At 57.4% G+C, this 56,762-nt stretch carries 56 protein-coding genes and 2 pseudogenes (2 of these 58 cut by a window edge); 28 read left to right on the top strand and 30 right to left on the bottom strand.

The features are described from left to right. The 3 genes in view from modA to modC are tightly spaced (at most 2 nt apart) and all read left to right on the top strand, a layout consistent with a single transcriptional unit that may run on beyond the window. Positions 1-199: the 3' portion of a molybdate ABC transporter substrate-binding protein gene (modA, locus tag AOC04_RS09145; protein WP_060692621.1), read on the top strand. Its footprint begins 569 nt before the window's first position; only the last 199 of its 768 coding nucleotides appear in the window; its start codon lies off the left edge, out of view; its stop codon occupies positions 197-199. Further along, entirely contained in the window at positions 200-880 is a 681-nt protein-coding gene (gene modB, locus AOC04_RS09150; RefSeq protein WP_060692622.1) for a molybdate ABC transporter permease subunit, read from the top strand. A 2-nt stretch (positions 881-882) separates the two neighbouring features. Next, a complete protein-coding gene (gene modC, locus AOC04_RS09155; RefSeq protein WP_060692624.1) occupies positions 883-1,971 on the top strand; it encodes a molybdenum ABC transporter ATP-binding protein in 1,089 nt (362 codons plus the stop codon). Positions 1,972-1,973: 2 nt separating this feature from the next. Here modC and AOC04_RS09160 read toward each other — a convergent pair whose 3' ends face one another. Next, positions 1,974-3,254, bottom strand: coding sequence for a Wzz/FepE/Etk N-terminal domain-containing protein (locus AOC04_RS09160; RefSeq protein ID WP_060692626.1), 1,281 nt, complete (start codon positions 3,252-3,254; stop codon positions 1,974-1,976). A gap of 402 nt (positions 3,255-3,656) precedes the next feature. Here AOC04_RS09160 and AOC04_RS09165 point away from each other — a divergent pair, with 402 nt between their 5' ends. Next, the gene (locus tag AOC04_RS09165; RefSeq protein ID WP_060692628.1) at positions 3,657-4,592 is read left to right on the top strand and encodes a LysR family transcriptional regulator; all 936 of its coding nucleotides are present in this window, start codon (positions 3,657-3,659) and stop codon (positions 4,590-4,592) included. 11 nt (positions 4,593-4,603) lie between these two features. On the opposite strand, the gene surE is transcribed toward AOC04_RS09165, so the two are convergent. Together surE and hemB are read right to left on the bottom strand one after the other, a co-directional pair. Next, complete coding sequence (gene surE, locus AOC04_RS09170) at positions 4,604-5,377, bottom strand: 5'/3'-nucleotidase SurE (protein WP_060692629.1); 774 nt, start codon at positions 5,375-5,377, stop codon at positions 4,604-4,606. Positions 5,378-5,412: 35 nt separating this feature from the next. Then, positions 5,413-6,387 carry a porphobilinogen synthase gene (hemB, locus tag AOC04_RS09175; RefSeq protein ID WP_060692632.1) on the bottom strand — a complete coding sequence of 325 codons (975 nt, stop codon included), beginning with the start codon at positions 6,385-6,387 and terminating at the stop codon, positions 5,413-5,415. Positions 6,388-6,580: 193 nt separating this feature from the next. Between hemB and AOC04_RS09180 the strand changes: the two genes are divergently transcribed. From AOC04_RS09180 to AOC04_RS09195, 4 genes are all read left to right on the top strand, one after another. Further along, positions 6,581-6,877, top strand: a complete 297-nt coding sequence (locus tag AOC04_RS09180; RefSeq protein WP_060692633.1) for an ArsR/SmtB family transcription factor — start codon at positions 6,581-6,583, stop codon at positions 6,875-6,877. 51 nt (positions 6,878-6,928) lie between these two features. Continuing rightward, positions 6,929-7,939, top strand: a complete 1,011-nt coding sequence (locus AOC04_RS09185; RefSeq protein WP_060692635.1) for a zinc-dependent alcohol dehydrogenase family protein — start codon at positions 6,929-6,931, stop codon at positions 7,937-7,939. Between the two features lie 79 nt (positions 7,940-8,018). After that, the gene (locus AOC04_RS09190; protein ID WP_060692636.1) at positions 8,019-8,501 is read left to right on the top strand and encodes a YbaK/EbsC family protein; all 483 of its coding nucleotides are present in this window, start codon (positions 8,019-8,021) and stop codon (positions 8,499-8,501) included. 163 nt (positions 8,502-8,664) lie between these two features. Continuing rightward, complete coding sequence (locus AOC04_RS09195) at positions 8,665-10,536, top strand: DUF3857 domain-containing transglutaminase family protein (RefSeq protein ID WP_060692638.1); 1,872 nt, start codon at positions 8,665-8,667, stop codon at positions 10,534-10,536. Positions 10,537-10,602: 66 nt separating this feature from the next. Here AOC04_RS09195 and pgm read toward each other — a convergent pair whose 3' ends face one another. After that, positions 10,603-12,243 carry a phosphoglucomutase (alpha-D-glucose-1,6-bisphosphate-dependent) gene (pgm, locus tag AOC04_RS09200; RefSeq protein WP_060692640.1) on the bottom strand — a complete coding sequence of 547 codons (1,641 nt, stop codon included), beginning with the start codon at positions 12,241-12,243 and terminating at the stop codon, positions 10,603-10,605. 184 nt (positions 12,244-12,427) lie between these two features. On the opposite strand from pgm, the gene eco reads away from it, so the two are divergent. Beyond that, entirely contained in the window at positions 12,428-12,910 is a 483-nt protein-coding gene (gene eco, locus AOC04_RS09205) for a serine protease inhibitor ecotin (RefSeq protein ID WP_060692642.1), read from the top strand. 126 nt (positions 12,911-13,036) lie between these two features. Here the strand turns inward: eco and AOC04_RS09210 are convergent, their stop codons facing one another. The 10 genes from AOC04_RS09210 to AOC04_RS09255 all read right to left on the bottom strand — a co-directional run bounded on the left by AOC04_RS09210 (position 13,037) and on the right by AOC04_RS09255 (position 22,408). Then, complete coding sequence (locus AOC04_RS09210; protein WP_060692644.1) at positions 13,037-14,185, bottom strand: PQQ-dependent sugar dehydrogenase; 1,149 nt, start codon at positions 14,183-14,185, stop codon at positions 13,037-13,039. A gap of 416 nt (positions 14,186-14,601) precedes the next feature. Next, positions 14,602-15,108 (bottom strand): hypothetical protein, encoded by a 507-nt coding sequence (locus AOC04_RS09215; protein ID WP_003445772.1) that lies wholly within the window; start codon positions 15,106-15,108, stop codon positions 14,602-14,604. Positions 15,109-15,307: 199 nt separating this feature from the next. Further along, a complete protein-coding gene (hdeA, locus tag AOC04_RS09220) occupies positions 15,308-15,622 on the bottom strand; it encodes an acid-activated periplasmic chaperone HdeA (RefSeq protein WP_060692646.1) in 315 nt (104 codons plus the stop codon). Positions 15,623-15,889: 267 nt separating this feature from the next. Continuing rightward, a complete protein-coding gene (locus AOC04_RS09225; protein ID WP_060692647.1) occupies positions 15,890-16,927 on the bottom strand; it encodes a zinc-dependent alcohol dehydrogenase family protein in 1,038 nt (345 codons plus the stop codon). Between the two features lie 158 nt (positions 16,928-17,085). Next, entirely contained in the window at positions 17,086-17,439 is a 354-nt protein-coding gene (locus AOC04_RS09230; protein ID WP_060692650.1) for a hypothetical protein, read from the bottom strand. Between the two features lie 252 nt (positions 17,440-17,691). Continuing rightward, entirely contained in the window at positions 17,692-18,999 is a 1,308-nt protein-coding gene (locus tag AOC04_RS09235; protein ID WP_060692652.1) for an MFS transporter, read from the bottom strand. Between the two features lie 178 nt (positions 19,000-19,177). Continuing rightward, the gene (locus AOC04_RS09240; RefSeq protein ID WP_060692654.1) at positions 19,178-20,518 is read right to left on the bottom strand and encodes an amidase; all 1,341 of its coding nucleotides are present in this window, start codon (positions 20,516-20,518) and stop codon (positions 19,178-19,180) included. A gap of 7 nt (positions 20,519-20,525) precedes the next feature. Continuing rightward, entirely contained in the window at positions 20,526-21,203 is a 678-nt protein-coding gene (locus AOC04_RS09245; RefSeq protein WP_060692656.1) for a DUF2848 domain-containing protein, read from the bottom strand. Between the two features lie 23 nt (positions 21,204-21,226). Next, positions 21,227-21,916, bottom strand: coding sequence for a GntR family transcriptional regulator (locus AOC04_RS09250; RefSeq protein ID WP_060692658.1), 690 nt, complete (start codon positions 21,914-21,916; stop codon positions 21,227-21,229). A gap of 216 nt (positions 21,917-22,132) precedes the next feature. After that, the gene (locus AOC04_RS09255) at positions 22,133-22,408 is read right to left on the bottom strand and encodes a DUF2798 domain-containing protein (RefSeq protein ID WP_060692660.1); all 276 of its coding nucleotides are present in this window, start codon (positions 22,406-22,408) and stop codon (positions 22,133-22,135) included. A gap of 130 nt (positions 22,409-22,538) precedes the next feature. On the opposite strand from AOC04_RS09255, the gene AOC04_RS09260 reads away from it, so the two are divergent. Next, positions 22,539-23,480, top strand: a complete 942-nt coding sequence (locus AOC04_RS09260; protein WP_060692662.1) for a LysR family transcriptional regulator — start codon at positions 22,539-22,541, stop codon at positions 23,478-23,480. A gap of 25 nt (positions 23,481-23,505) precedes the next feature. Here the strand turns inward: AOC04_RS09260 and AOC04_RS09265 are convergent, their stop codons facing one another. From AOC04_RS09265 to AOC04_RS09280, 4 genes are all read right to left on the bottom strand, one after another. Then, on the bottom strand, positions 23,506-23,859 hold the full coding sequence (locus tag AOC04_RS09265) for a hypothetical protein (RefSeq protein WP_060692664.1): 354 nt from the start codon (positions 23,857-23,859) through the stop codon (positions 23,506-23,508). Between the two features lie 145 nt (positions 23,860-24,004). Beyond that, the gene (locus AOC04_RS09270; RefSeq protein WP_060692667.1) at positions 24,005-24,826 is read right to left on the bottom strand and encodes a MinD/ParA family protein; all 822 of its coding nucleotides are present in this window, start codon (positions 24,824-24,826) and stop codon (positions 24,005-24,007) included. A 66-nt stretch (positions 24,827-24,892) separates the two neighbouring features. Then, on the bottom strand, positions 24,893-26,572 hold the full coding sequence (locus AOC04_RS09275; RefSeq protein ID WP_060692669.1) for a SulP family inorganic anion transporter: 1,680 nt from the start codon (positions 26,570-26,572) through the stop codon (positions 24,893-24,895). Between the two features lie 717 nt (positions 26,573-27,289). Beyond that, complete coding sequence (locus tag AOC04_RS09280) at positions 27,290-28,057, bottom strand: transporter substrate-binding domain-containing protein (protein WP_060692671.1); 768 nt, start codon at positions 28,055-28,057, stop codon at positions 27,290-27,292. Here AOC04_RS09280 and AOC04_RS09285 point away from each other — a divergent pair. Further along, positions 28,056-28,775 carry a GNAT family N-acetyltransferase gene (locus AOC04_RS09285; protein WP_237178901.1) on the top strand — a complete coding sequence of 240 codons (720 nt, stop codon included), beginning with the start codon at positions 28,056-28,058 and terminating at the stop codon, positions 28,773-28,775. The two genes, AOC04_RS09280 and AOC04_RS09285, sit on opposite strands and share 2 nt — an antisense overlap. Positions 28,776-29,018: 243 nt before the next feature. Here AOC04_RS09285 and AOC04_RS09290 read toward each other — a convergent pair whose 3' ends face one another. Both AOC04_RS09290 and AOC04_RS09295 read right to left on the bottom strand, forming a co-directional pair. Further along, the gene (locus AOC04_RS09290; RefSeq protein WP_060692675.1) at positions 29,019-29,597 is read right to left on the bottom strand and encodes a chorismate mutase; all 579 of its coding nucleotides are present in this window, start codon (positions 29,595-29,597) and stop codon (positions 29,019-29,021) included. Positions 29,598-29,759: 162 nt separating this feature from the next. Next, positions 29,760-30,461, bottom strand: coding sequence for a hypothetical protein (locus tag AOC04_RS09295; RefSeq protein WP_060692678.1), 702 nt, complete (start codon positions 30,459-30,461; stop codon positions 29,760-29,762). Positions 30,462-30,785: 324 nt separating this feature from the next. Here AOC04_RS09295 and AOC04_RS09300 point away from each other — a divergent pair, with 324 nt between their 5' ends. The 10 genes and pseudogenes from AOC04_RS09300 to AOC04_RS09340 all read left to right on the top strand — a co-directional run bounded on the left by AOC04_RS09300 (position 30,786) and on the right by AOC04_RS09340 (position 39,718). Beyond that, positions 30,786-31,673 (top strand): serine hydrolase domain-containing protein, encoded by an 888-nt coding sequence (locus AOC04_RS09300; protein WP_060692680.1) that lies wholly within the window; start codon positions 30,786-30,788, stop codon positions 31,671-31,673. Between the two features lie 159 nt (positions 31,674-31,832). Further along, positions 31,833-32,390: a GTP cyclohydrolase I FolE gene (gene folE, locus AOC04_RS09305; RefSeq protein WP_060692683.1), complete on the top strand. Its 558-nt coding sequence runs from the start codon at positions 31,833-31,835 to the stop codon at positions 32,388-32,390. Positions 32,391-32,473: 83 nt separating this feature from the next. Further along, the gene (locus AOC04_RS09310) at positions 32,474-33,016 is read left to right on the top strand and encodes a DUF3833 domain-containing protein (protein WP_060692685.1); all 543 of its coding nucleotides are present in this window, start codon (positions 32,474-32,476) and stop codon (positions 33,014-33,016) included. Continuing rightward, entirely contained in the window at positions 33,013-33,723 is a 711-nt protein-coding gene (locus AOC04_RS09315) for an SDR family oxidoreductase (RefSeq protein WP_060692687.1), read from the top strand. Before AOC04_RS09310 ends, AOC04_RS09315 begins: the two co-directional genes overlap by 4 nt. 14 nt (positions 33,724-33,737) lie before the next feature. Beyond that, positions 33,738-34,043 carry a DUF6482 family protein gene (locus AOC04_RS09320; protein ID WP_060692689.1) on the top strand — a complete coding sequence of 102 codons (306 nt, stop codon included), beginning with the start codon at positions 33,738-33,740 and terminating at the stop codon, positions 34,041-34,043. A 235-nt stretch (positions 34,044-34,278) separates the two neighbouring features. Then, positions 34,279-35,109, top strand: a complete 831-nt coding sequence (locus AOC04_RS09325) for an alpha/beta fold hydrolase (protein ID WP_060692691.1) — start codon at positions 34,279-34,281, stop codon at positions 35,107-35,109. After that, positions 35,096-36,133 (top strand): GGDEF domain-containing protein, encoded by a 1,038-nt coding sequence (locus tag AOC04_RS09330; RefSeq protein ID WP_082363678.1) that lies wholly within the window; start codon positions 35,096-35,098, stop codon positions 36,131-36,133. Before AOC04_RS09325 ends, AOC04_RS09330 begins: the two co-directional genes overlap by 14 nt. A 353-nt stretch (positions 36,134-36,486) precedes the next feature. Continuing rightward, positions 36,487-36,770, top strand: a pseudogene (locus tag AOC04_RS24135) (site-specific integrase); the annotation flags it as partial. Between the two features lie 12 nt (positions 36,771-36,782). Then, on the top strand, positions 36,783-38,369 hold the full coding sequence (locus tag AOC04_RS09335; protein ID WP_073510215.1) for an ABC-F family ATPase: 1,587 nt from the start codon (positions 36,783-36,785) through the stop codon (positions 38,367-38,369). Between the two features lie 164 nt (positions 38,370-38,533). Further along, positions 38,534-39,718 carry an MFS transporter gene (locus AOC04_RS09340; protein ID WP_060692695.1) on the top strand — a complete coding sequence of 395 codons (1,185 nt, stop codon included), beginning with the start codon at positions 38,534-38,536 and terminating at the stop codon, positions 39,716-39,718. Positions 39,719-39,723: 5 nt separating this feature from the next. On the opposite strand, the gene AOC04_RS09345 is transcribed toward AOC04_RS09340, so the two are convergent. Together AOC04_RS09345 and AOC04_RS09350 are read right to left on the bottom strand one after the other, a co-directional pair. After that, complete coding sequence (locus AOC04_RS09345) at positions 39,724-40,755, bottom strand: alpha/beta hydrolase family protein (RefSeq protein ID WP_060692697.1); 1,032 nt, start codon at positions 40,753-40,755, stop codon at positions 39,724-39,726. A 166-nt stretch (positions 40,756-40,921) separates the two neighbouring features. Beyond that, positions 40,922-41,533, bottom strand: coding sequence for an FMN-dependent NADH-azoreductase (locus tag AOC04_RS09350; RefSeq protein ID WP_060692699.1), 612 nt, complete (start codon positions 41,531-41,533; stop codon positions 40,922-40,924). Positions 41,534-41,659: 126 nt separating this feature from the next. Between AOC04_RS09350 and AOC04_RS09355 the strand changes: the two genes are divergently transcribed. Beyond that, positions 41,660-42,568 (top strand): LysR substrate-binding domain-containing protein, encoded by a 909-nt coding sequence (locus tag AOC04_RS09355; RefSeq protein WP_060692701.1) that lies wholly within the window; start codon positions 41,660-41,662, stop codon positions 42,566-42,568. A gap of 8 nt (positions 42,569-42,576) precedes the next feature. Beyond that, complete coding sequence (locus AOC04_RS09360; protein ID WP_060696916.1) at positions 42,577-42,921, top strand: MmcQ/YjbR family DNA-binding protein; 345 nt, start codon at positions 42,577-42,579, stop codon at positions 42,919-42,921. A 4-nt stretch (positions 42,922-42,925) separates the two neighbouring features. On the opposite strand, the gene AOC04_RS09365 is transcribed toward AOC04_RS09360, so the two are convergent. Together AOC04_RS09365 and AOC04_RS09370 are read right to left on the bottom strand one after the other, a co-directional pair. Next, entirely contained in the window at positions 42,926-43,351 is a 426-nt protein-coding gene (locus AOC04_RS09365) for a DUF1294 domain-containing protein (RefSeq protein ID WP_060692703.1), read from the bottom strand. Further along, entirely contained in the window at positions 43,348-44,178 is an 831-nt protein-coding gene (locus AOC04_RS09370) for an undecaprenyl-diphosphate phosphatase (protein ID WP_060692705.1), read from the bottom strand. Before AOC04_RS09370 ends, AOC04_RS09365 begins: the two co-directional genes overlap by 4 nt. 295 nt (positions 44,179-44,473) lie before the next feature. Here AOC04_RS09370 and AOC04_RS09375 point away from each other — a divergent pair, with 295 nt between their 5' ends. Next, complete coding sequence (locus tag AOC04_RS09375) at positions 44,474-46,108, top strand: methyl-accepting chemotaxis protein (protein ID WP_060692707.1); 1,635 nt, start codon at positions 44,474-44,476, stop codon at positions 46,106-46,108. A gap of 57 nt (positions 46,109-46,165) precedes the next feature. Next, positions 46,166-46,490 (top strand): annotated as a pseudogene (locus AOC04_RS09380) (LysE family translocator); the annotation flags it as partial. Positions 46,491-46,498: 8 nt separating this feature from the next. Here the strand turns inward: AOC04_RS09380 and AOC04_RS09385 are convergent. The 5 genes from AOC04_RS09385 to AOC04_RS09405 form a co-directional block, all read right to left on the bottom strand. Continuing rightward, positions 46,499-48,346: a polyurethane esterase gene (locus AOC04_RS09385; RefSeq protein WP_060692709.1), complete on the bottom strand. Its 1,848-nt coding sequence runs from the start codon at positions 48,344-48,346 to the stop codon at positions 46,499-46,501. A 16-nt stretch (positions 48,347-48,362) separates the two neighbouring features. Continuing rightward, positions 48,363-49,712 carry a TolC family outer membrane protein gene (locus tag AOC04_RS09390; RefSeq protein ID WP_125878521.1) on the bottom strand — a complete coding sequence of 450 codons (1,350 nt, stop codon included), beginning with the start codon at positions 49,710-49,712 and terminating at the stop codon, positions 48,363-48,365. Positions 49,713-49,725: 13 nt separating this feature from the next. Beyond that, positions 49,726-51,048, bottom strand: a complete 1,323-nt coding sequence (locus AOC04_RS09395; RefSeq protein WP_060692713.1) for an HlyD family type I secretion periplasmic adaptor subunit — start codon at positions 51,046-51,048, stop codon at positions 49,726-49,728. Next, on the bottom strand, positions 51,045-52,769 hold the full coding sequence (locus AOC04_RS09400) for a type I secretion system permease/ATPase (RefSeq protein WP_060692715.1): 1,725 nt from the start codon (positions 52,767-52,769) through the stop codon (positions 51,045-51,047). The genes AOC04_RS09395 and AOC04_RS09400 overlap by 4 nt, the downstream gene beginning before the upstream one ends. 120 nt (positions 52,770-52,889) lie before the next feature. Next, complete coding sequence (locus tag AOC04_RS09405) at positions 52,890-53,198, bottom strand: AprI/Inh family metalloprotease inhibitor (RefSeq protein ID WP_171970573.1); 309 nt, start codon at positions 53,196-53,198, stop codon at positions 52,890-52,892. On the opposite strand from AOC04_RS09405, the gene AOC04_RS24035 reads away from it, so the two are divergent. Then, positions 53,197-53,343, top strand: a complete 147-nt coding sequence (locus AOC04_RS24035; RefSeq protein WP_171970574.1) for a hypothetical protein — start codon at positions 53,197-53,199, stop codon at positions 53,341-53,343. The two genes, AOC04_RS09405 and AOC04_RS24035, sit on opposite strands and share 2 nt — an antisense overlap. On the opposite strand, the gene AOC04_RS09410 is transcribed toward AOC04_RS24035, so the two are convergent. Beyond that, complete coding sequence (locus AOC04_RS09410) at positions 53,340-54,782, bottom strand: serralysin family metalloprotease (protein ID WP_060692719.1); 1,443 nt, start codon at positions 54,780-54,782, stop codon at positions 53,340-53,342. The genes AOC04_RS24035 and AOC04_RS09410 overlap by 4 nt on opposite strands. Positions 54,783-55,437: 655 nt before the next feature. On the opposite strand from AOC04_RS09410, the gene AOC04_RS09415 reads away from it, so the two are divergent. Both AOC04_RS09415 and AOC04_RS09420 read left to right on the top strand, forming a co-directional pair. Further along, positions 55,438-56,463 (top strand): LacI family DNA-binding transcriptional regulator, encoded by a 1,026-nt coding sequence (locus AOC04_RS09415; protein WP_060692721.1) that lies wholly within the window; start codon positions 55,438-55,440, stop codon positions 56,461-56,463. Between the two features lie 84 nt (positions 56,464-56,547). Continuing rightward, positions 56,548-56,762: the start of a sugar phosphate isomerase/epimerase family protein gene (locus tag AOC04_RS09420; protein WP_060692722.1), read on the top strand. The gene runs 568 nt beyond the window's last position; only the first 215 of its 783 coding nucleotides appear in the window; its start codon is at positions 56,548-56,550; its stop codon lies off the right edge, out of view.

The raw sequence follows: 56,762 nt of genomic DNA on the forward strand, positions 1-56,762 counted from the left end.
CCTGTCGCAAATCTACAAAGACGGCAAAGTCAGCAGCGGCTCCGCATGGATCATCCCCGAGGCCATGCATGATTCGATCAAGCAGGACGCAGTGATTCTCAAGAAGGGGGCGAACAACCCCGCCGCCAAGGCCCTGGCTGACTACCTCAAGGGACCAAAAGCGGCTGCCATTATCAAATCCTATGGTTATCAATTGTAAATGACACTCTCGAGTGCTGACTTCGCCGCCATCTGGCTGACCCTGAAACTGGCTTCACTGACCACGCTCATATTGCTGCTGGTCGGCACTCCCATCGCGCTATGGCTGGCCCATACCCGATCGAGGTTACGCGGGCCGATCGGGGCAATCGTAGCCCTGCCCCTGGTATTGCCACCCACCGTGATCGGTTTCTATTTACTGCTGGCAATGGGGCCCCATGGTTACGTGGGCCAGTTCACTCAAGCGATCGGCCTTGGCACATTGACCTTCAGCTTCGCCGGCCTGGTGATCGGCTCGGTCATCTATTCCATGCCGTTTGTGGTGCAACCCCTGCAAAACGCATTTACTGCCATCGGCCCCAGGCCACTGGAGGTAGCGGCCACTTTGCGTGCCAGTCCATGGGATACCTTTTTTACCGTGGTCTTGCCGCTCGCACGACCGGGTTTTATCACCGCCGCGATCTTGGGCTTTGCCCACACGGTCGGGGAATTTGGGGTGGTGTTGATGATTGGCGGCAACATTCCCGAAAAAACACGCGTGGTTTCCGTGCAGATCTATGATCACGTTGAAGCGCTGGAGTATGCACAGGCGCACTGGCTGGCCGGCGCAATGCTGGTGTTTTCGTTCCTGGTGTTACTGGCGTTGTACTCGAGCCGTAAAACCCGATACAGCTGGAGTTGAACATGGCTTCGCAGATAAGCGTTCGACTGCAACTCGATTACGCCGGTTTTTCCCTGGACCTGGATGTGCAATTGCCCGGTAAAGGCGTGACCGCGCTGTATGGACATTCCGGCTCGGGGAAAACCACTTGCTTGCGCTGCATCGCCGGGCTGGAGCGTGCCAGCCAGGCATTTGTGCAGATCAATGATGAGGTCTGGCAGGACAGCCAGAACAAGCTGTTTGTCCCGGTCCATAAACGCGCACTGGGTTACATATTTCAGGAAGCGAGCCTGTTCCCGCACCTGACTGTACGGGCCAACCTGGAATTCGGCCTGCGACGCATTGCGCGACAGGAGCGCCGGGTCGATCTGGCCCATGCCACCGAGTTGCTGGGCATCACTCACCTGCTTGAGCGTGCGCCCGGTCATTTGTCCGGCGGCGAACGCCAGCGGGTCGGGATTGCCCGAGCACTACTGACCAGCCCCAGGCTATTGCTGATGGACGAACCACTGGCGGCGCTGGACAGCCAGCGCAAGCGTGAAATCCTGCCGTATCTGGAGCGCCTGCACGCAGAGCTGGATTTCCCGGTGCTGTATGTAAGCCACTCCCAGGACGAAGTCGCGCGCCTGGCTGACCATATTGTGTTGCTCAGTGAGGGCAAGGCGCTTGCCAGCGGCCCGATCGGCGAAACCCTGGCCAGGCTTGATCTGCCCCTGGCCCGGGATGACGATGCCGGAGTGGTGATCGAAGGCAAGGTTGCCGATTACGACGCGCACTACCAGTTACTCACCCTGCAACTGCCGCGCAGCACTCAGCATCTGAGAGTTGCCCATGCGCCACTGGCCATCGGCCATACATTACGGATCAAGGTGCAGGCTCGAGACATCAGCCTGACCCTGGAGCGCAGCGGGCACAGCAGTATTCTCAACAGCCTGCAGGCCACGGTGATCAGCGAAACCGGGGCTGAAAATCAGGCCCATGTGCTGGTCCGGCTGGATGTCGATGGAAGCGCAATGCTGGCTCGCATCACCCGCTACTCCCGTGACCAGTTAAACCTGCATCCAGGGCGAACGCTGTGGATACAGGTTAAATCGGTGGCAGTACTGGCCTGAGCTCAGAGGGCTTTTTGACGTCGTTTGCTGAAATAGCGCGCGGTTGCAAGACCAAGCCCTAACAACAGCCCCAACACCAGGGCGAACCCGACTATCAGCACTTTCTTGGGTTTGATCGGGTACATCGGGGTTTGCGCCTTGCGATCAATACTGACCAGCCCCAGATGACTCATGTCGGTTTTCAAATTACCCAGACGTGCCACTTCTGCGCGCAAGGGTTCAATGTTTTTCAGGAACAGGTCTTCATTCATGCGCTTGCCGAGCATTTCAACCTGGCGGTTGACCTCAAGCAAATTCAGCTCCCGGCCAATGTCCGAAACTCGCTTGTCGGTAAAATCGTCGGAGGTGCGCTTAAGCAATGCTGCGCGTTCGGCTTGCAGCGCCTTGGTCCCCATAAAGTAGAGCGGAAGGGTTTGCGAAGTGATTTCGGTACGCATGAGCCGGGAGGAGGAGGAACCCGCAGCCGCATCCGCCATGGCAGAAGGCGTGGTGGGGTTGGTAATACCCAGCGAGGCCGCAATGGATATGGCTTCATTAAGCTGAGCAATACGTGACTCGCGCTCGGTTTTGAGCTGCAGGCGCAATGCCTGCAACTCATCCTTCAACTTGGCGACCTGTACCGTATCCGTTTCCGTTAAACCGGCAATTTTTGCCTGCTTGTCAGAACGATAGGCCGAACGCGCAGCGGTGATCTTTTCATCCAGTTCTCGCAACCGGTTATTGATGATGACCTTAAGGTCGGCACCGATTTGCTCACGCTGGCTATCAATCGCGTATTCAACAAAACCGTTGAGAATTTCGACCCCGTTGATGGTGTCGGGGTATGTCAGCTCAAGCTTGATAAACGGGCTTAATGAATCCGTTCTCTTGGGATCAGGCAGAACCAGGTTGATCGCATCCCGATTAAAAAGCTCGAAACTTTGCTCCAGAGAAATACCTTTCTTCTCCAGAGGCTTGAACAAATCCTGGTGGTCACGGAAGAAACTGAGACGCGTCTCGTATGAATCAAGCGCCGAGCCGACTTTAAGCAAGGCCTCCTGGGGAGGGAGTTTGTAGACCTCGGAGCGGTTAAGTGCGTCCAGCTCATTAATCGCTGCCGGGCGCAGTACAGTGCTGGCTTGATAGACGGGTTGTGCAAGCAGAACGTAACCAACAGCAATAGCACCGGCTACCACCACAGTTCCTGCGATCAGGGCTTTCTGCTGCCAGAAGGAGTGAAACAGATCAAGCAGGTCGATCTCTGTGCTTGAACTAGCGGTCTGCTGATGCTCAGTTTTTTTCAAAATATACGCCTTGTAAATTGAACTCCCTGGCGAGTTCACCTCTTGACTATTAACGTCTAACTACGCTAGGTAATATTTGCGTAACGTAAGACCGTTACTTACGAGAAAAGATCCGTCCGGTTAAGAATCAATCACATACCTGAATGAAATCAAGTTTAATCGAAAATACGCCTTTGCTTTTTTTTCGATTGAATTACTGCCTCACACTTCTGGTAGAAAAATCTCGCTTACTTTCAGAATTTTCCTACGCCTTAATATCATGCTCTAAGTGGACCCAGGCGCTGACCCATTCCTCCCTGCGTGCGTGTCTTGCCTGACTGACTTGATGGCGGAATATTTCTGCGGTCTGTGTAATTATTGCCGCCACAAAAAAGCACGATTACGTGTGAGGTAATAATCAACATGGATATTTATCAGGCGATGCGGGTGTTTGTGCGCGTGGTCGAGACCGGTAGCTTCACCGCCGCGGCGCAGGCGTTGGGCTATTCCACCGCGCAAACCTCGCGACTGCTGTCTGAGCTTGAATCTTCATTGCAGGCCAGGCTGCTGCAGCGCAGCACTCGGCGGCTGGCACTGACTGAAGTAGGCGCCCGTTATCTGGAGCGCTGCCGATTGATTCTGGGTGAGATCGAAGATGCCAATGCCGAGGCCGGAGGCGCTCACCTGATCCCGCGCGGACATTTACGCGTGCAATCCACCACCGGGATTGGCATCCAGCTGCTGGCACCCCTGGCGGCCCGTTATGCCGAGCTATACCCGCAGGTCGACGTCGACTTGACACTGTCCCAGCGTCAGCCTGACCTGCTGGAAGAAGGCCATGACGTGGTGATCACGCTATCGGCCAACCTGCCCGACTCGGAAATGATTGGCCAGCAACTGGGGAGCATCTTCAGCGTGATCAGCGCAGCGCCCTCCTACCTTGAAAGTCACGGCACGCCAAAAACCCCCGAAGACCTGAACCAGCACCGCTGCCTGCATCTGGTTGACCCCCTGTTCACCGATAGCTGGACCTTTCGCGATGGCCAGGGTGAACAGTCGATTCGCCCCGGCAGCGTGTTTCAGGTCAACGTGGCCGAGGCCATGGCGCAAGCCGCCGAGGCAGGACTGGGCGTCTGCCTGCTACCGGATTACGTGGCGGTCGGCTCTTATCAGCGCGGCGCTTTGGTACGCCTGCTGCCTCAGTATCGGCTGCATGAAAAAAGCATCTACGCGCTTTACCCCTCACGCCGCTTTCTGGATGCCAAGGTCAAAACCTGGGTGGAATTTCTCAAGCAGGAAATCCCCAAGGTGCTAGATAAACACCAGGCCATCGTTGATGACCCGGAGCATTGGGCATAGCCACAGGTTCACTACGACCCAATGGCTTGCTGCAGTTGCTCGCGTAAAGCCAGTGCGCTGCGATCGAACTGCAACGGCGTCACCGATATACCGCCCTGTGTAACAACCTCGGTTTCGGTGTCAGCCGCTTCAGGCCGCTGGTGACGGGTGATATTGAGCCAGTAATAGCTGGCCTCGCGAAAGTCGGTGCGCTGGTTGACGTTAACTCCGTCCATGCGCCCCTGGCCCTGGCGAGTGATCTGTACCGGCCCGGCCTGCCCGGCCGGAACGTCCGGAAAATTGATGTTCAGACACGCCGATTGCTCCCAGCCCTTGCCAAGCAACTGGCGAATCACCCCGGGTGCCAGAGTGCGGGCAGTGTCCCAGCGCACAGCATCGCGCCGGGTGAAATACTGGCTCAGAGCGATGGAAGGAATGCCCATCAACAGGCCGGTCATCGCGGCCCCCACCGTGCCCGAATACAGCGTTTCGACCCCCAGGTTGGCGCCCTTGTTGATGCCGGACAGCAGCAACTGAGGGGGGCTGCCCATCAACTGCTGCAAGGCCATCGCAACACAATCGGCGGGTGTGCCGGACACAGAAAAACGCCGCTCGCCGCGGGCAGTCACGCGCAACGGGTGATGGATGCTGATGGCCGTTGAAATACCGCTCTGATCGTGGTCCGGCGCTACCACCCAGACTTCATCGGCCAGTTCCCTGGCCACCGCTTCAAGTGCCTCAAGACCCGGGGCGTCAATCCCGTCGTCATTGGTAATCAGAATACGTTCCAGTCGAGCGCCCGCCATGCCTGAATTCCTTTTTTCGGGGAGTCGCGTAAGGCCTAGATGCCCTGTAATGCCAAGTCCATCGCAAAGTAGGTCAAAATCATGTCCGCACCGGCACGTTTGATCGAGCCCAGGCTTTCACGGACTACGCGCGCTTCGTCGATGGCTCCGGCCAGGGCGCCGAACTTGATCATCGCGTACTCGCCGCTGACCTGATACGCAGCCAGAGGCAGGCGCGAGGCTTCGCGAACGTCACGAATGATGTCCAGATACGCACCGGCCGGCTTGACCATCAACACGTCTGCGCCCTCTTGCTCGTCCAGCAGCGACTCGCGAATCGCTTCACGGCGGTTCATCGGGTTCATCTGGTATGACTTGCGATCGCCCTTCAACGCGCTGCCTCCCGCCTCGCGGAAAGGACCGTAGAGTGCCGAAGCAAACTTGGTGGAGTACGCCATGATCGAAGTATCAATGAACCCGGCCGCATCCAGAGCACTGCGGATGGCCTGGACCTGACCGTCCATGGCGGCGGAAGGCGAGATGAAGTCTGCACCTGCAGCAGCCGCCGCAACCGCCTGCTTGCCCAGATTGATCAGGGTCGCATCATTGTCCACGCCATGGTCGTGCATCACACCGCAGTGCCCGTGGGAGGTGTACTCGCAGAAGCAGGTGTCACTCATCAGGATCATTTCTGGAGCCGTATCCTTGCAGATACGGGCCATACGCGACACCAGACCATCTTCGCGCCATGAGTCGCTGCCCGTGGCATCCAGGTGGTGCGACACGCCAAACGCCATCACTGACGTGATCCCTGCGCGGGCATAGCGTTCGATTTCACCGGCCAGCTTAGACTCGGGAATACGCATCACACCCGGCATGCTGGTGATCGGCACAAAGTCGTCGATTTCTTCTTCAACGAAAATGGGCAGCACCAGGTCCTTCAGGCTGAATTCGGTTTCCTGAAACATGTCTCGCAGGGTTTGGGAGCGGCGCAGACGGCGGGGACGGACAGTGGGGAACTGGTTAGGCATCATGGTTCCTGAGGGGCAAGTTCGTAAAACAGACGAGCCTTGGCCAAGGCTCAATGGCGCAACAAATACAGGATTGGCCCTGCAATTGCAAAACATCCGGCCGACCTGCGGCCTGTTGTCGCAGGAAGTGGCGGTAACCTTGGCACATAGGGTCCGGTTGAACATTTCGTAAAAAAGCGTAACATCGCCGACCATGATTCTTGAACAGCTCAAAGCCCTGGGCAATGACACTCGCATGCAAATGATGGAGTGGCTCAAAGACCCGCTCAGTAATTTCCCGCCCCAGGATCATGGCGATCCTGCAATCGGTGTGTGCGTGACCCATTTGCAGTACAAAGCTGGACTTTCTGCCTCTACTGCTTCGGCGCACCTGGCGATCCTGCAGCGTGCAGGCTTCGTCCTGACCACACGCATCGGCAAGTGGACGTATTACCGGCGCAATGAGCAGGCGATTGACGACTTTGCGTCTAGGCTGAAAATCGAGCTGTAATTTTACCCAATCATTTCGTTATTTTACGTAATGTTAACTTGAGGATATCCCGTGAGTATTAAAACTATCTTCGTTCAACCCGGCGGCGGTTATCAAAATGTGGTCGTCGGAAGCAGCGAAGCACGCGCCCCTGCCAGTGGAGAAATCACTGTACGTTTGCACGCCAACTCTTTGAATTATCATGATTTTGCTGTGGTCAGCGGTATGTGGGGGCCGAGTGAAAAGCGTATCCCCATGGCCGATGGCGCGGGTGAAGTCATTGCCGTCGGCAAAGATGTCAGCGAGTTCAAGGTTGGTGATTCGGTAGTCAGCACCTTCTTCCCTGAGTGGATCGACGGCACCCCACAGGTTGAAGGCTTTGTCACCGTGCCCGGTGATGGCATCGACGGTTATGCCCGTGAGCAAGTGACTGCCAGCGTTAACGCATTCACCCTCGCACCTGCCGGCTACAGCCATGCACAAGCCTCGACCCTGACCACGGCGGGCCTGACCGCATGGCGCGCCCTGATGGCCGATGACTCGCTCAAACCCGGGGACACTGTGTTGGTACAAGGCACTGGCGGGGTTTCGATCTTTGCCCTGCAATTTGCCAAAATGGCTGGCGCTACCGTGATCGCAACCTCCTCCAGCGATGAAAAACTCGAGCGCCTCAAAGCGCTGGGCGCAGATCATGTCATCAACTACCGCAAAGACCCTGACTGGGGCCAGACAGCCCGTGCGCTGACCAGTGGCCGCGGGGTTGATCACATCATCGAAGTCGGCGGCCCGGCGACCCTCGAACAGTCGATGATCGCCATTCGCGTGGCCGGGCATATCTCGATTATCGGTATTTTGAGCGGCGTCAGCGGTGAGATGAATTTTGTCCCTGCGCTGATCAAGCAAGTGCGCCTGCAAGGCGTGCTGGTGGGCAGCCGCAGCCAGCAGCAAGACATGGTTCGGGCGATCAATGCCAGCGGCATGCAACCGGTCATCGATCGTCATTTCCCGCTGAGCGATATTGTTGAAGCATTCAAGTATCAGGAAACCAACCAGCATTTCGGCAAGATCGTGCTGGACATCTGACACCGCATCTCCGGTGGCGCATTGACAGTGCGTCACCGGCTTCTCTAGATTCAGGCATTTACCCAGAGAGCTAAGCCTGATGAGTCTTGAATCTGTCCGCGCATTTTTCCTCGCCAAAGCACCCGACCTGCACATCATTGAACTGGCCACCAGCACCGCCACCGTGGCCCTGGCTGCCGAGGCCCATGGCGTTGAGCCCGGCCAAATCGCCAAGACCCTGGCCTTTCGTGTCGGTGAACGCAATGTGCTGCTGGTTGCACGTGGCGATGCGCGTATCGATAACAAAAAAATCAAGAATGCCCTGGGCAGCAAAGCCAAGATGCTTGATGCCGATACTGTCGTGGCCCTGACCAGTCACCCGGTGGGTGGCGTTTGCCCGTTCGGGCTTGCGACCGATCTGGCGGTGTATTGCGACATTTCCCTTAAAGCGTTCACTGAAGTGATGCCTGCAGCCGGCGCTACCCACACCGCCGTGCGTATCAGCCCAGATCGAATGGCCGAACTGGTCAATGCCCAGTGGGTCGATGTCTGCCAGGCCAGCCAAACTGCAGAGGCCGTATAAACCGCTCTATTACGAGCAGTACAGAGGTGCAGGACTGCTGTGCATATGGAAAGCATGGATGCTATCGATTATCATTATCCACTTCACATGCACCCTGCCTCGACTTCAATAAACCAACAAATGCGTGGCCGGGTGCTTTTTAAAGGACTAATTTGAGGCGCCCATGCATCGCTTTTCTTTCAGCAAATCCTTGATTTGCGCCACCCTGGGGATTTTCACCCTGCCTGCTTTAGCGGCCTTTCAACCCGTATCCGAAGCCGCCCTGGCCGGTGAATCGGACAGATCCTGCCACTTCAACGCGGACACCAGTTACGACTGCACCTCGACCTATCGCTACACCATCCTCACCAACAACGGTCGCGAAATGATTTCGCGCATCGACTTCAGCTTCCCGGAGTCTGACCGCCTGGAAGTCATCAAGGCCGAATCGACCCAACCGGGCGCCAAACCGGTGCCACTGGCTGACACACAAATCGACACCCGGATGGCACCGAACCCGGACCAGGGGTTTTTACGCCTGAAGCAAACCTCGATCGCCTTCCCCAACCTGCGAATCGGCACGATGGTGAGCTATACCCTGCGCGAACACACAGCGGCCAAGCCGCTGAATCATGAGTTCCACTATGTGTGGGTGCTCCCACCCAATGCGGTGCGTATGGACCGTTCTAAAAGCAGTTTCAGCGCCGAAAAACCAATCGTGTGGCGCAGCGACCTGATGGATGACTTCACCTTTACGCCGTCGACCGACAACAAAAGCCTGGTCATTGAACAAAAGGCACCGCGCTTCGTGAATTACGTCAACGAAGCCGGCAACGCTTACAGTCGCAACCTGCCAAGGGTTGAACTGGGCAGTTCGACCCGCCTGCAGGATTACTTCGGCGATTTTGCCCGGCGCTACACCGAAATTACCGGAGCCAGACTGCCTGCCATCAGTGCCAGGGCAGTGGCCGGCCTCAAAGGCTTGCCACCGGAGCAGCGGGTTTCGGGCCTGATGCAGCATATCCACGACAACTATCGTTATCTGGGCGACTGGCGAGCCAGTGATCGGGGCTACGTTCCTTTTACCCTCGCTGAAATCGAAGACCGTGGCTATGGCGACTGCAAAGACCTGGCGGTACTGCTCACCGCCATGCTCAATGCAAGCGGCATCGACGCGCAGACCACTTGGGTCAGCCGTGGCAACATGAGCCTCGGGCTGCTGTTGCCTGGCACCTCATCACCCAACCACGCCATCGTGCGTGCCCGGGTCAACGGTAAAGTCTGGTGGCTTGACCCGACCAACCCGGTGTTCTCGCCGGGGCGCTCCATGCCGGATATTCAAGATCGCTGGGCGCTGGTGATTGATCCACAAGGCACGGTGCGCCAGGAGCATATCCCGCAAGAACAACCTGTTGTCAGCACCCTGGTGCGAAAACAGGAACACTTCAACCCTGATGGCACCGCACGCACCAGCGCCGACATCGAAATGAGCCAGATGCGCCTGATGAGATTGAGTGTGGCCGATACCCAGTCGGGTGTTTCAGGTACCGACCAGGACCTTTGCGACGGCTTCAGCAAGGAACAGACCGACTGCACAATCACACGCCCGGCAACCGGTTTTGTGGTACCGCACAAATATCAGGTCAAGGCCGAACTCACAGATCTGCGCCCATTGAAGACGCTTTCGGGCCAGAGCGTGTACCAGCCCGCCTTCATGACTGAACGCTGGGATGATCTGGCCAATTACCGCCGCACCGGACAAAAGGCCGACTTGTATCTTGAAGATCCTGAAACCATGGACTACGAGATCACCCTGTCAGGGCTAAAGGTTGCACAGAACATTAAGAGCTGCACCGTGCGCTCGCCCTGGTTCGACATGGACCTGAACGGCAAACAGGTCGAGGGCCAATACCGTTACCAGTACCGCCTGACACAAAAACAACGCTGGTTGAGCCATGACGACATCATGAGCGGCCCTTTCGACGCGATGCTCAAGGCCGCCAGAAACTGCAACGATCAGATGCAGCAAGTGGTGAAACTGCAAACCGCGGCATAGTTAATCAAACGGCTACAAAAAAGCCTGGCCCTCTTGCGGGGGCCAGGCTTTTTATTGAGTCCGCTATCAGGCGATCGCGGTATCCACCAACACCTGGGCTTCCTCTACCAGACGGTTCAGATGTTCGTCACCGATAAAGCTCTCGGCGTAGATTTTGTAGATGTCTTCGGTGCCCGAAGGACGTGCCGCAAACCAGCCGTTTTCGGTCATCACCTTAAGCCCGCCAATCGGCTGGTCGTTACCCGGCGCATGACTGAGAATTTGGGTAATGGCTTCGCCTGCCAGACTTGTGGATTTGACTTGCTCCGGCGACAACTTGCCAAGCAGGGCCTTCTGCTGCGGCGTGGCCTTGGCATCGACCCGGGTCGAGAACGGCAGGCCCAGATCTTCGGTCATTTTCTGGTACAGCTGCGAAGGATCACGGCCGGTACGGGCCGTCATTTCTGCGGCCAGCAGCGAAGGAATCAGGCCATCCTTGTCGGTCGACCAGACACTGCCGTCCAGACGCAGGAACGAGGCCCCGGCGCTTTCCTCACCACCAAAGCCCAGCGAGCCATCAAACAGGCCATCAGCAAACCACTTGAACCCCACCGGCACTTCGTACAGGCGGCGCCCCAGACGGGCCGCAACCCGATCAATCAGGCCGCTGCTGACGACAGTCTTGCCGACGGCTGCATCTGCACGCCATTGCGGGCGATTCTGGAACAGATAGTCGATGGACACCGCCAGGTAGTTGTTGGGGGCCAAAAGACCGCCTGAAGGGGTAACAATCCCGTGACGGTCGTGGTCCGGGTCGCAGGCAAAGGCCACGTCGAAACGCTCCTTAAGGCCAATCAGACCCTGCATCGCGTAGCTGGAGGACGGGTCCATGCGGATGCGCCCGTCCCAGTCCACACACATGAAGCGGAAGGTCGGATCTACCGAAGTATTCACCACTTCCAGATTCAGGCCGTAATGCTCGCCGATTGCCGACCAGTAGTTCACACCCGCGCCACCCAATGGGTCCACGCCCAAGCGCAGATTGGCGCCGCGCAGGGTATCCATATCGATCACGTTCTTGAGATCGGCGACATAGGTGTTCAGGTAGTCGTGACGATGGGTGGTACCGGCTTTCAGGGCTTGCTCGTAACTGATACGTTTGACACATGCCAGCCTGGCTGCAAGCAACTCGTTGGCCTTGGCCTCGATCCACTTGGTGACATCGGTATCGGCCGGGCCGCCGTTAGGCGGGTTGTACTTGAAACCGCCACTTTCAGGCGGGTTGTGCGAGGGAGTAATGACTACGCCATCGGCCAGGCCCGAAGTGCGGCCACGGTTGTAGCAAATGATTGCGTGGGAGATGGCCGGGGTCGGGGTGTATTCGTCACCTGCGGCGATCATGGTTTCGACGCCATTGGCGGCAAACACTTCGAGCGCACTGGCACCTGCAGGCGTCGATAATGCATGGGTGTCGATGCCAACAAACAGCGGACCGTTGATGCCTTTCATCTGCCGGTAAAGGCAAATGGCCTGGCTGATGGCCAATACATGCCACTCATTGAAACTCAGCTCAAACGAACTGCCGCGGTGACCGGAAGTACCAAAGGCGACACGCTGGGTGGCGATCGCTGCATCAGGTTGACCGGTGTAATAAGCGGTCACCAGTCGCGGAATATCGACCAGCAATTGAGCTGGAGCCGGTTTGCCCGCAAGAGGACTGAGAGTCATGCAAAACCTCGGGAAATAAATGATTCGGAGGAAAAAAGCAGTTTACTGGCAGTTCGACATTGGCGCGAAGCAATCTATCCCTGCAAGCGCAGCAGTTTTGCACTTAAATAGCCTTTTAGTTGTCTGATACAGCCCATAGATTCACTTGATCCACATTTTTAATGTTCTGAAATAAGGAAGCAGCATGAAACCACTCGTGATCAGCGCGGCCCTGGTACTTTCGCTGAGTACGCTGTGCGGCGTCGCCAACGCAGCCAAACCGGAGGGCCTGGCACCCTGGCCAAAAGCCGAAGCGGGCTACAGCCGACAAGTCATTCACCTGCCCAAGCAAAAAAACGAAGACGATTACAAAGTCCAGATCATTGCGGGCAAGACCCTGCAGGTTGACTGCAACCAGCAGCGTCTGGGCGGCAAGCTGGAAGAAAAAACCCTCAAGGGCTGGGGCTATCCGATGTACCGCCTGAGCAAGGTCAGCGGCCCCATGAGCACAATGATGGCCTGCCCCGAGGGCAAGGCACATCCTGAGTTCGTACCGGTGGTCGGTGATGGCTTCATGCTGCGCTACAACAGCAAGTTACCCATTGTGGTCTATGTGCCCAAGGACATCGAAGTGCGCTACCGGATCTGGTCGGCATCCAAGCAGATCAAACAGGCTGTCAGCGAATAAACACCCATGAATAACCCGTAGTCGCTGACGCGGAACGAAGGCTGCGATAAGGCATCTTTAACAGTGCGACCCCTGCGGGCTCGATCGCAGCCTTCGTTCCTTGTCAGCGACTACGGGCTCTGGTGGCTATTGCAAGCCGATGCGATACAACGCGCCGTTGCTTTCATCGGTCAATACATACAAATAACCATCCGGGCCCTGGCGCACGTCACGGATTCGCGCGTTCAGACCGCCCAGCAGGCGCTCTTCATGCACCACCTTGTCGCCATCAAGCTGTAGCCGAATCAGGTCTTTATCGGCCAGCGCACCGATAAACAGGTTGTGCTGCCAGGGTTTGAAGCGCTGCGCATCGTAGAACGCCATCCCGCTGATGCCGGGAGACTTCTCCCACACATGGTGAGGCCCTGTTGTCCCTTCTGCCGTTTTGCCCCGGGCTTCAGAGATGGGTTGCGATGAGTAGTCGATGCCATGGGTCGCCAGCGGCCAGCCGTAGTTCTTGCCACGCTCGATCAGGTTGATTTCGTCGCCTCCTTTGGGACCGTGCTCATGGCTCCAAAGCGTCCCGGTCCAGGGGTTCAAGGTGGCCCCCTGCTGATTGCGGTGCCCATATGACCAGATTTCCGGGCGTACCCCATCCTGGCCCACAAACGGATTGTCGGCGGGGACTCGTCCGTCAGGGTAGATCCGCACAACTTTGCCTTGCAGCTTGTCGAGATCCTGGGAAGCAGGCCGCTGATTATTTTCGCCAAGGGCAATAAACAGGTAGCCGTCACGATCGAAAACCAGGCGTGAACCGAAGTGGTTGCCAGTGGAGAGTTTGGGTTCCTGGCGAAAGATCACCTCAAAGTTGCTCAGCCGGGTCAAATCATCGGATAACCGGCCCCGGCCAACAGTGGTTCCCGCTTTACCGTCTTCACCACCGCCTTCGGCATAGGACACGTACACCAGACGATCCTCGGCAAAGCTGGGGGACAGCACTATATCCAGCAGGCCGCCCTGCCCTTTGGCCCATACCTGGGGAACACCGGAAAGAGGCGCAGAGAGTTTTCCGGCCGGGCTTACGACACGCAGGTTACCGGGGCGCTCGGTGACCAGAATACCTTGCTGGTCCGGCAGAAAAGCCAGCGCCCAGGGGTGTTGAAGGCCTTCCACAACAGGCGTAGCAGTAATTGTTCCCGTCTCGGAGGCAAAGGTGCGCGGCGCATCGGCATGGGCCGTGAAAGCCACACTGAGTAGCGAGGTGGCGCATAACGTGGCCAGGGTTTTTCTCAACATCGGCTCTTCCTTGGTCGATTAACGATTGTCTCGCGGCTGTAGCGATGGAGCAGTTGGCTTGATGGTGCGCGGCGGTGTCTGGCTGCGCGGGTAACCATTACCGATTTGCCCGTTTTCGATAGACGGCTGGCGTACCGCCGGAGCTGTCGACGGGCCTCTTGTCGCCGGCGTGGCGGGGATCGTGCCCTGTCGGCTGTTGGGGTTGATGCGCCGGATTGTATTGTCGGCGGGAGCAGAATTGGGGCTCAGGGTATTTTGAGCCACCCACCCGGCTTGGGAAGAGGTATCGGCCAGCGCCTGGGTGGCAAGTACAGATCCCAGGAGCAGGCATAAATAGCTGGACCGGATCATATTCATCATCGCCCCCGTGGTTTGTTCATCCCATTGATCATTTGAGGGGCCGCTCACTGACAGGTTCAATCTTCAGGGCCGATCTCTATGACGACTGACTCGCGCGCCTCCTCTAAAAGCGCCTGACGACAGACCTGATAACAGTCTTCGATATGACCGTTGCCGACCATTTTCATCACGCCAAAGCTGATTGTTGCTGCGACCGCCTGCCCCACAAAAGGGACAAAGCGAATCACCGACTTGGTCGCCACCTTGGTGCCCATCTTGCGTACCAGCGACATGACCAGCGTTCGACTGATGAATTTACCGATGACCTCACTGCCAATGCCGGAAACCGCAACCACAATCAGGCGCCTGGACCGCGAGTCCAGCCTCTCGATTTGCTGCGGGGTCAATCCGAACTTGCTGTTGATGGCCGGCAACATTTCCACCAGCAGCGCCACATCGGTGCCGATATCCAGGCCCGGGATCGGAATGGCAGCAGCACCCGCCGACACGGCTGAGCGCTTGGTGACCATGGACTTGCATTCGTCACGAATGCGATCAAGCTCAGCCAATGACCTGATTAACATAGGGTTCCCCCTGACAAATAGAGATAAAGCGGACGTAGTCTACTACGGCCTTCAGACCGCCAAGGCAGGTCTATTCTTGATGTAGAGGGTAGACGGGGCGAGAAATTCACAAGGACAGATGAGGTTTTTTTGCAGCGCACGGGTCAGGACCCGGAGGGGGGGGATTAGCCTGTACTCTCGTGAAGTACAGGCTAGCGCATTACACGTCTTTTTTGACTTTGGCCCACTCGGACTTGATTTTTTGCACGAAGGATTCTGTCGGCGTTTCCTTGCAGGCAGTGATTACCAGCGGGGTGATTTTGGCAATGCCGTCCACGTCCAGTACTGCATCCTCAACCTGGCCTTTCTTGTTCACTGCTTCACCCAGACCGATAGCAGTGGGTTGATAGCTTTCATCAACTGCCAGAAAATCCGCGCACGTCCATTTCGCAACAGGCTGCTTGGCATCAGCTTGTGCCAAGCCCGACAGTGCTACAAGACTGACAGCGCTCAACAGCAGAATGTGCTTCTTCATATGAATATTTCCCTATTATCAAAAAGAGTCGATGTATTTCTTCCTGCCGCCAAGAACATAGTAGTGAATGCATTAGCTGTCAAAAAATCACTACAACTTATTTATTCTTTCAGCGCCTGAAACACTATGAATTTTTATTTAAAAGACACACTAAACCCGAACAGAAATCACGTTATCCGTTCAGCACCTTTATTAACTAAGCCCCCAAGTTTCGCAGGATCCCGACACTCGGTCAGGATGCCTGCTGCATTGGGTATGCCGGGCCGTTTATTGAGAAAGAATGACCTTCATCGCCTTCTCCTTTGCCGCATTGCCGAACACCTCATACGCCTGAAGAATGTCGTTGAGTGCGAACCGGTGGGTAATCAGCTTGCTGGCATCGACCTTCCCGGACTGAACGGTCTTCATGAGCATGGGCGTGGTGTTGGTATTGACCAGCCCGGTCGAAATGGTGACGTTCTGGATCCAGAGCTTTTCCAGATGCAACTCGACACTTTTGCCATGCACCCCCACGTTGGCAATGCTTCCTCCAGGGGCCACGACCGACTGACAGGTATCGAAGGACGCCGCAATGCCCACCGCTTCAATCGCCACATCCACCCCGACCCCCTGGGTAAGCTCGAAGATGCGTTCAACTGCATTCTGCGTGTTGATATCAATCACATGGGTAGCGCCAAAACGCTGCGCGACTTCCAGACGGTTGGTATCGCCATCGACCATGATCAGCAAGGCGGGCGAGTAAAACTGCGCCGTTAGCAAGGCGGCCATACCCACAGGGCCCGCCCCTACTATCACCACACTGTCACCGGGCTTGACCTTGCCGGCGAGTACGCCGATCTCGAAGCCGGTTGGCAAAATGTCACTGAGCATCACCAGCGCTTCTTCATCCGCGCCGGCGGGTACCGGGTACAGGCTGTTATCGGCATGGGGAATACGCACATATTCGGCCTGGGTGCCGTCAATCGTATGGCCCAGAATCCAGCCGCCGTCAGCGCAATGGGAGTACATCTGGCGTCGGCAGTTAGGGCAGCTGCCGCACGAGGTAATGCATGAAATCAGGACATGATCACCGGGCTTGAAGTTGCGAATCGCCGGGCCCACCGCCTCGACCACCCCTACCCCTTCGTGGCCCAGCACCGTGCCTTTGGTGACCTCGGGTACGTCGCCCTTGAGGATGTGCAAATCGGTGCCACAGATAGTGGTGTGCAAAATACGGACAATGGCGTCGGTGGGCTTGTCGATGACCGGCTTGGCGATGTCAGACCAGGCTTTGGCACCAGGTCCCTGATAGGTGAGCGCTTTCATGGTGGCTTTCCTTAGTCAGATCAAAAAACAGCAGCGTTGGCGCTGATATCACTCAAGCGCCAACCCCAAAGTCGTTCGATGCAGTTAAGCAGCCTTTCGTCTATGCGCTCTTGCCGCAGGTCATAAAGTCCACTGTTACAGCGGCCGGCCTATCGCCCCTAGCCTTTGGATGACACCGAAAAGTCGGTTTCGCCTCTGGCGTCGGATTTGAGTTCAACCTTGTAAGTCTTGCGGGTGCCACAGCCGGAAACCTGCCAGGTTTCAACCGCTTTGCTGATCGACCCGGTAGGCGATTGCTCAATACTGGCAATCGTGGTGTCCACATTGCTGATGGACCTGCAGTTGGTCATGGCCGAGAACAGGCCCTGCACATTGACCAGCACATCCTTGCGCAGGACGGAGTCAGTGACCGACTGGCCGCTGAACGGTGGACTATGGGCGCAGCCCGTCAGCGAAGCGGCAGCGAAAACGATACTGATGAGTGCAAAGTGACACGTGTTCTTGATCTGCATATTCACTCCTTGAAACGGCTCCATGCCGTGCCTGAACCCCGGCAGCCTACCAGTATCGGAGCACCGCCGGTATCAGGCCCCCACCTTGCTCCATTAACTGAACGTTAGCGACTCGCCCGGATAACATGATTCAGGCGCGCCGAGGCGTCGATAAATAAAAGTATCTGCAGTGGCACCAAGGGTTTGATACTCGGTGGCCGTTTTTAATTATTCACCGCCATGCTCCATGGCCGGCTTTGCCATTAAATAACGTTAAACTTTACTGACTTTTATACCTTTGAAAAACAGCAGCAGTAATACCCCCGCCAGTATTTCAAAACCGGCCACCATATATAGACCGGCCGCCAGACTACCGGTCTGGGTTTTAAGCCAGCCGATCATATAGGGCGCCACGAAGCCCGCCAGATTGCCGATGCAGTTGATCAGGGCAATGCCCCCTGCTGCCGCAGTGCCTGCCAGAAATGCACCCGGAATTGACCAGAACACCGGGAAAGCCGCAAGAATGCCCATGGCCGCAACGGTCAAGGCGATGAGTGCCAGGACTGCGTTACCGATAAACAGGCCGGTGCAGATTAATCCCAGCCCTGCGAGGATGGCTGCCATGGCGCAATGCACCCGGCGCTCAGCGCTCTTGTCAGAATGAAAACCGTTCCACAGCATCGCCACGGTCCCGAGGATAAAAGGGATAGAGGACAGCAGCCCGATGTGCATAGTGTCGTCCACGCCCAGGGATTTGATCACCGAGGGAGTCCAGAACGCGATGGTGGCGTTGCCGCTCACCAGGCAGAAGTACACCAATGCACACAGCCACAACTTGGGGTAACGCAACAATGTGCGCAGGTCGCTGTGTTTACCCGGCGCACTGTCTTCACGGGCAATAGTGTCGCAAACCATTTTGCGCTGTACCGCGGTCAGCCATTTGGCATTGGCCGGTTTCTCCGGTAGATAGCGCAACACCAGAAACCCGGCGATCACCGAGGGAATACCTTCAAGGATAAACAGCCATTGCCAGTTGGCCAGACTGCCGACCCCCACCATGCGACTCATGATGAAACCGGCCAGCGGCCCGCCGACTACGCCGGCAATCGCGAAAGAGGTCATGAACATGCCGTTGATCTTGGCGCGCTGAGCCGCTGGAAACCAGTAAGTGAGATACAGCACCACACCCGGAAAGAAACCCGCCTCAAAGGCCCCGAGCAGAAACCGCAATACATAGAATGACCAGGCGCTTTCAACATAGGCCATGGCGATAGAAGTCAGGCCCCACATGATGGTGATGCGCGCCAGGGTGCGGCGGGCACCGATTTTTTCCAGAAGCAAATTGCTTGGCACTTCGAAAAAGAAGTAACCAATAAAGAATATTCCCGCTCCCAAACCATAGACCGCTTCGCTGAAACCCAAGTCCTGCAACATGGACAGTTTGGCAAAGCCGACATTCACCCGGTCAATCCAGGCCAGTACGAAAAGAAATACTAAAAACGGCAACAGGCGCCAGGCGATCTTTCGATAGACGGCACTGACTTCGGCCGCTACGGGGTCGAAGTCGAGCTCTGAATCCATTGTTGTACTTGGGTTGCTTCGGTTCATAAGTCATCTCGTCAATACGTTGCGCTGTGAACCCCGCCAGCCGATTTTCAGGCGAGCGCCGGCGCACGGTGGTTCGCCGTGGCGTTCAGGGATGAAAGCAGTAAGGAAAAATCAGGCAGGCAGCGCCTGCCCTCTAGTTAAAGGCAACGCATCAGGCGTTTCCTCGCAGCAATGCCTCTACCGCACGGGACACTTGCAGGACGCGCGCGTCTTGCCCGTGCAACCCCGCGATAGATAGCCCCACAGGCAGCTCTTCGGCGAGCTGGCACGGCAGACTCAAGGCGCAACCGTCGAGAAAATTAATCACGCTGGTATTGCGTAGCACGAGGCCATTGGTGGCGAAGAAGCTTTCGTCATCGGCAAGGTCCACCAGCGTTGGCGGTACCACAGCAACACTGGGCATCAGCCAGGCATCTGCATCGCCCAGACGCTCGCGGGCAACGCTAATCAGGCGCTGGCGTTCGGCTTGTGTGTCCAGATAGTCAGCAGCCCCAATGGCCGCACCACGACGAATTCGCTGGGCTACCCGCGCGTCATATTTGTGCGCATCGTCGCCTTCCAGCCAGTGGCGATGCCCCTGCCAGGCTTCGGCGGCCGTCAACCCGCCAGCGGCGTTAATCCGGGGCAACTCGTACAGTTCGGGGAAGTCAAACCAGCGGATGCTGGCACCCGCCGCGGCGAGCAGGTCCAGGCTGCGCTCGAAAGCACCTGCCACGCACGCATCCAGCTGATCGAGGACAAAATCGCGGGTCACCGCCAGGCGCAACCCGGCCAAAGGCGGTGTGCGGGTATCCAGTTGCTCGCCCGATAGAACCTGGTCCAGCAGAATGCTATCGGCGACACTGCGCGTCAGTGCACCAATGGAGTCCAGGCTAGGAGCCAAGGGGAAAGTACCGGTTTGCGGTACCCGTGAAGCACTGGGTTTGAACCCGGTCAGGTTGCAGAACGCTGCCGGAATCCTGATCGAGCCACCGGTATCGGTCCCCAACCCTGCGACTGCCATGTCGAGCGCCACGCTGACCGCGGCGCCGGAGCTGGAACCCCCGGCGATGCGCTGGGTTGCGCAAGGGGTCAGCGGCGTACCGTAGTGAGGGTTCAATCCCAGGCCGGAAAACGCAAACTCACTCATGTTGGTACGGCCCAGCAGAATCGCCCCCGCCGCTCGCAACCGCTGCACGACCACAGCATCGTCGCTGGCCTGCGGTGCATCGGCCAGCAGACTGGAACCGCTGGCGGTGACCTGCCCGGCCACATCAAACAGGTCCTTGATCGAGACAGGCAGCCCGGCCAGGGGCGACGGCACATAGCCCGAGGCCCGCGCCAGATCGCTGGCTCGGGCTGCCAGCAAGGCGCCTTGAGCATCGACGCTTATATAGGCAACCCCGCCCGCGGCGCGGTGTTCCTCGATGCGGACCAATGCCTGTTTAACCAGAGCCTCGCTGGTGGTGCGACCATCAGCCAGGTCCCGGGCGAGCTGTACAATATCTTTCATTGTCTGTTCACTCCGCCACAGGCAGCGACTCGACACCGTACTGGTGACGCAGGCTGCGGTTCAGTACAGGATCGAACAGTTCCATTTCAAAGGCTTCGCCGTAACCCAGCTCGCCAATCACCGATTGCGTGCCGCAGAACATCGCAGTGTCAGCAGGCAACGACGCAGCACTGTTGAGTTTGCCCAGCAAGGTTTGCGGCGCCAGCAAATTGGTTACCGGGCCTTGCTGATAAAGCGCCCGTTCGCCATCACGAACACGCCAGGTACGCATCACCAGTTGGTCCCAATGTTCCTGAACTTCGCTATAGCGCCACACTTGCTGCGCAATCGGCTTGTCGCACATCTGTTTGGACACCGTGACGTCATAGCTTTCAACCTTGCGATCCGTGTGATCCGAGCCCAGACCGATCAGCAGCCCTTGCTCACTTGGGATCAACACAAACTCGGTCTCGCCGGAAGAGTCCTTGCCCGGCACCTGGATGCACTCCCCGGTGTTCAGCAGGCTGGCCGATACCCGGTAGAAACACGGGATCTGCGTAGGGCGGCGCACACCCAGCGCTTCCAGTTCTGCAATGTGGTGCTCCACAGCTTCACTGTTACGCCCTGCCCAGCCGGCAATGATCAAATGCTTGATGCTGGCGTGGTGCTCACCTTGGCCGACGACGTTAAAAGTCAATTGAGTCATGAAAGAGTGCTCCGGATCGATGGTTAAAGGGTGCGCATGATGGCGCGACGGAAATCGTCGATGTGGTGATGGATCGCAGCGACAGCGGCATCGCCATCACGCTGCTCCACCGCCTCGAGAATGTGCATGTGCTCGTCGTAAATGCGCTGGCTGTGGTGGTTTTCCGACAGCGTCAGGTACCAGAAACGCGCCTGTTTTTCGTGAAGGTTGCGCAACAGTTCAGCCAGGACGCGATTGTGCGCGGCGGCTGAAATCGACATATGGAATTGCAGGTCCAGCGACATGAGCCCGGTCACGTCGTGGTTGGCCAGCAGCTGTGGGGTGCGCTCAAGAATGTCGCGCATCGCTTTAATGTCAGTGTCATGGGCACGTTCCACGGCCAGCTTGATGCACAGCTGTTCGTTGGAAACACGGACTTCGATCATATCCAGCACATCATTGAGCGACAGCGCGGTCACCATCACCCCTTTGCGCGGCATGATCGTGACCATGCCTTCCACCTCAAGGCGGTGCAGCGCCTGGTGGATCGGCGTTCGGCCAAGCCCCAGCAGTGCAGCCAGTTGTGCCTCGTTGATGGCGTCCCCAGGACGAAACTCGCAGCTGATGATCCGCTGCTTTATTTGCGCATACGCGAGCTCTCGCAGTTGGGCGGCGCTTTTGATCAGCGGCGGCGCGGACTGGAGATGGCTGGAAACATCAATGGATTTAGGCATTTTCACTCCTGATATTCATCTGATATATCAGATGAATATCAGACAAAGCAAAGCCTGTGCCAGACTCTGCGCAATGACTGAAAACGCCGGTTTATAAGGGATCAATGACAGTTGCGATGGGCACGGGCATGCCTTGATGGGTGTTACTTGTTACTTTTTTGCCCGGTTCTGGACCCGCACGCACTGTTTCTGTGCGAGCCCAAAGATCTGCAGACCCTAGGGGTGCGGCAGGACAGTGACAGACACTAGCCTGACCACAACAGGACGAACCACAAGAATGCACAGAAAGGCCACAGGCATTGCCAGGCGATAGGCACTCAGGGCATTGCTAAGGTAATTCACATCAATTCCCGAGTTGGCTGCCGTGATCACCAGCGACATCAAAAACGCCATGATGGCCGACATGTAGAACGCAAATACATAGGGAGTCATGCGTGCAGAGAGCCTTAACCGACTGAAAAAACGGGTGCCTGAAGAAGTATTTGAGTTCATGTCCAACCTTTGTAATCTCGAGTTCCAGGGAGAGACACACCCTATCAAGAACAAAAGTAAGCAACTAGACGGCTCTCTCTGCTTACTTTACAAAGGAAAACTTACGAATCGCCTTTGTTCAGGATCAGCCATGAATCTACTCGCGGCCATTGCCAGCTTTATCAAAGTGGTTGAAACCGGCTCCATCGTGGGAGCGGCGAAACACCTGGGGCTCAGTGCCGCAGCCGTGAGCCAGACGCTCAATCGCCTCGAGGAACACCTGGGCACCCGCCTTCTGCTACGCACCACGCGCAGCATGGCGCTCACCGAAAGCGGAGCGCTCTACTACGCCAAAGTGCAGCACATCATTGCGGATCTGGAATCGGCCCACTCTGCCATCAGCGAGCCTGATACCGAACTTCAAGGCCGATTGTGCATCGCCTCCACTGCTGCGTTCGGGCGCCATGTGCTGGCACCGCTGGTTGCAGGCTTTGCCGCACGCTACCCGCGCCTGACACTCGAACTGTGCACCACCGATAGCAAAATCAATCATATTCAAACAGGGATTGATCTGAGCCTGAGGATCAAGCCGCAACTGGAAGATGGAATTGTCGCGCGCAAGATCGTCTCCGTCCCCTTCCTCGTCTGCGCCGCCCCCTCTTATTTGGAGCGGGCGGGCTGGCCTGACTCCCCGGACCAACTCCAGCAACACGCCTGCCTGGGCTTTCGCTATCCGCTGGATGGGCGCTTCCTGCGCTGGGGTTTTATCCGCGACGGGCAACATTACTATGCGCCACTCAATGTGACCGCCATGAGCGACGATATTGACGCCCTCGCCCGAATGGCCGCCCATGGTGCCGGTATTGCCCGACTGGCAGAGTTTGTGGCCGCGCCTTTTATCCAGTCCGGACAGCTGGTCACCCTGCTGGAAAACAGTCATGCGCCAAAAGAGTCCAGTACCGAGCCGCTGGACATCTATGCCTGTATCCAGGATCGCAGTGCCATGACCCCCAAGGTGAAAGCGTTTCTCGATTACTTGACTGCCCACCTGGAACAGCGCTGGCCGAAGGCAGAGCTTTTTGCCGCGCCCTGATCAGACTGGCGGGGGGCAATGACAACTATCCAAGGTTGGGCGGGCTGGCAGCAGACGCGGCATCTTTGCAAGACGGGTTGAGGTTTTTCCCGGTCAACGAAAGAGGCCGCAACTTCGAATACAGCCAAAGACCCACTACGCAAGCGCTGCCCAGAATTACGCCAAAAAACAGCGCCAGAAACAGGCCGAGGAAAATCCCAGCCAGAATCGCCGAAAACCCATGCACCTGTTGTCCGTTCCAGCTGACCGTATCGAAACCGAAAAAGGCCAATACCCCGAGCACAAGGCCGACCGTCCCGAGTGACGTGACCAGCCCGATAAAAAACAGTTTGTAGATCGAGCCGGCACTCAGTCTCTGCACTGCAAATGTTGAGAACATTCGATGACCTTCTGACGTTTTATTTACACTCCAGGGCGCCTTGCAAAACATTGCTGCCCATGACTGCGCAACGCCCTGCTGCTCGTTTTCAGGCTAGTAGAGCGCCAGGCATCCAGCCACCGGTAGCGCTGGATGCCAGCTGAGATTACCTTAGCGAATTTTGAACAAGCCCCTCGACGAAGAACTCGATATGCCCGCGCGGGCTGCCCTGCATAGGCCAGGTGTCGATATTTTGCGCAATGGCCCTGAATGCTTTTGCACTCTTGGAGCGCGGATAACTTCGGTACACGGCTCGCTGTTGAAGCACCGCCTTGCGCATGTCCAGGTCGTACGGGATCGCGCCCACATACTGCAGCGTGACGTCCAGAAAGTTGTCGGTGATCTTGATCAACTTGGCGAACAGCCTTTGGCCGTCCATTGGGGTGTGCTGCATGTTGGCCAGAATCCGGAACCGGGTTATTCCGTAATCACGATTAAGCAGTTTGATCAGGGCGTAAGCATCGGTAATGGACGCCGGCTCGTCACAGACCACCAACAAGACTTGCTGCGCAGCGCGAACGAAACTGACTACCGATTCGCCAACCCCCGACGCGGTATCAATCACCAGCACATCGAGCGTGTCAGCGATGTCACTGAAGACCTGGATCAAGCCTGCGTACTGCGCAGGCGACAAGTGTGCCAAGCTCTGGACACCCGATGCAGCGGGGACAATATGAACCCCACCGGGCACTGGCATCATCACATCGGCCAGCTCGCAGCGACCTTCCAGCAGATCGGCAAGTGTGTACCGCGGGGTCACGCCCAGCAGTACACCTATATTTGACAACCCCAGATCAGCATCAAGCAGCACTACCCGCCTGCCGAGTTCCGCCAGGGCCAACGAAAGATTCACTGCCACAGCCGTCTTGCCAACGCCCCCCTTACCGCTGGTTACGGCTATGACTTGTACAAAATGCCCGCTATCCATAATGCCTTTTACCTTCCTTGAGCGACGTGTAGGCGTACACGTGGCTGCGAGGGTAACTGAATAGCACTAGTTGTGGCTGTTTCGTTGCTCCCCTGCGCCCTGCAGCGCCAGTTGCACCGCGTCGTCGACACTCAAGCCGGTTAACAGCACATAGGGGTAGGCTGCCTCTGGCAACGCTTGCAACACTTCACGCGCTTCATGCCGCACACGGGCCAGCACCAGCCTCCTGCCCTCAGCCCGCACCTGAGTAAAAAACGCGGCCAGGGCTTCGATACTGGTGCCATCCAGGTCCGGTGATTCTTCCAGGCTGAGCACCACCGTCTGTATCGGAACCGTCGCCCTGCGCATCAAGCCTGAAGCGGCCTTGAGAATTCGCTCGGCATTGGCAAAAAACAGCGCCTGGCCGGGCCGTAGGATCAGCAGGCCCGGTATCTCCCGGGCATCGGGATGGTGCAGGCGATCGACAAAGTCATGGCCATCCCCCATGCGCCCAAGCACCTGCGTATCCGCAGATGACATTTGACGCAGCATCAGCACCACACTGATCGCCACAGCCACCAGCAAACCGTCCAGCACACCCAGTACTACCACCGCCGTGACGGCAGCAACTACCAGTAACCGGTCACGTTTCCAGATGAAGTAGCGGGCCAAAGGCTGCAGGCTCAAACTGCGGCCCAGGGCATAGATGACAATGGCCGCCAGTACCGGCTCCGGGGTCAATGCCACGAAGGGCAACACGGTGAGCACAATAATCAGCACCACAAGAGCTGCAAACAGCCCGGCCAGGCGCGAGGTGGCACCGGCTGCTTCATTGGCTGACGTCGCCGAATAGCCCGCACCGACCGGCATCCCGTGCAACAGCCCGGACACCAGATTAGCCGCCCCCAAGGCCAGCAGATCACGGTTGGAGGACACACGGTCAGTATGCTTGAGGGCAAACGAACTGATGGAGCCATAGGACTCTGCGTACAAAATCATGACCATGGCAAACGCCAACTCCCCCAGGCGCAGCCAGTCAGCGAACGGCAAGCGCGGCAAATGGCCCAGTTCCAGTTGCAGGTCGATCACACCGATCAAGGCCACTCCGTGGGCCTGCAAATCCAGCCACTGCCCGGCGCCAATTCCGAAGATCACCACCAACAGCCCGCCCGGCAATGACCGAACCCGCGCGCACAGCCACAACAACAGCAACGAACAACCCGCCACGGCAATTGCAGGCCAGTTCCACCTGGGCAGTTGGTCCAGTAACTGGGGTAAAAAACGGATCAGGTTGTTATCCGCCAGATGCACCCCGGCCACGCTGGCCAGTTGCTTGAGAATGATCGTCAGCGCCAGACCGAAAGCAAAACCACGCAGCACTGGCCTGGCAATAAAAGAGGTGACGCCACCCAGTTTGAATAGTCCGGCCAACAGGAAAAACACTGCACTGGTGAGTACCAGCCCCATCGCCAGTGACAGCCTCAGGGCTGAATCTCCACCGGCCAGACTGGCCGTAGCGGCTGCCAGTACCGCCGCAGACGATGATGTAGCAGACACAATGGCATAACGACTGGTGCCAAGCAGGCCGTAGCACACCAAGCCGGCAAACAAGGCAATGACACCCGCCTGGGGAGGCAACGCGGCAATGCTGGAATAGGCCACCGCCTCGGGAAGCAGCAAACCGGCGATGGATAAACCGGCCAGCAAATCCTTGAGGCGATTGGTTGGCGGCGAGGAGCCGGTGTCTGCGTCGGGTAGAGTTTTCAATCGGTGCGTCCCATCGGCAGATAACACTCTTACTGGCTTTGCGCCGAAGCACAAAAGTTTGCCCGGGGCCGCAGCACATTCCTTGCGCTTAAGATTTTCCAGAGCTCGCGCATCATGGCACGGCGCACGCTAAATAGCCGACCTCCAGCGACAAGCATAATCTTCACGCCCTCAGATGCCGAAAGGCGGACATCGGCAGATTTATCCGAAGGCTCATAGCGCTCAAACGTGACCGGGGTTGTCAGCCAATGATTTTTCTACGGCTCACACAAAATACGGCCTGATGCTCTCCTGCATCAGGCCGCAGTGGTTCTAACTCTGTGGTAAACCGACTCCGCCTCTTAGAGGCAGGGCAAGGGGAACGATGCTGCGAATGCAATGCTAGTAACGGTGATACTCCTGGCCTGCGTGATCGCGCCCACGATCTTCATGGTCGCGTCCACGATCATGCCCATCGTGCCAATAAGGCCAGCACCCTCCCAGTAGCAATGCTGCTGTTAATGCAAAGATCCAGACAGTTGTTCGTTTCATGTGAGTACCTCCGGCCAGACGAAGCCTGACCCAGTGTTATTTTGATTGCGACACACTGAAGAGGTTCACGCGGGCTCGCCCGGTATTTTACTTGTGCCGGGCTCTTCGCCAGTGCTCACTGCGCGCCCATTTGCAACCTGCACAATGTCGCGGACAGGTTGCTGAGCCTGCCCTGCATCACACTGCTTACTCCGACATTTTCCACTGTCTGGCGAGCCGACTTTTTGATTCCCCGGACAACAATGTATTGACCGCTTCCAGCAAATCCAGGTTGTCCTTGTCCATCATATAAACTTTGTCGCTTGCTGTTCCGGGCAGGATGTTGGGGGTCGACACACAGAAAATACCCGGCTCTTGGCTCTGGTAATAGTCGCCTTCAATCAAGTCGGTGAACATGACGTCTGCACTGGCGCTGCGAATCCCCTGCAGGCTGGCAATATTATCCTGAGCACGGACAATCTGCGCTTGCCTGATGTGCTTATCGACATACTCCTGGTTAGTGCCCCCCGGGTTGACAGTGACCCGCACGCCCTCGCGATCAATCGCTTCCAATGATTCAAACTGCCTGGTTTTGACGCATTGGGTCATGGCGATCTTGCCATTCTTGACCACCGGTGCAGAGAGCCCGAACTGGCTTTTTCTGGCCGGCGTCTCAGTAATCCCGCCCATTGCGATATCGAACTTGTCTGCTGCCAGGTCAGCTGACAGTGTTGGCCAGCTACTCAACACGAATCTGACTTTGAGTTGCTGTTCATTGGCCAATGATCGCGCCATATCAATATCAAAGCCGACCAGTTCACCTCGCTTGTCGTGAAAAGCCAGCGGCGCATAATCCCCGGGCACGCCTACCCGCAGTTCTGCACTTTGCTTGATGTCCTGCCAGCTTCTGGCGACCGCAGCCTGGGTAACTGACAGCGAGAGCAGGATCAGACATCCCATATACGTTTTTTTCATGACTTCCCACCTGGATACTGAAGTTATTTTTATAAGGGCTTTCAGGGTGCCGCCAAGGCGCCGGGTGTTGTCCAGGCCTAAGCACCCGCATGGACGCAGTGGCCGTATTGCTGCGCATCCTGTAGATATTAGCTTTCACCCACTGAAGCGATTATCTGTTCAACCACAGGCCCCGGCACACATGAGAATTACAAAAGCACCAGAAGTCGATTATCCGGGTATTTCTCTCCGCCAGCTGGAGCGCACAGATATACCGCAATGGTACGCGTACCTTTCAAAGCAGCATGTGGTTCAACACACCAGCTGGAACTTGAGCTCAGAGAGCGATCTGCTGCCCATGTTCGACGCAATAGACTCCACGCTTTTTACCTCGATAAGACGGCTGGCAATCATTGACGGGGTCAATGACAACCTGATTGGAACCATCGGATTGCACTCGATATCAGAAGCCAATAAAAGTGCAGAAGTGGCTTATGACCTGGCGCCTGAATGTTGGGGCAAAGGCATTGCCAGTGCAGTTTGCTCGGCATTTACACAATGGGCTTTTTTAGAGTACGGCTTCATTCGGGTGCAAGGCACAGTGCTTGAAACCAACCTTGGCTCGGCCAAGGTTCTAAGAAATAGCGGATTTCAGTTCGAAGGCAGGTTGAGGTCATTCAGGATCGTGCGCACAAAACCAGGCAACTTCGATATGTATGCACGCCTGAGTACTGATTGACCAGGGCGACCCGTATTTACGTAGCCGCCCCCAGGCATAACAGGCCCGCTCTACGATTGAGCGGGCTTTTTTATGCGTCCTGCATCGCCGGAGCGGCTATCAATCTCGAACCGCTGCGCGCCGAGCGAAAATCTTCCGCGTTTCCGGGAGCGCTCGGCGAATGGACAAATCCCTGATCCCTGCGTCTGGCCTCAAGCCTCGGTGCGCCAGGCGCTACCCATGGGGCCGGCCACGCAACCTGTCCTAACGGGGCTTGCCCCCTGAGCACAGTTCCCCGGTCACACGGATCAATGCCAGCTTGTGTAATGGATCCTTGGCCAAGGCTGAACGTGCCTGGTCCACCCAGCGTGAGCAGCCCGGGTCGTTGCGATAAGGGGCAAAAGCCGCGTAGTGCTGCAACAGACGGGTTTGCAGTTCATCCAGCTGCGCCCGGATCTGCGTTGAGAGATCGGAGCGCGGGACATCCGGAGCTTTGCCGGCGGCCTGCCATTGAGCCAACAGTCCGTATTGCACCAGCTTGTTGCCCTCGATCTGGGCAGCGAGCAGTTCGGCCACGGCATCCGGGTCAAGCTGACGGGCTTTGGCCAACACTCGGGCATTGCCGATGACTTGTGCTTCGCGAGCACTGTCCTGGATCGGCTTGCCACTGTCCCATTTGCTGAGGGCGACCTGGTCCGCGATGTTCAGTCGCTCATCCATGGTTGCGAGCAACAGGTTCAGAGATTCAGGTGCCGGTGCAGACGGGCTGGCGTGGGCGTTACCAATGGCAAGGCTGAGGGCGCAAGCACCAAGCAGACGGGAAAAAACGGTACGGCCGGACATGGACGGATCCTTTTCGCTTGAATAGTCAAAAACTCCAAAACAGCCGGCTTTTATACTGATAAATATCAGCGTGTAACAGCTCTGAGGTGCGCCTGATCAATGTCCGCTCAGGCCTGGCAGAACACAAAATGCAATACGCCGAGCCCCCGATTCAACCCGCTTTCAACGATGCGGGTCTTGCCGGGGCTCAAGCTGCGACGCAGTGCCCATTGCGCCGCCTGCCCCACCGCCACCGCCACCGCCACCGCCTTTAGCGCCGCCCTTTGAATCGCCCTTGTCGCCTTTGCCGCCACCCGAAGAAGACGGGCGAACCGGCCCTTGCCTTGGAATCGAAAGCGCTGCGGGAATAGGGTCAAGATTAAGCACCACACGAATGAAGTCACGCAGGGAAGTAACCAGTTCGGCTGTATGAATGGGGCGGCCGGCCACAAGCTCAGTGGCAGCAACCGCGGCCAGGCGAACCTGTTCCTCGGTGCCCAGCAAAATAATGTCGGAAAGCGCCGCTTCGACGGCATCGCGTACCCGCCTTGAGCGGTCGCCATTGCCTTGTCCGGCAACAGATTGCAACGTCTCGCTGTCGGCGGCCGGATCCAGGCTGGCGGCGGCAGTATCAGCCCTGCGACGCAAATCCCGCAGATGTGTGGGATCGACTGCAAGGTTTCCGGTGAATGAACCACCCAGGGTTTTGTAAGCCGCGATGAGCGTGCGCAACCGTTCGTTGATTTGGCGGTTTTCCCGCTCCCGCCGTTGCTGGATCGTATGCATTGCGAGCAGTCGGATACCGACACCGATTACGGTTATCAGGACTAACCCCAATAGCGTTGAGAGGATGCCCTCCCAGGAACTGAAATCCAGATTGCGCATACTGACTCCAAGGCTCGAGCGGGAGGGATCATCCTGCTTGTGGGTAGGACACTCTAGCAGCTGGAACGGATAGCTTCGGGAGTGCATCCCGACAACCTGATGTGCACCGCCACGACCCCGCCCATGGATTGCGCCACCAGGGCCTTGGGTCTGTCGATTTTAGCGAGCGCGAACAATGCCAGATGCTTGAGGCTGGTCACATTAGGATTAGGTGGTTCATGCCTTGGCGTACCGGCGAGGGTCTGGCTCACCTGCAGACGATTTCACACAGTGGATGAGATATCTTGTCGAACTGTCGATTCGCTCAACATGCCAGGGAAGCCAATGCTCAGCTCACTCGTGTCAAATGGTCTGCTACAAACCCCTGACCGATTAGAGCCGATGGTCCCCTGGTGGAGTTTTACCAAAACAGTACTGGCTGCAACAGCCCTGTCGTTGGTACGGGACGGGCTGATCAGGTTGGACGACCCGGTGCTTGATCAGCCCTTCACGCTACGCCAGCTACTGCGCCATGAGGCAGGTCTGGCTGATTACGGCGAACTTGCGCAGTATCACGCCGCCGTTTCCAACAATGAGCCCGCCTGGCCGGCCAATGAAATGATGCAACGTCTTGACGGTACTCAACTTCGATACAGTCCCGGAACCGGTTGGCGTTACTCCAATGTGGGCTACTGGTTCATCGCCAGGCTGATTGAACGGCTAACTGATCTGACGCTTGATGACGCGGTGATTCAACGGGCACTTTGCCCTCTGGGCCTGTCGAACGTTCGCTTTGCCAAAACGCGAGCAGACTTACAAACGACCCATTCTGCAAGCGCCTCAAATTATGACCCCGCCTGGGTTTATCACGGTCTGTTGATCGGCCCGACTTCTCAAGCAGCGCTATTTCTGAATCGACTCCTCTGCACAGACCTGCTCTGCCCGGGCTTGCTCCTGGAAATGCAAACAGCACGAAGATTGGGCGGCCCGATTCCCGGGCGCCCTTGGATCACCCCGGGCTATGGTCTTGGTGTGATGCAGGGGTCGATTGACGGCGGATATTCCCTCTGCGGGCACACAGGTTGCGGCCCCGGCAGTGTCATTGCTGTCTACCGCGTTTGCGACGGCGATGCATCGGCGTGTAGCACTGTATTTGCGGCCGGCGCCAGTGAAGGTGCCGTCGAAGCCATCGTTGTTGAACAGTTGATGCAAGCTCTGCGGCAGCGGGGTTGAAAGGTGAGGTTTTCGCATCTGCACAAAAAAATTGCCGATTGATTGTCAGGTGATTTTTTTCAGCCTATCTTGAACAATACCTATACAAGGCACTTAGCCTCGTATAACTATTTGGCAATGGATTGGCACTCACGCTCATCACCGCTGCGAGAAACTTGAATGAACCCACTATTAGCCAGCCATTACCGTGAAATTCTCGTTGGCGTCGGTGAAAACCCCGAGCGCGAGGGGCTGTTAGACACGCCCAAGCGTGCCGCCAAAGCGATGCAGTACCTGTGCAATGGCTACACGTTGAGCCTGGAAGACGTCACCAACGGTGCCTTATTCGAGTCGCAGAGCGATGAAATGGTGATTGTGCGCGACATCGAGCTTTATTCCTTGTGCGAGCACCACATGCTGCCCTTTATCGGCAAGGCGCATGTGGCGTACATGCCTACCGGCAGGGTACTGGGATTATCAAAGGTCGCGCGCGTGGTGGACATGTTCGCGCGTCGCCTGCAGATCCAGGAAAACCTCACCCGCCAGATTGCCGAAGCCATCCAGCAGATCACCGATGCCGCCGGTGTGGCGGTGGTCATTGAAGCCAGGCACATGTGCATGATGATGCGCGGGGTAGAGAAGCAGAATTCGGTCATGACCTCCTCTGTGATGCTGGGCGCCTTCCGTGATAGCTCGACGACGCGGCAGGAATTCCTGCAGCTCATCGGACGACGATAAACCTGTACAGGGGGCTACTAACCGTACAACCCCATGGTTCAAGGCTTGACCCTCATCACCGGTGTACTCCAGGGAGTAAGGCAATGACCCGATTTTTGCTGTTAGTGGCACTGGTACTCAGCGTCGCGAGCTGCTCCAGTGTGGATGTCGCCCGTTATGCGGATCAGCAACCGGCATTGAACCTGGAGCGTTTTTTCAGCCAGCCCGTCAAAGCCTGGGGGATATTTCAGAAGCGCAGCGGTGAGGTTGCCAAGCGTTTCGAGGTCAACATCGTCAGCCGTCGCGAGGGCAACAACCTGATTCTCGACGAGCGCTTCCTGTACAGCGACGGCACCCGCCAACGCCGCGTCTGGACCCTCACGCCAGAGGGCCAGGGGCGCTGGAGCGGTCGCGCGGATGATGTGGTGGGTGTCGCCAAGGGCCAAGTCGCTGGAAACACGTTGCACTGGCGTTATCGCCTGAACCTGCCGGTCGGCGACTCGAGCTACGAAATGAGCATGGACGACTGGATGTACTTGATGGACGAGGACACGCTGATCAACCGCACCCGTATGTCCAAGTTCGGGGTAGAGGTCGGCCAGGTGACCTTGTTCTTCCGTCGCCAGGCCGTCGGAGCGAGCCAATGAACCACACATTGACTATGGCCTCGCTCGGCGACGGTTATCGCGCGCTGGTGATCGGCGCCAGTGGAGCCCTCGGCACGGCCTTTTGCGAACTGCTCAAACAGGATCCGCGCTGTGCCGGAGTTCGCGCGCTGGGGCGCCATACCGTTCCCGAGCTGGACCTTGAGCGACCCGAAACGATTGCCAGCGCCGCCACCGAATTGGCAGCCGAAGCGCCCTATCAACTGATCGTACACGCTACCGGCCTGCTCCATCGCGACCGAATCAAGCCGGAAAAAAGCTTCAGCGCGATCGAGCCAGAGGCGCTGCAGGCCGTGTTTCAAGTGAACACGTTGGGGCCGGCATTGGTGTTACGCCACTTTCTGCCGCTGCTCGAACCTCGGGGTGCGATGGCGATGCTTTCGGCGAAGGTCGGGAGCATTGGCGACAACCGTCTGGGCGGCTGGTACGCCTATCGCGCCTCCAAGGCTGCGCTGAACATGCTGATCAAGACCGCCGCCATCGAACTGGCGCGCACCCGGCCGCAAAGCCGCTTGCTCAGCCTGCACCCGGGAACGGTTGTGTCGGGGTTGTCGCAACCTTTTCGCGGAGCCACCAATGCCCGCCCGGCAGACATTGCGGCGGCCCAATTACTGACCTTGATTGACCAGTTGACGCCGGCCGACAGCGGCCATTTCTTTGCCTACGATGGAGAACGCCTGCCCTGGTAGGCAAGGAGTGAAGCATGAACCTGCACACCCTCATCGAACATGCGGCCAACAGCGAAATACGCGAGCTGGAACTGCTGTCACTCGAAGGTGGTTTTTATCTGGCACGGATCCGTCTGGATCACGGCCAGTTCACCTTGCTTGATAATGCAGCCAAGCCGATGCACCTGCGTTCGATCTCCCACCTGCGTGAATTGCTGCAGAGCGTGCCGGCCTTTCCTTGCGTGATGGTGCAGCAGTGCGTGCACGACGAAATGTGCGGCCGGGATACAGGTCCTGTCGAAGAACTGCGTATTCCGTTTTCGCTCACCACGCCATTGTGAATTGGAACGGATTGCAGTGGTCACTGGTCTGTTCCCATGAACATAGCCTTTATGGGCCACAGGGCCATCCAGGATGAGCCCTGCAGGCGCTTGCCAATTAGAAACCACAAATACTGGCCATGTGCCTGCCATTTCAATTGCCACGAACGCTATACTCGCGCCCTGTTTCGACGCGACTTAGTGGCTGAATTTGGATATCTGATCGCCGGAGCTCTTCACAGGAGGTGTAGTAGAAGTGGATGTCATCCAGCGCAATAACGTTCAACAATTACTGCACGCGAGTCCGCATGCACCTGTCTTGCTGTATGCACATGGGTTTGGCTGCAATCAAGACATGTGGCAACTCCTGACACCCGAGTTTTCCTCCAGTCACCGGCAAATAGTGTTCGACTATGTCGGTAGCGGTAAATCAGATGTACATGCATTTGATCCTGACCGGTACGGGTCACTCCTGGGATATGCGCAGGACTTGATCGAAGTTTACGATGCCCTCGAACTCTCGAATAACGTAACCTTCGTCGGGCATTCAGTAAGCTGCAGCATCGGCATCCTGGCTTCAATACAACGCCCTGAGCTTTTTTCACACATGATTCTGGTAGGCCCCTCGCCTTGTTTTTTGAATGATCCACCCAATTACAGTGGTGGCTTTGAGCGAGAGGATCTCGAAGCATTGCTGGAACTAATGGATCAAAACTACATTGGCTGGGCGCATTACTTCGCGCCTCTAGTTGCGGGTTCAGATTCTGACCAGCCACTCACTTCTCAACTGGCTGGCAGTTTTTGTTCAACTGACCCGGTCATGGCGCGGCGCTTTGCCCAGGCAACGTTCTTCTCCGACATTCGTGAAGACCTGGGCCGTTGCACAACACCGAGCCTCATTCTGCAACATTGCAGAGATGCTCTGGTGCCTTTGCATGTCGGGGAGTACCTGAAGAGTCATCTGAATAACAGTCGCCTGGAAATTATGGACGTCACGGGACATTGTGCTCACATGAGCCACCCACAACTAGTGGCCGCGAACGTTTATCAATACCTGTCAAGGAGCAACAGTTTTGTTCTACCTTGAACGCTTGCCCTGCCCCGTACTGATCACAACCTGTAATGGTCACGTGCAGCAGACCAATCAAGACTTCAAACGACTGGTGAAGCCTGAAGACGGCGACAACATGGACCACTACTTTCCTCCCGCCTGCCGTATTTTTCTTCAGACCCATGCCTGGCCTTTGCTGCTGAAAAATGGAGAGTTTAATGAGCTCTACATGCAACTATTGGCCGCCGACGGGCAACTGATACCGGTGATGACTAACGCGCGGATAAGTGACGTCGAGGGCAAACGTATAGTGATCTGGCTTTTCTTCGTGGCCAAAGAACGGCAACGCTTCGAGGCCGTACTATTAAAAGCACGGCATGATGCTCAAGAGACAGCAATCAAACTGGCCGAAGTGAACACTGATCTAAAGCATGCCAATGCTCAACTCTCCCAATATGCGACAGAGGCAAGAACAGAAGCAGAGCAGTTCGCACATCTGAGCCTTACTGATCCGTTAACAGGTTTGGGAAACCGGCGTGCACTTTCGCTAGATATCGAACAGTGGGTGCACTGCGCAAGCGTTGAGTCAACAGGGAGCTTGCTACTCATAGACATTGATTTTTTTAAACAGGTCAACGACCGCTTCGGACATGCAGAGGGCGACAAGACTCTGCGTAAGTTGGCTCAACAGCTATTAGACAGTGTTCGCACTCAAGACACCGTCATTCGCCATGGCGGCGAGGAGTTTGCGGTGTGGTTACCCAACTCAGACAAAGAAGGCGCGAAACTTACGGCCAAACGAGTGCATGATCATATTTCACGGGTTCAGGTGGCCGGCCAACACATCACTGTAAGTATTGGTATTTCAAGCCGGGCGCTAAATGAAAAAGAAACCGAAACCTTTCTCGAGCAGTTGCTCGCACAGGCAGATACTGCGCTTTATGAAGCCAAAGCACATGGGCGTAACCGCACCGTTTGTTTTTCTGAACTTGAGCCTCCACCGTTCAACTATAAACCCAGATTGGTAAACACTATTTATTCAGTTAGAAAAATGACATGAGCGACTGAATCCAGAGTCTTTCCCTCTTCACTTTCTGCAAATCGGTTGCGCTGAGTCATTATTTGCGGGTGATGGACATACACTGCCCTTATGAAAAAACCTCACAGGGCGCAGCTCAGATTTACAAGGCACGTTACGCGTAACGCTTAACTCCAGCCCCCTGATCATCACTCGCCTCTAGCAGGTCAGGCAGCACAATCTACATGCCCGCGAGATACGGCTCAGGCACTGCGGCCAGCCCGGGTGTTCTGCATGTCTTCACCGGGTATCAGGCGTTACGTCATGGTCAGACACAGCACAATTGCTGATGACACTTTGGACGAAGAACTCACCGGCAAGAACCCTGCAGATCTGTCCGCCAGACCTCATACCTGCACGCACAATGGTGTCCGGGGCTAGAGAAGCTGAAGACCCGTTATCGCCCGCCGTACAACTGCCGTCATACTTATGCGACAATACGCACAATGTCTGGCATGAATCCCGCCTTTATTGCCCAACAGCTTGGACACAGCGTCCAGATGCTGCTCTCGACTTATGCCCGCTGGTTGAACCAAGCGGCGACTGGGGAGAGATGGATAAGCTCCAAAATGCCCCAGGAATGGCCAAAGCGCCAAATGCGCGGCCCGCAACCCATTGATAGGTAAAGTAATTGATCTCCACAGCTAACATCACGATGCAGTTCGGCGCAAAGCCGCTATTCGAGAACGTATCCGTAAAATTCAGCGCCGGTAACCGTTATGGTTTGATCGGTGCCAACGGTTGCGGCAAGTCCACCTTCATGAAAATCCTCGGCGGAGACCTTGAGTCGTCCGGCGGTCAGGTCATGCTGGAGCCGAACGTACGTCTGGGTAAATTGCGTCAGGACCAGTTCGCCTACGAAGAATTTACCGTGATCGATACCGTGATCATGGGCCACGAAGAGCTGTGGAAGGTCAAGGCTGAGCGTGACCGCATCTATTCGCTGCCGGAAATGACCGAAGAAGACGGTATGGCCGTGGCCGAACTCGAAACCGAGTTCGCCGAAATGGACGGCTATACCGCTGAATCCCGTGCCGGCGAATTGCTGCTGGGTCTGGGTATCGGTATCGAGCAACACAACGGCCCGATGAGCGAAGTATCGCCAGGCTGGAAATTGCGTGTATTGCTGGCTCAGGCGCTGTTTTCCGATCCTGAAGTTCTGCTGCTCGACGAACCGACCAACCACCTGGATATCAACACTATCCGCTGGCTGGAAAACATTCTGACCCAGCGCAACAGCCTGATGATCATCATCTCCCACGACCGGCACTTCCTGAACAGTGTCTGTACGCACATGGCTGACCTTGACTACGGCGAGCTGCGCCTGTTCCCGGGCAACTATGACGAGTACATGACCGTTGCGACCCAGTCGCGCGAGCAACTGCTGTCGGAAAACGCCAAGAAAAAAGCCCAGATCAACGAGCTGCAATCGTTCGTCAGCCGCTTCTCGGCCAACGCCTCGAAATCCAAGCAAGCCAGCTCCCGTGCCAAGCAGATCGACAAGATCACCCTGGCCGAGGTCAAGCCTTCGAGCCGTGTCAGCCCGTTCATTCGTTTCGAACAGAACAAGAAGCTGCACCGCCAGGCGGTCATCGTCGAGCACATGGCCAAGGGTTTTGACGGCAAGACCCTGTTCAAGGACTTCAGCTTTACCATCGAAGCCGGCGAGCGCGTAGCGATCATTGGCCCGAACGGTATCGGCAAAACCACACTGTTGCGCACCCTGGTCAATGAACTGACCCCGGACGCGGGTACGGTCAAGTGGACTGAAGCCGCTGAGCTGGGCTACTACGCTCAGGATCACGCTCACGACTTCGAAGATGACTACACCCTGTTCGACTGGATGGGCCAGTGGACCCAGGGCGAGCAAATGGTACGTGGCACTCTGGGCCGCATGCTGTTCTCCAACGATGACATCCTCAAGTCGGTGAAAGTCATCTCCGGTGGTGAGCAAGGTCGCATGCTGTTCGGCAAGCTGATCCTGCAAAAGCCGAACGTGCTGATCATGGACGAACCGACCAACCACTTGGACATGGAATCCATCGAAGCACTGAACCTGGCGCTCGAGAACTACCCTGGCACTCTGGTCTTCGTCAGCCATGACCGTGAGTTCGTATCCTCGCTGGCCACCCGTATTATCGAGCTGAGCCCAAGCGGCGTGATCGACTTCAGCGGTACTTACGATGACTACCTGCGCAGCCAGGGCGTTGTGTTCTGATATCGGACACCGCGCCTCGCTAAGTAAAGCGTCATAACGAAAACCCCGTCCTGGTGACGGGGTTTTTCGTTTCTGACTGGTCAACAATATCGTTAGCCTGCTTTCCTTTGTCCCGGAGCCGAGCCATTATGCCGATCTACGACTGAAAGCCGGACACTGTGCTTATGCCTGCGCAACACCCCTCCTCTGCGAACTCGCTGTCGGTCACGCTGCAAATACTGTCCATCGTGTTTTATACCTTCGTTGCTTTCATCTGCATCGGTTTGCCGATTGCCGTATTGCCGGGCTATGTGCATGACCAACTGGGCTTTAGTGCCGTCGTCGCTGGCCTGACGATCGCGTCGCAATACCTGGCAACCCTGCTCAGCCGTCCTGGCGCAGGGCGGCTGGTCGATAGCCTCGGAACCAAGCCGGCCATTGTTCTGGGCTTGACTGGAATCGCCATCAGCGGCGCCCTTACATTCCTGGCAGTCATGCTTCAGGAGTGGCCATTGTTAAGCTTGGGGATCTTGATCATCGGGCGGATCTTCCTGGGGATCGCCCAGGGGCTGATCGGTGTCGGCACCATTATGTGGAGCATTACCCGGGTCGGCTCCGAACACACCGCCCGGGCCATTGGCTGGAACGGCATCGCATCCTACGGCGCTATCGCCATTGGCGCGCCGCTGGGCGTGGTGATGATCGAAAAACTGGGTTTCCTTAGCCTGGGCGCCGCCTTGTTGCTTCTGGCGTTGCTGGCGTTGCTGCTGGTACGCAACAAACCTTCAATTGCGGTGGTTCGTGGCGTACGCATGCCCTTTTGGTCAGTGTTCGGCCTGATTGCCCCCTATGGCCTCGGCCTGACACTGGCCTCCATTGGCTACGGCACGCTCACCACCTTTATTACCCTGTTTTATATCGACCGCGGCTGGCTCGGCGCAGCGTATTGTCTGTCGGTGTTCGGCGTGTGCTTTATCCTTGCGCGTCTGCTATTCACCAACAGCATCAATCGTTTCGGCGGCTACAGCGTGGCGATCGCCTGCATGACTATCGAAACGGTGGGGCTTGTGTTGCTGTGGCTGGCCCCCTCAACCGGATACGCGATGGCGGGTGCGGGCCTGACGGGCTTTGGTCTGTCACTGGTGTACCCGGCACTTGGGGTTGAGGCGGTCAAGCAGGTTCCGCTGTCCAACCGGGGCGCGGGGTTAAGCGCTTATGCCGTATTTTTCGATCTGGCCCTGGCCATTGCCGGGCCAATCATGGGGGCCATTGCCTTGCACATGGGCTACCCCTGGATCTTTTTCAGCGCCGCCGTGCTGAGTGTTATGGGCTTGATGCTGACGCTAGGACTATCCCGGCGCAAAGCCTGACTCAGTTACTGAGCCGTCGAGGCGGTTCTTGTCACCGGCGAAGACTCCAGGGTCTTGCTGAAAAACCGGCCCGCTTCGTAAATCAGATCGCGATGGATGTCCTCACGGTCAACCCCTTGCGGGTCCGTGCACAACCCGGGCATTACCGCTTTTTGTACATCAGTACACGGCGCCATGAACACGAAATGCCCGGCGCCGGGAATAACTTTGAACTCAGGTTCTACCGGCAGTTTGCGCGCCAATGCATCCGCATTTTTATCGGGATACACCAGTTTGTCGTCCTGGCCGCTGTAGAGCAGTACGGGCACATGGACATCCGCCAGGGTTTCACGGCCGAACATCAGGCTCAACGGTGCCATCAATAACAATGCACGCACCCGTGGATCGGCGACGGGCTCCAGATCATCGCGGTCCGCGATCAACTCGCCCTTCGTGGTGCACGCATCATGATCATCCGGTCGTTCCTGGCAGTAACGGCGCAGACGGTCCAGATCGGGCTGGGCACCGGCCAGAATCAAGGCTGTTTCGCCGCCTGCCGAATAGCCGATGACCCCCACTTCATCATCATGCACATACACCGAGAGTTCGGGATCGGCCAGCGTCGCGCTGATTGCCGCCGAAATCTGCATGGGCCGGCCGTAAAGATTACTCAAGGTGCCCAAACGGCTGTGGTCTTTGTAGTTGTCTCCGGGGTGCAGTACCGCCACCACCACAAACCCCTTGCGCGCCAGCGATGTAGCCAGATCGTGCAAGGCCAGCGGCGTCCCCGTGTTGCCATGGGACAACAGCAACAACGGGTAATGCCCCATGGCGATTTTTGCCTCCTCGGTCGCCTCGATCTCATAACCGCCAATTTTGCTTATCCCCTCGGCATCACTGGACGGATAAAAGGCAATGGCACCCATCGGCTGCTCATCCAGCGGGTCGAGGAAACTCAGGCGATGAAAACCCACACTCCAGTGATTGACAGGCTCGGCCCGCACCAGGATGGGGCAAGCTGCCAACAAAAAAAACAGTACTGCCCATAGACGCATCATGGAGGCTCACCTTGAATGGCGCCCGGTTATAGCCAGCGCTGCCCAGAACTGATCGCTTTGCATAACCCAAGCCACATCGATAAGGCCAGACGCAAAAAACTCCGTACTCTGGCCAACTCAAACGCCCCAGAATACAGAGTTTAGTAGGTGTATCGATTTAGATAACTTACGCCGCGCTGAACAGATCCTGCTTAATTTGGGCCTGGGCATCGTTCATGGCTTTGCTGCGAACTTCATCACCATATGCAAGGCCATGGGCACGCACAAATTCAATATCGGTGATCCCCAGGAAACCCAGCATCACCTTCAGATAGTCTTCGTGGGCTGCGCCAGTCGCTTGCCCGGCGTGTATGCCGCCGGAAGTCGAAACCACGATGACTTTCTTGTTGCCGCACAGGCCCTGCGGTCCGGCTTCGGTGTAACGGAACGTCTGGCCGGCTACCGCGATACGGTCGATCCAGGCCTTGAGTTGAGTTGGAATGGTGAAGTTGTACATCGGTGCGGCAATGACCACTGCGTCCGCTTCCAGAAATTGTGCCAGGGTGGCAGCGCTCAATTCGGCTTCGTGTTTTTGCGCAGCATCGCGCAATTCGGCCGGTGTGCCGGCGGCCACCAGTGTCGCAGCCGAGAAATGATCAATGGCTTCACTGGCCAGGTCGCGATAGCTCACTTCAACGCCTGGCTCTGCTGCCTGCCAGGCTTTAACCACTTCACGGCTCAACTGACGCGAAGCCGAGTTGTCGCCCAAAATGCTCGAATCGATATGCAAAAGTTTCATGATGATCTCCAAGTGAGGACCGCCACTGGGCGATCAAGTGAGGTAGATGCTACCAATGAAAGCAATCGACGATAAGTTAGCCTTTGTGCGATAGTTTGTCCTATCTACAGGACAGTGAGCGTAGCCATGCAAGATCTTAACGACCTGTATTACTTCGCCAAGGTTGTCGAAGCCGGTGGTTTCGCCGCCGCCGGCCGCTTGCTCGGCATCCCGAAATCTCGCCTGTCGCGACGTGTCGCCGAACTCGAAGAACGTCTCGGGGCCCGCCTGCTGCAGCGCACCACGCGCCAGTTGAAGCTGACCGCCGTCGGCGAACGATATTTGAGCCATTGCCAGGCCATGTTGCTGCAGGCCGAGATGGCCGATGAGGCTGTCGCCAGCATGTCCAGCGAACCGCGGGGGCGCTTGCGCGTGTCCTGCCCCGTCGGACTGGCCCATGAATTCATGCCCGAGGTCATCAGCTCCTTTCTGAGTGCCTACCCCCACGTACAGCTGGAAATGATCCTGCTCAACCGGCGCGTCGACTTGATCACCGAAGGCATTGACGTGGCCTTGCGTGTGCGTGAACTGGGGGATGAAGACCCGCTGCTGGTCACGCGCCGCTTACGCCAGGCGCAAACGGCAATGGTTGCCAGCCCGGCGTTTGCGCGCCAGTGGCCGATCAACAGCCCTGACGACCTGAAACACGTACCGCTGCTGGGTGCACTTGAAGCGGACCGCATGGTGCATCTGCGCATGCTCGATGAACAGGGCAAAGCCTGCGATCTTGTACTGGAAGCACGGCTTGGCATAGATGATTTTGTAGTCCGCAAAGCCTGTGCACTGTCCGGCCTGGGCTTTACCGTGCTGCCCATGATGTATTGCGAGCAGGAACTGCAAAGTGGCCAGCTGGTGCAGCTGCTGCCCAAGTGGTCACTGCCCGGGGGCTGGCTGCATGCCGTGTACCCGCATCGACGCGGGGTGATGCCGGCCGTACGGGCCTGGATCGAACACCTGGCCGAATCATTCAACCGCTGTGGAGACAAACTGCTATGAACGCAGCAATGACCAAGCAACAGGTAGCCGAATTCTGCCGCCGCTTGCCCGGAGTGAAAGAGGATGTGAAATGGGGCGGGGTGGAAGTGTTCTACATCGACCAGAGCAAGATGTTTGCCCTGTTCAACCTCAACAGCAACGGCCTGTCGTTCAAGGTCGAGAAAGAGTTGTTCCTGGGCTACGTCGATCGCCCGGGAATACGCCCGTCGCCGTATCTGGCGCGGGCGTACTGGATCAATATGCAGGCCCCCTACCCGATGGGCGCACAAGAGTTACAAGACCTGCTGCGCCGTTCCCACCAGCTGGTGGTCGGCAAGCTGCCGAAAATACGGCAGATCGGCTTGCTCCTCTGATGGCTTACAGGTCCAGAAAAGTGACCTTCAGGAACAGCACATCAATCCACAGCGCCTGATGTGCAGCCACGATCAGCCAGAACCACAGCTGATAGGACAACTTGCGGGTTTTGTGGCGAAACATCTGTTGCGCCACCAGTGCGCCGGGCCAGCCGCCCAGTAGTTCGACCCCGTGCAAGACCTTCTCCGGGGTACGCCACTGACCGCTTTTGGCCTGTTGCTTGTCGTACCAGTACAGGCCAAACGCCAGAGCGCTTGCCACTGCATAGATCAATAACGGTACGCGGCTGATGCCGGTGAGCAACAGGCTCACCGAACCGCCCAGAGGCAGCGCGCACAGCAGTGCAAACACCAGCAACTTGACCTTCAGACCACGAATCGGGGCGCTGTTTTTCTCAGGCTCAGGGCGATTTTTTAGCGTTTTTCTCACGCAGCGGCAGCCGACCAGTTGATCCAGCCAAACTGCCAGGTCGCCAGGATCAGCAGACCGAATGCAATCCGGTACCACGCGAACGCGGCATAACTATGGTTCGAAATGAACTTGAGCAAGGCGCGAACCGCGATCATGGCGAAGATGAACGAAGTCACAAAACCAATCGCGAACACCGGCAAATCGTCCGGCTGGAACAAGTGACGGTATTTGTAACCCGAGTACACCGCAGCACCGACCATGGTCGGCATCGCCAGGAAGAACGAGAACTCGGTAGCCGCCTTGCGCGACAAGCCGAACAGCAGGCCACCAATAATGGTTGAGCCTGAACGCGAAGTCCCGGGGATCATGGCCAGGCATTGTGCGAAACCGATTTTTACCGCGTCTTTCCAGGTCATGTCGTCCACGGTTTCAGCGCGGATCACATGCTGGCGGCGCTCGGCCCACAGCATGATCACACCACCGATCACCAATGCAGTGGCAACGGTAATAGGGTTGAACAGGTACTCGTGAATCACGTCGGCGAAAATCACCCCCAGCACCACTGCCGGCATCACCGCAATGATCAGGTTGACGGTAAAACGGCGAGCCTGGGGCTGAGTCGGCAAGCCGACGACAACGTCGATGATCTTGCGGCGAAACTCCCAGACCACGGCCAGGATCGCACCCAGCTGAATAATGATGTTAAACGCCATGGCGCGCTCGCCGCCGAAGTTCAGCAAGTCCGCCACAATGATTTGGTGGCCGGTACTTGAGATCGGCAAGAATTCCGTAAGGCCTTCTACTACACCAAGTATCAACGCCTGTGCGGCAGTCCAAAGATCCATCGTTCCCCCATAAAGCCCTGCGTCATGCAGGGCGGATTAGTCAAAAATCGAGATGTGTTTGCAACCGCTGCCGCGGAGGTGGGTTACAGGTGTGTCATTTTCACCAAGGTGATGTGAAATAACTGTCGGAAATCAATAAACATTCAGCTTTGCGAATTCCGGCCGAGATCCTATCAGACACGTCCCACTTTCGCTGCTAAGACATCCAGGGTGAACCCGTGACTTGCGCATCACAGCGCCTGCCCGGATATCGTCCACCGATGAAAACAACAAGAATAAACAGGAGTAACCATTCATGAATACCTTACGCGGGTTGTCCATCAGCAGACGCTTGTGGCTGATTTTGATCGTGGCCGTGGCCATGCTGCTGGCGTTGGGTTTATTGATGCTAAAGCAGATACATGACGATCTGTACGAAGGCAAAGCCGAGAAAACCCGGCATGTGGTGCAAGCAGCCAGCGGGGTCCTGAAGTACTACCACGGCCTCGAAACCGCCGGCAGCCTGAGCCGTGAAGCCGCCCAGCATCAGGCCCTGAGCGCGATCAGCCAGTTGCGCTACGACCATGACGACTATTTCTGGATCAATGACCTGCGCCCTTTCATGATCATGCATCCCACCAATCCAAAACTGGATGGCAAAGATCTGTCGGCCATCAAGGACCCTGACGGTTTTGCGATTTTCAATGAGATGGCCGCCCTCGCCAAAGCCAAAGGCGCGGGCATGCTCAACTATCGCTGGCCAAAGCCGGGGGCCGAAGCGCCCGTGCAAAAAACTTCCTATGTGCAACTGTTCGAGCCATGGGGCTGGGTGATCGGCTCCGGCGTCTATATCGATGACATGCAGGCCGAATTCCGCACCCAGGCCTTGAGGGCCGGCTCGGTCGGGCTTGCTATCGCACTGATCATGGCCGCACTGGTGACCCTTATTGCCCGCAGTATCGTGCGCCCGCTGCAGGATGCGGTGCAGGCCATGGCCAATATCGCCAGCGGTGAAAGCGACCTGACCCGTAGCCTGGACACCCACGGCCGGGATGAAGTCACGCTACTGGCACAGCATTTCAATGCCTTTACCGCCAAGCTGCGCAACGTCATCAGTCACCTGCAGGCAACCGCCACGGCACTGGAAAAGTCATCCACTGAAATGGGCAGCGACGCCACGAACGCCCAGCAACGCAGCCAGCAACAAGCCCTGCAAATGGACCAGGTGGCGACAGCCATCAACGAAGTCACCTACGCCGTACAAGAGGTGGCGAAAAACGCCGAACACGCCGCCGGAGAAATGCGCGGTGCCCAGACGCAGGCCGGGCTTGGCCAGCAGAACATCGATAGCAGCCTGCAACAGATCGGGCAGCTGTCCGGCACCATCAATCAGGCGGTCGAAGTGATACAGGCATTGGCCACGCAAAGCAGCGAGATCGGCAGTGTGCTTGAAGTGATCCGCTCGATTGCCGAGCAGACCAACCTGCTGGCGCTGAACGCCGCGATTGAAGCGGCCCGCGCCGGGGAACAGGGCCGTGGTTTTGCGGTAGTGGCGGACGAGGTCCGATTGCTGGCCCAGCGCACGCAAAAATCAACGGCTGAAATCCAGACCATGATTGAAAGCCTGCACAAACACTCAGAAGCGGCAGTCAATGTCATCGCCAGCAGCAGTCGCGCCTCTGCGCAGACCATCGAACAGGCCACCGGGGCCGGGCTCAGCCTGACCAATATTGGCCAGGCCCTGAGCAAGCTCAATGACCTCAATGCGTCCATTGCCAGCGCAACCCTGCAACAGGCGCACGTCGTCGAAGACATCAACCACAACGTGACCCTGGCGGCCGGGCTGTCGCAGAGCACTGCACAGGCGGCCGAGCAATCGAGCCTGGCCAGCGTTCACCTCATGGAACTGAGCGTGCAGCTCAATGGGTTGTTGCGTCAGTTCAAAGTGTGAACGTAGTCGCTGACGAGCCCCGCGAGGCTGCGATCGACGGCGCAGCCGTCGCGGTGCATCGCATGGCTGACCTGCCTGGCCTGGAAAACATTCAGTGCACCGGCCACCGCTCCCCGCCAGCCTGCAATGGGTCAACCCCAAGAGCTGGATGATGGCGCTGGCCGTGGTTAGCGTATTTGCCGGTCAGGGCGCCGAGCAACAAACCCGGGCTCAGGTACTGGCCCTGGTGTTTTTCCTGGTGTCATGGCCTTGCCTAGGGATGTGGGCGCTGCTGGGGGCGGGCTCGGCCAGGTTGCTCAAAACCGCAAGGGCCATGCAACGCTTCAAACGCTGCATGGCCCTGTTGCTGTTGATGTCAGCCTGGCTGAGCCTGTTTCTATAGGTAAAGCCCTAAGCAATTACGATATCGGCCCCCGCCAGCGAGGCCAGTCCAACCCCGACCAGGGTGACCGAGTCACTGCCAAAGCTCAGCACGGTGTCTTGCCCTGATGCAGTGGCATGGGCCCGGTAATCGGCCTCGTGACCGCCCTCCACGCCCAGGAAAACCAGGCTGTCGGCGGGCTGGTAGCCCAGCACTGTGTCATGACCGAAATGCCCGCTGAAGATAAAGGTATTGGTGCCACCCACCGACTCCAGCAGGTCATTACCGGCGCCCCCGATAAACACATCATTACCCGCCGAACCGATCAAATGATCGTTACCGCCCTGGCCGAGCAGCCAGTGACCCTGCTCACCGGCCTTGAGGGTGCTGTCGCCCGGCCCGGCGTTCACCGAATGGGTGTAGTCAGTGCGGCTGGTGCCGGCCAACAGACCGTCATCGGCAACCCGATGACTGACCGGCTTGCTCAGTCCCAGCCAGCCCGGCTCATCACTGACCAACAGGCTGATATCCCGGGCCATGGTGATGCCGCCATGGCTGTCGCGCAGATACAAAGTGCCCTGCCCGTCATTGACGACATCCACCCGGCTCAGGGACTGCTGCAGGTCCAGCGTATTGACCCCCTTGCCCCCCAGGATGATGTTGTAGCCACCGCTGTCGCGAAAAGTGTCATTGCCGTCGCGACCTTCAAGGAAGTCATTGCCGCGCCCGCCCTGGATCAAGTCGTTACCGTCACTGCCGATGATCAAGGTGCTGCCGGTATGTTTTTCTGCGTTGCGATTCAAGTCCTGGACCCAGGTATTTTCCCGCGCCGGGTTGGACAAGTTGGCCACCACGATGGTCGAGTCCTTGTGCGTCAGGTCATAGAAGGCCGAATCAACAATCCGGTTCATCCCGCTTTCGTAGCCGCTGGGCAGGTGGGTGACCCAGGTCGAGACATTGGCAATCGAAAAGGGCATCAGGTTCCACGCCGTGGAGGCGTAGTGATCGTTGAAGCTCACAATATTGTTGGTGGCAGACGGTTGATGGGCGTCATGCACACCCAGGGACGACAGGCTGAAGTCCGAGCCGTTGAGGGCCCGGAACACCGGATCGTTCTCATAGCCGATATTCAGCACATTGGCGGTGGTTTCACTTTGCGTCGGCGATGCAAACGCGATGTAGCGGGCGTCACGATAAAACCCTGACCAGTGATCACCGCTCAAGTCAGCCAGGCTATTGACGGCGAGCCCGCCCAGACTATGGCCGCTGACCAGTACATCCTTGCCTGCCAGGCCCTGGCCGGCGGCAAACGCCGCGACTTTGCCCAACAGCACATCAAAGGCATTGCCAGTGTAATTTTTGGCGTAATCGGCAGGCCCGATGGCGGCCAGCAAATCACTGATGGCATCGCCGATGGAGTCAGTGATCAAGGACTCCCGTGGCCCGCTGGTGCCACGAAAGCCGATGCCGATGGCGGTCAGTTGGCCATCCGGGTTGTATTTGCCGAGGATCTCTACTTGGGCGCTCTCATAGCCCGGTTTTTCGCCGAAAAATGTTCCGCGCTGATCGACCTTGCCTGCATAACCCAGCTGCTGCGCACTGATGGGGCTCCAGCCGGCTTTTTCCACCGCTTCCCGGGCCAGTTTTTCCGAGTCCGGGTTCCACGGGATGCCCGGCACCACCCCCTGAGAGTCGACGCCTCCAAGCACGGCCTTGACCAGAGTGGCGGGCAAACCGGTACCCATGCCATTTTTCTGGTAGCCAACGTCAAAGCCGTTATCCAGGTTGTGGTAGCTATAAAGCGTGATGGCCAAAGCATCTTTAAACAGTGCCGCAGAAACGTTTGACCCTACTTCCTTGTAGTCAAAAACCGCCATGGTTTTACTCTCCTCGTTAATAAAACGGGCGCACAAAGGCCTCATCGACCCGTGCCAGATCCTGCTCACCCAGGGTGCCGGCGTAAAAGTGCAACCGGGTCCACGCCAACAAATAGTCGTAGCGGGTTCGCGCCAGATCGCGGCGCGTGGTGTAAAGCTGTTGCTCGGCGTTCAAGGCATCGAGATTGACCCGTTCGCCCCCCAAAATGCTTTGCCGGGTCGAGACCACCAGCGCTTGTGCCGAGATCAGGGCTTTTTGATAAGCACGCAACTTGTTCACCCCCGACAGACAGGCGTTGAACTGGCGCCTCAGCTCGATCAGGGTTTCCCGGGTTTTACCTTCGAGTTCGTATTCGACCCGGGCCAGATTGCTCCCCGCCTGACGCACCGAAGCCGACACCCCGCCCCCGGCGTACAGCGCCAGGCTGACTTCAATGCCGATGGTGTTGGTGTCATAGCGCTGGTTGTAGGTGTTGCCGCTGTCGGACTCCATCTTGCGTACGCTGGCATAGGCATTGAGCTTGGGCATATGGCCAGCACGGTTGCGCTCGACCTCATAGCGCGCCACCTCCAGTGCCTCGCGTTGCGATGCCAGTTCCGGGTTATTGGCCAGGGCCATGGCATGCCAGGTCGAAAAGTTGGCCGGTTCCAGCGGTAACGAGTTGAAGTCCGCAGCCAACGGTTGCAACTGCTCGATGCTCACCGACGCATTTCCCGTCAACGCCCCCAGCTCGCGCAAGGCGGCATCTTGCTCATCGATGGCCTGGATCTCTTCGGCGGTAGCCAATTCGTAGCGCGACTCGGCTTCCAGGATGTCGGTGCGAGTGCCCTCGCCCTGACGAAACAGATGCTCGTTCTGCCGGAACTGCTGTTCGTAGGCTTTTTTCTTGGCCCGGGCGATATCGATCTGATCCTGAGCGAACAGAGCCTGGGTGTAGTGAGTCAACACACGCACCAGCAGCTCCTGACTCTTGCTGCGAAAAGTCTCATCGGCAAACAGTGCCTGAGCCACGCCTTTGCGGTAATTGGCATACGCCTCGTAGTCGATCAGCGGCTGCTGCACCATAAAGGTCGAGCCATAGCTGTTGTAATTACGGTCTTCATGACTGTTGCCACGGTCGTTCAAATAGGTGGCCTGGGAGTTGTTACGCCCTTTGTTGTAGCTATACGACAACTTGGGCAGCAGGCCGGCGCGGCCAATGATGCGGCTTTCCAGCCCCGCGTCGCGCTCTTTCATGGCCCCGAGAAAGGTCGGATCATTGCGCAGTGCCTCTTCGTACACCTGAAACGGTCCCATCGCCTGTGCACTGGCACACAGGCCTAACCACAGCGCAGCCACCAGGCCCGATTTAAAAGCGGTTTTCATAGGTCGCAGCATCCTAGCGCTCAGTCAACGCAGAACCTGCGCGATCCAACAACGGTTTAAACAGGTAGTTGAGCAGCGAGCGTTCGCCGGTACGCACAAACATCTCGGCCGGCATCCCGGGCTTGATCACCAGCCCGTTGAGTTTTTCCAGTGCCTGCTCACTGACCGTACTGCGCAGCACGTAGTACGGCATGCCGGTTTTCTCATCGAGCATCTGGTCGGCTGACACCAGACTCACTTCGCCCGATACCCGCGGCGTACTGCTCTGATTGAAGGCCGTAAACAAAATGTCCACCGTCAGCGCGCTGCCCACCCGGTCCACCAGATTGACCGGCAGCCGCCCTTCCACCTCGAGCCTGGCGTCCTGGGGCACAATCTCCAGCAGGGTTTCCCCTGCGCGCACCACCGCGCCCTCGGTGTGCACCCCCAGGTTGACTGCGATGCCCTCTGCCGGTGCACTGATGTCACTGTGTTGCAGATCAAAACTGGCCGACGCCAGTTGCTGTTCCAGGGTCAGGCTTTTGAGCCGGGCATCGGCCAACTGGCTGCGGACCTCTTTCTGATATTCATCAATGTGCTGTGCCAGCTTGAGACGCGACTCCAGGATGCCCTGCTCGATGCGCCCGCTTTCACCCGTGTTCTGCGCCAGATCCTGCTGAATCTGCGACAGCTGGCGTTCGTATTCCATCAAGCGGTTGCGCGGGATGTAGCCGTTTTCAGCCAGCGGTCGCAGATTGCTTAACTGCTGACGCAAAGAGTCGGCCTGGGCCAATTGATCTCCCCGTGCCCGGCGCATGCCCGACAGCTGCTGTGTAGCGCCTTCAATGCTGGCCTTGAGCCCGGCCTGCTCCCGGGCGAACGCTTCACGGCGGCTGCTGAACAACTGTTGTTGCCCCTCAAGCACCAGGGCCAGCCGCGGGTCGGGGTCGCTACTCAACTCGGGGGCGAAGCTCACCCGCTGCAAGTTGTCACGCTCGCTTTGCCAGCGGGCCATGCTGGCCAGGGCCATGCGGTATTGCGCACGCAGCGACTGCACATCAGCCTCCACCTGGGTGGGGTCCAGCCGGAACAACACCTGCCCCTGCTGCACCGCTTGCCCTTCACGGACCAGGATCTGGTTGACCACCCCTGCCCCCAATGACTGCACGGCCTTGCGCTTGCCCGACACCACCACCGTGCCTTGCACGGGTATGCCCTCATCCAGCGGCGCGAGGCTGGCCCACAGAAAGAAGCTGCCCGCACCGACGATGGTCAGGACCCAGCCCACACGTACGTAAAAGCCTGCACCCCGTGCTGGCTGACGGTTATCACTCATGATCGGAGCGTCCTTGCTCATGCGCCTGCGCTCTGGCGGTTAATGCTGGTGGGTTTCTGGGCGCCGGACAATGCCTTGAGCACATCGGCAGTCGGCCCGAACGCCTGGGTCCGGCCCTCATTGAGGACCAGCAATTTGTCGGTCTGGGCCAGCGATGATGAACGATGGGTAACCAGCACCACCGTGCAGCCGTGCGCCTTGAGTTGGGCGATGGCACTGCTCAGCGCGGCATCGCCGACCGTATCGAGATTGGAGTTGGGCTCGTCCAGCACCACCAGGCAGGGGCTGCCATACAAGGCCCGGGCCAGCGCTACGCGCTGCTTCTGGCCGCCAGACAAACCACTGCCTTCATCCCCCAGTACCGTGTCGTAACCTTGAGGCAGGCGCAGAATCATCTCGTGAACCCCGGCCTGACGCGCCGCTTCAACCACTTGCTGCGGATCGGCCTCGCGGAAACGGGCGATGTTCTCGGCAATGCTGCCGCTGAACAGCTCGATGTCCTGGGGCAAGTAGCCGAGATGGGGCCCGAGCTGGTCGCGATTCCACTGGTGGATATCGGCACCGTCCAGTCGTACGGTGCCGGCCAATGTCGGCCATACCCCCACCAGCACCCGGGCCAGCGTCGACTTGCCGGAGCCCGAAGCGCCCAGCACGCCCAGTACCTCGCCGGGGTTGAGGCTGAAACTGACCTGGTGTAAGGTCGCCAGTCGCTTGCCCGGCGGCGCGGCACTGACCTGCTCGAAGCTCACCAGCCCCTTGGGCGCAGGCAATGCCATGCTGTCTTGCACTGCCGGATGTTCGCCAAGCAGGCTGTCCAGGCGCTGGTAGGCCAGCCTGGCCGAACTCCATTGCTTCCACACACCGATCAACTGATCGATAGGGCTCAAGACCCGCCCCATCAAGATGGAACCGGCGATCATCATGCCGGCACTCATCTGCCCCTGAATCACCAGCAAGGCGCCAAGGCCAAGCACCAGCGATTGCAGGCATAAACGCAAGGTTTTGCTGACCGAGCCGATCACGGCGCCGGTGTCGCTGGCCTTGTTCTGCTCGGCCAAAAACCGCGAATGCAGGTTGAACCAGCGCTTGCGCAGCACAGTGAGCATGCCCATGGCCTGAATGGTCTCGGCGTTGTGCAGGTGGCTGCTGGCCAATTGGCTGGACTGTTGCGAATAGACACTGGCTTGAGCCAGGGATTGGCGGGTCATGAGTTCGTTGACGCAGGCCAGGCCGATCAACAGCACGGCACCGGCCGTGGCCAGCACACCAAGCCAGATGTTGAACGCATAGATCACACACAGATAAATCGGAAACCACGGCGCATCGAAGAACGCGAACAGCGCGGGGCCGGTGACAAATTGACGGATCAGGGTCAGATCCCCTAACGCCTGTCCGGCATGGGCCTGACCGCTGAACAGGTTGCGCTCGAATGCCGCCCGGTACACCTGCTGGTTGAAACGGCGTTCCAGTTGGCTGCCAATGCGGATAACAATAAAACTGCGGACCGTTTCAAGCATCCCGATAAAGATGAAAAAACCGACAACCATTAATGACAACATGGCCAGCGTCGTGGTGTTTTGCGACGACAAAACCCGGTCATACACTTGCAGCATGTAAATGGATGGCACCAGCATCAATAGATTGATCAAGGCGGTGAAACAGCCGACGCTGATCAAAATACTTTTATAATCACCCAGCGCATTTATTAACGGCGCGACAGGCGTGTTTTTCAGCCGCTTCATGCATCTTCCTTGATGAATAAATCAGGGTTACGCAAACACGCAAGCTGATACGCAGATTAATCAGGCAACTGATATGTCCGCGTAGCACTTTACGGTTTCAAGTAAACTTTTATTTCATGACTATTTATGCAGCCGTTCCATCACCAGGACTTTGTCACCCCCCAGTTGCGCTTCATAAAGACCGGGCTCAATACGGTTCATATGCACAAGGTCCGTGCCGTCCTTGCCCATCAGAAACATCCCGTCCGGAGTCGGCGACCAGCTCACGGGCGCCTCCCCGAGCCAGGCCTCAAGGCATTTCACTTCAGGGCTGAAGGTTTTGTCGGCAACCAGCTCAACCCGGCAGCTGCGGGTGGTGTCTTCCTGAGGGTAAAACGTCCAGCCACCTGCCAGTTGCGCGGGGCTCAGTAACAATAAGGAATTGGCCATGGCGTTCTCTATGGTGAAAGTCAGCAATGCGGCAACACAGCCCATCGCCCTGAAAAATCCGAATGCTCTACGCGTTTTGTTCATAGCGCTGCGACTCCAGGCAAAAGGCAGCGCTTGCGCGCTGCCCGTCCAGCAGCAGACTTAAGCGACGATGTCGTAAGTTGCCATTTGGCCCACGGTGTTCACCAGGAAATCGGCCACAGCGTGACCGCTGAAGTCGACGGCAAAGTGCCCCATATTGCTGGCCTGGTCGTAGCTGACGATCGCCTCCCCGGCATGGCCGGTGAAGGCATCGACAAAGTTCAGGCCGGCAAGACTGCTGATGGCCGAAACGTCTATTTTGTCGATGCCGGACTGGAAGTCCATGATGGTATCGGCTGCCTGCGGCGCGGAATCTGACACCGCACCGAACACAAACACATCGGCTCCTGTCCCGCCCCACAACGTATCAGCACCACCGGCGCCGTAGATGATGTCATTACCAGCACCGCCCTTGAGCACGTTATCGGCGCTGTTGCCGATCAACAGGTCGTTGCCCGCGCCGCCGATCGCGTTTTCGATGGTTACGCCCTGGGCAATCGAAACGTTACCGGTCATGCCTGCGACATCGGAAAACGACCCGGCTGTCAGGTTGATCTTCTGGTTCTGGTTGAAGCCCGAGAAGTCCAGGGTGTCATTGCCGCCGCCGTCCCACACCGAGAAAATCACCTTGGAACTGGCCGAGGTGGCGCTGTAGAAATCACGGTCTGCCGTGGAGTTGAAACCGTAAACGGTATCCTCGGCACGGGTTTGCATATTGGCGCCGTAAAGCTTCTGGATGGCCGCAATATCATCGAGTTGCGGAGCTGATGCGTAAGCACCTTCACCGCTGTTGGTGAAGTGTTGGCCGGTGTTGCTTTCACTCCAGTAGCTCATCACGCTGTAGGCACGGGTGTCTTCGCCATAGACCGCATCGCGATAGGTGGGGTTGCCATTACCCGCGTTGTAGTCACCCGGGTGCGACAGGCCCAGGGTGTGCCCGATTTCATGGGTCAGGGTCTGACGGCCGTAGTTGCCCTCGCCCGGGGTCTTGTTGACCGCATAGTCCTTGTTGATCAGATACCACGACTCGCCTTTGCGGGCGCTGTCTGGCAGGTAGGCAAAGGCCGCGCCGCCATTGCTGGCACTGAAATTGGCAAAGGTCATATGACCGTCATCGCCACGGGCCGCCGGCCCTTCTGTGAAGGTCACTTTGGCCACGTCGGCCCAAGACTCCAGGGACAACTTGGCCTGCTCCTTTTGCAGCGACGAGAACTGGCTGAAGGTGCCCAGACCACGGGTGGCATAGCCCACGGGCGCCGCTGTGAGGAAGGTGTAGGTGAGGTTGATCACACCGTCGCCGTTAAGGTCATGCCAGCTGGCACCCGAACGGGTCAGTTGATCCGCCACCTGATCGGTGGTCAACGAAGGCTTGCCATTGACCAGATGATCGCCGCGATCATAAAAGTGAATGAAATTATCAATCTGGGTAAAAGCGGAACTGCTGCTGGTTGCAGCCAGGTTCTGACCGACAGACAGCACTGCTTTCTCTTTAAGTTTCGACATGTAAACACTTCCTTGTTTAACAGTAGAAAATTTTGACAGACCACGACGACCCCATGGCGAGATCGTCCTGTCACTCGCCGTTTATGGCCGGCCGAAACTGCCACAAAGCTAAATATTTAGTCCAGCATTATTTTGGCGTAAAACTATTAAACCCGGATAAACAACAGCAAACATTGAAGGCGCGGGTCACTCTTTTTTTCAACCGTTAACCATTAAACTCATCATATTAAACTCAGGAATAACAACACCGACTTTACGGGTAATGGCCTTTTGCAATATGACTGAGCGGTCACAACTTTTTTTGTTTAAATAAACGTGTCGCCTACTCGTCTTTATATATCGTTTTTAATTAACTAAAATTACGCCGCCCTCTGCCCTCTGTAGGAGCGAGCTTGCTCGCGAGCTCTTCATTGCTACGTTGAAAAGCTCGCGAACAAGCTCGCTCCTACAGCAGGCCCCCCACAATCACCAGCGCGATCCTCCAAGGACCGCGCGTCGCCCGTATCGCGAGGCTAGCTCGCTCCTCCCCCCTCCCCGGAGCACTGAAATTACAAACGGCACTTGACTCGAACCGGTGATTTGAGTTTTCCTGAAACCGGTTTCAGCGCCCTAACGCGAAATCGCCTGCGATAACTCAAATAAAAGGTTTCAGGCCGTGAACAGCTTTTCTGCCGCCCAGCGCACCCGCGTGACCATGCTTGATGTTGCCCGACTTGCCGGTGTATCCAAGGCCAGCGTGTCGCGCTTTATCGGCGAAGACCGCGCCCTGCTATCTGATGCCATCAGCCAGCGCATCGAGCAAGCAATCAACGAGCTGGGCTATCGGCCCAATCAAATGGCCCGCGGCCTCAAGCGCGGCCGTACCCGGCTGATCGGCATGCTGGTGGCCGATATCCGCAACCCCTACTCGATTGCAGTGATGCATGGCGTAGAAACCGCCTGCCGGCAGCACGGTTACAACCTGGTGGTGTGCAACACCGACCGCAACAATGAACAAGAGCGCCAGCACCTCGCCGCTCTGCGCTCCTACAATATCGAAGGCCTGATTCTTAACACCCTGGGCCACGATCCTGATGCCCTGCAAGAGCTGCATCAGGAGATGCCCATCGTTCTGATCGACCGCAAGGTCGAGCAACTGCACACCGATCTGGTCGGCCTCGATAACCCGCATGCCGTACGCATGGCCCTAGAACACCTTGAACAGCAGGGTTACCGCGATCTGTTGCTGGTCAGCGAGCCTGTCGATGGCACCAGTTCACGGGTCGAGCGCATTCACAGTTTTACCTCGCAACTGAGCACACACCCGGCCCTGCACGGCACAGTGGTGCAAACCGGCACGCAACTGCGCGCCGACATCCAGTCCTTCCTGCAGACCCCCGGTAACGGCCCTAAGGCAGTGTTCTGCGCCAACGGCGTTGCTGCGCTGGCCTGTACCCACGTCTTGCGCGAGCTCAATTGCCATTTGTTTGAGGATGTCGGCCTGATAGCCCTGGATGATCTGGAATGGTTCCCCCTGGTCGGCAGCGGCATCACTGCCCTCGCCCAGCCCACCCAACAGATTGGCGCCAGTGCCTTTGACTGCCTGCTCAAACGCCTGAAGGGCGACAAGGCTCCCGCCCGGCACCTGGATTTCGCCGCCCGGTTAATCGTGCGCGGTTCCACTCAACGGCCTGCTACCTGACGTTCTTTGGCCGCTGGTTGTTTGATCCGACCTGCGGCACTTTCCCCAACAATAAAATGAAACCGGTTTCAGAGATTAATCACCATGACCACATTCCCCGTATCCATCAGCCTGTCGAGCTACGGCGCCGACCTGGTTCGCCAACGCGGACAACACAGCTTCATCGAGTTACTGGCCAACGCCGGAGCAACACGCATCGAACTGCGCGAGGAGCTGTTGACCGGTGAAGACCCGGCCGCCTTCAGCCAGGCCGTGCAACAGCATGGTCTGGAATGCGTGTTCTCTTCCCCGATGGAGCT

The sequence above is a fragment of the Pseudomonas versuta genome, assembly GCF_001294575.1.
In the GTDB taxonomy this organism is placed as follows: Bacteria; Pseudomonadota; Gammaproteobacteria; order Pseudomonadales; family Pseudomonadaceae; genus Aquipseudomonas; species Aquipseudomonas versuta.

Bases quoted from the DNA above. Each gene is read 5' to 3' on its own strand.
- pgm (WP_060692640.1), bottom strand. From the start codon at position 12,243: ATGACTCTCAGTCCTCTTGCGGGCAAACCGGCTCCAGCTCAATTGCTG.
- AOC04_RS09400 (WP_060692715.1), bottom strand. From the start codon at position 52,769: ATGAAGCGGCTGAAAAACACGCCTGTCGCGCCGTTAATAAATGCGCTG.
- AOC04_RS09240 (WP_060692654.1), bottom strand. From the start codon at position 20,518: ATGAAAGATATTGTACAGCTCGCCCGGGACCTGGCTGATGGTCGCACC.
- AOC04_RS09210 (WP_060692644.1), bottom strand. From the start codon at position 14,185: ATGTTGAGAAAAACCCTGGCCACGTTATGCGCCACCTCGCTACTCAGT.
- AOC04_RS09225 (WP_060692647.1), bottom strand. From the start codon at position 16,927: ATGAAAGCGCTCACCTATCAGGGACCTGGTGCCAAAGCCTGGTCTGAC.
- modC (WP_060692624.1), top strand. From the start codon at position 883: ATGGCTTCGCAGATAAGCGTTCGACTGCAACTCGATTACGCCGGTTTT.
- surE (WP_060692629.1), bottom strand. From the start codon at position 5,377: ATGGCGGGCGCTCGACTGGAACGTATTCTGATTACCAATGACGACGGG.
- AOC04_RS09385 (WP_060692709.1), bottom strand. From the start codon at position 48,346: ATGGCGGTTTTTGACTACAAGGAAGTAGGGTCAAACGTTTCTGCGGCA.
- AOC04_RS09280 (WP_060692671.1), bottom strand. From the start codon at position 28,057: ATGAAAAAAACGTATATGGGATGTCTGATCCTGCTCTCGCTGTCAGTT.
- folE (WP_060692683.1), top strand. From the start codon at position 31,833: ATGAACCCACTATTAGCCAGCCATTACCGTGAAATTCTCGTTGGCGTC.
- AOC04_RS09270 (WP_060692667.1), bottom strand. From the start codon at position 24,826: ATGGATAGCGGGCATTTTGTACAAGTCATAGCCGTAACCAGCGGTAAG.
- AOC04_RS09315 (WP_060692687.1), top strand. From the start codon at position 33,013: ATGAACCACACATTGACTATGGCCTCGCTCGGCGACGGTTATCGCGCG.
- AOC04_RS09345 (WP_060692697.1), bottom strand. From the start codon at position 40,755: ATGATGCGTCTATGGGCAGTACTGTTTTTTTTGTTGGCAGCTTGCCCC.
- AOC04_RS09375 (WP_060692707.1), top strand. From the start codon at position 44,474: ATGAATACCTTACGCGGGTTGTCCATCAGCAGACGCTTGTGGCTGATT.
- AOC04_RS09255 (WP_060692660.1), bottom strand. From the start codon at position 22,408: ATGAACTCAAATACTTCTTCAGGCACCCGTTTTTTCAGTCGGTTAAGG.
- AOC04_RS09215 (WP_003445772.1), bottom strand. From the start codon at position 15,108: ATGTTAATCAGGTCATTGGCTGAGCTTGATCGCATTCGTGACGAATGC.
- AOC04_RS09300 (WP_060692680.1), top strand. From the start codon at position 30,786: ATGCTCAGCTCACTCGTGTCAAATGGTCTGCTACAAACCCCTGACCGA.
- AOC04_RS09360 (WP_060696916.1), top strand. From the start codon at position 42,577: ATGACCAAGCAACAGGTAGCCGAATTCTGCCGCCGCTTGCCCGGAGTG.
- AOC04_RS09190 (WP_060692636.1), top strand. From the start codon at position 8,019: ATGAGTCTTGAATCTGTCCGCGCATTTTTCCTCGCCAAAGCACCCGAC.
- AOC04_RS09405 (WP_171970573.1), bottom strand. From the start codon at position 53,198: ATGGCCAATTCCTTATTGTTACTGAGCCCCGCGCAACTGGCAGGTGGC.
- AOC04_RS09265 (WP_060692664.1), bottom strand. From the start codon at position 23,859: ATGTTCTCAACATTTGCAGTGCAGAGACTGAGTGCCGGCTCGATCTAC.
- AOC04_RS09395 (WP_060692713.1), bottom strand. From the start codon at position 51,048: ATGAGCAAGGACGCTCCGATCATGAGTGATAACCGTCAGCCAGCACGG.
- AOC04_RS09230 (WP_060692650.1), bottom strand. From the start codon at position 17,439: ATGCAGATCAAGAACACGTGTCACTTTGCACTCATCAGTATCGTTTTC.
- AOC04_RS09260 (WP_060692662.1), top strand. From the start codon at position 22,539: ATGAATCTACTCGCGGCCATTGCCAGCTTTATCAAAGTGGTTGAAACC.
- AOC04_RS09390 (WP_125878521.1), bottom strand. From the start codon at position 49,712: ATGAAAACCGCTTTTAAATCGGGCCTGGTGGCTGCGCTGTGGTTAGGC.
- AOC04_RS09285 (WP_237178901.1), top strand. From the start codon at position 28,056: ATGACTTCCCACCTGGATACTGAAGTTATTTTTATAAGGGCTTTCAGG.
- AOC04_RS09355 (WP_060692701.1), top strand. From the start codon at position 41,660: ATGCAAGATCTTAACGACCTGTATTACTTCGCCAAGGTTGTCGAAGCC.
- AOC04_RS09250 (WP_060692658.1), bottom strand. From the start codon at position 21,916: ATGCCTAAATCCATTGATGTTTCCAGCCATCTCCAGTCCGCGCCGCCG.
- AOC04_RS09370 (WP_060692705.1), bottom strand. From the start codon at position 44,178: ATGGATCTTTGGACTGCCGCACAGGCGTTGATACTTGGTGTAGTAGAA.
- eco (WP_060692642.1), top strand. From the start codon at position 12,428: ATGAAACCACTCGTGATCAGCGCGGCCCTGGTACTTTCGCTGAGTACG.
- AOC04_RS09235 (WP_060692652.1), bottom strand. From the start codon at position 18,999: ATGGATTCAGAGCTCGACTTCGACCCCGTAGCGGCCGAAGTCAGTGCC.
- AOC04_RS09295 (WP_060692678.1), bottom strand. From the start codon at position 30,461: ATGCGCAATCTGGATTTCAGTTCCTGGGAGGGCATCCTCTCAACGCTA.
- AOC04_RS09340 (WP_060692695.1), top strand. From the start codon at position 38,534: ATGCCTGCGCAACACCCCTCCTCTGCGAACTCGCTGTCGGTCACGCTG.
- AOC04_RS09245 (WP_060692656.1), bottom strand. From the start codon at position 21,203: ATGACTCAATTGACTTTTAACGTCGTCGGCCAAGGTGAGCACCACGCC.
- hemB (WP_060692632.1), bottom strand. From the start codon at position 6,387: ATGCCTAACCAGTTCCCCACTGTCCGTCCCCGCCGTCTGCGCCGCTCC.
- AOC04_RS09290 (WP_060692675.1), bottom strand. From the start codon at position 29,597: ATGTCCGGCCGTACCGTTTTTTCCCGTCTGCTTGGTGCTTGCGCCCTC.
- hdeA (WP_060692646.1), bottom strand. From the start codon at position 15,622: ATGAAGAAGCACATTCTGCTGTTGAGCGCTGTCAGTCTTGTAGCACTG.
- AOC04_RS09320 (WP_060692689.1), top strand. From the start codon at position 33,738: ATGAACCTGCACACCCTCATCGAACATGCGGCCAACAGCGAAATACGC.
- AOC04_RS09180 (WP_060692633.1), top strand. From the start codon at position 6,581: ATGATTCTTGAACAGCTCAAAGCCCTGGGCAATGACACTCGCATGCAA.
- AOC04_RS09310 (WP_060692685.1), top strand. From the start codon at position 32,474: ATGACCCGATTTTTGCTGTTAGTGGCACTGGTACTCAGCGTCGCGAGC.
- AOC04_RS09165 (WP_060692628.1), top strand. From the start codon at position 3,657: ATGGATATTTATCAGGCGATGCGGGTGTTTGTGCGCGTGGTCGAGACC.
- modB (WP_060692622.1), top strand. From the start codon at position 200: ATGACACTCTCGAGTGCTGACTTCGCCGCCATCTGGCTGACCCTGAAA.
- AOC04_RS09195 (WP_060692638.1), top strand. From the start codon at position 8,665: ATGCATCGCTTTTCTTTCAGCAAATCCTTGATTTGCGCCACCCTGGGG.
- AOC04_RS24035 (WP_171970574.1), top strand. From the start codon at position 53,197: ATGGCGTTCTCTATGGTGAAAGTCAGCAATGCGGCAACACAGCCCATC.
- AOC04_RS09410 (WP_060692719.1), bottom strand. From the start codon at position 54,782: ATGTCGAAACTTAAAGAGAAAGCAGTGCTGTCTGTCGGTCAGAACCTG.
- AOC04_RS09350 (WP_060692699.1), bottom strand. From the start codon at position 41,533: ATGAAACTTTTGCATATCGATTCGAGCATTTTGGGCGACAACTCGGCT.